This is a genomic window from Escherichia sp. 93.0816 (genome assembly GCF_013368855.2).
Taxonomy (GTDB): Bacteria; Pseudomonadota; Gammaproteobacteria; order Enterobacterales; family Enterobacteriaceae; genus Escherichia; species Escherichia ruysiae.
The window spans coordinates 1-57,671 of the sequence record NZ_JABWNC020000016.1; the positions used below are offsets into that span (position 1 = coordinate 1).

The 57,671-nt window shown below is 51.6% G+C and carries 53 protein-coding genes and 5 tRNA genes (1 of these 58 running past the window's edge); 39 read left to right on the forward strand and 19 right to left on the reverse strand.

Features of this window, described 5'->3' with window-relative positions; genetic code table 11:
- Nucleotides 1-63: 63 nt before the first annotated feature.
- Nucleotides 64-139 (forward strand) — tRNA-Trp (locus tag HEM79_RS15930).
- A gap of 95 nt (nt 140-234) precedes the next feature.
- Here HEM79_RS15930 and hdfR read toward each other — a convergent pair.
- Nucleotides 235-1,074, reverse strand: coding sequence for an HTH-type transcriptional regulator HdfR (gene hdfR / locus HEM79_RS15935; protein ID WP_176241550.1), 840 nt, complete (start codon nt 1,072-1,074; stop codon nt 235-237).
- A 118-nt stretch (nt 1,075-1,192) separates the two neighbouring features.
- Between hdfR and maoP the strand changes: the two genes are divergently transcribed.
- On the forward strand, nt 1,193-1,531 hold the full coding sequence (gene maoP, locus HEM79_RS15940) for a macrodomain Ori organization protein MaoP (RefSeq protein ID WP_000841001.1): 339 nt from the start codon (nt 1,193-1,195) through the stop codon (nt 1,529-1,531).
- A 24-nt stretch (nt 1,532-1,555) separates the two neighbouring features.
- Here the strand turns inward: maoP and HEM79_RS15945 are convergent, their stop codons facing one another.
- Entirely contained in the window at nt 1,556-3,076 is a 1,521-nt protein-coding gene (locus HEM79_RS15945; protein ID WP_176241549.1) for a YifB family Mg chelatase-like AAA ATPase, read from the reverse strand.
- A gap of 350 nt (nt 3,077-3,426) precedes the next feature.
- On the opposite strand from HEM79_RS15945, the gene ilvL reads away from it, so the two are divergent.
- The 7 genes from ilvL (at nt 3,427) to ilvA (ending at nt 9,982) form a co-directional block, all read left to right on the forward strand.
- Entirely contained in the window at nt 3,427-3,525 is a 99-nt protein-coding gene (ilvL, locus tag HEM79_RS15950) for an ilv operon leader peptide (RefSeq protein WP_001311244.1), read from the forward strand.
- An 86-nt stretch (nt 3,526-3,611) separates the two neighbouring features.
- A complete protein-coding gene (gene ilvX, locus HEM79_RS15955; RefSeq protein ID WP_001387183.1) occupies nt 3,612-3,662 on the forward strand; it encodes a peptide IlvX in 51 nt (16 codons plus the stop codon).
- Nucleotides 3,663-3,664: 2 nt separating this feature from the next.
- On the forward strand, nt 3,665-5,311 hold the full coding sequence (ilvG, locus tag HEM79_RS15960; RefSeq protein WP_001012643.1) for an acetolactate synthase 2 catalytic subunit: 1,647 nt from the start codon (nt 3,665-3,667) through the stop codon (nt 5,309-5,311).
- Nucleotides 5,308-5,571: an acetolactate synthase 2 small subunit gene (gene ilvM / locus HEM79_RS15965; RefSeq protein ID WP_000983255.1), complete on the forward strand. Its 264-nt coding sequence runs from the start codon at nt 5,308-5,310 to the stop codon at nt 5,569-5,571. The genes ilvG and ilvM overlap by 4 nt, the downstream gene beginning before the upstream one ends.
- Nucleotides 5,572-5,590: 19 nt before the next feature.
- Nucleotides 5,591-6,520, forward strand: a complete 930-nt coding sequence (gene ilvE, locus HEM79_RS15970) for a branched-chain-amino-acid transaminase (protein WP_000208524.1) — start codon at nt 5,591-5,593, stop codon at nt 6,518-6,520.
- 64 nt (nt 6,521-6,584) lie between these two features.
- Complete coding sequence (ilvD, locus tag HEM79_RS15975) at nt 6,585-8,435, forward strand: dihydroxy-acid dehydratase (RefSeq protein ID WP_176241548.1); 1,851 nt, start codon at nt 6,585-6,587, stop codon at nt 8,433-8,435.
- Nucleotides 8,436-8,437: 2 nt separating this feature from the next.
- Nucleotides 8,438-9,982: a threonine ammonia-lyase, biosynthetic gene (ilvA, locus tag HEM79_RS15980; protein ID WP_109546290.1), complete on the forward strand. Its 1,545-nt coding sequence runs from the start codon at nt 8,438-8,440 to the stop codon at nt 9,980-9,982.
- Here ilvA and ilvY read toward each other — a convergent pair.
- On the reverse strand, nt 9,979-10,869 hold the full coding sequence (gene ilvY / locus HEM79_RS15985) for an HTH-type transcriptional activator IlvY (RefSeq protein ID WP_176241547.1): 891 nt from the start codon (nt 10,867-10,869) through the stop codon (nt 9,979-9,981). The two genes, ilvA and ilvY, sit on opposite strands and share 4 nt — an antisense overlap.
- A 151-nt stretch (nt 10,870-11,020) precedes the next feature.
- Between ilvY and ilvC the strand changes: the two genes are divergently transcribed.
- A complete protein-coding gene (gene ilvC, locus HEM79_RS15990) occupies nt 11,021-12,496 on the forward strand; it encodes a ketol-acid reductoisomerase (RefSeq protein WP_000024944.1) in 1,476 nt (491 codons plus the stop codon).
- A gap of 74 nt (nt 12,497-12,570) precedes the next feature.
- Here ilvC and ppiC read toward each other — a convergent pair whose 3' ends face one another.
- Both ppiC and HEM79_RS16000 read right to left on the reverse strand, forming a co-directional pair.
- Complete coding sequence (ppiC, locus tag HEM79_RS15995; RefSeq protein ID WP_001140258.1) at nt 12,571-12,852, reverse strand: peptidylprolyl isomerase PpiC; 282 nt, start codon at nt 12,850-12,852, stop codon at nt 12,571-12,573.
- Nucleotides 12,853-13,008: 156 nt separating this feature from the next.
- Nucleotides 13,009-13,458 carry a type II toxin-antitoxin system PemK/MazF family toxin gene (locus HEM79_RS16000; RefSeq protein ID WP_000996704.1) on the reverse strand — a complete coding sequence of 150 codons (450 nt, stop codon included), beginning with the start codon at nt 13,456-13,458 and terminating at the stop codon, nt 13,009-13,011.
- 215 nt (nt 13,459-13,673) lie between these two features.
- Between HEM79_RS16000 and rep the strand changes: the two genes are divergently transcribed.
- Nucleotides 13,674-15,695, forward strand: coding sequence for a DNA helicase Rep (gene rep, locus HEM79_RS16005; RefSeq protein ID WP_176241546.1), 2,022 nt, complete (start codon nt 13,674-13,676; stop codon nt 15,693-15,695).
- Nucleotides 15,696-15,799: 104 nt separating this feature from the next.
- On the opposite strand, the gene gppA is transcribed toward rep, so the two are convergent.
- Both gppA and rhlB read right to left on the reverse strand, forming a co-directional pair.
- Complete coding sequence (gppA, locus tag HEM79_RS16010; protein ID WP_000535974.1) at nt 15,800-17,284, reverse strand: guanosine-5'-triphosphate,3'-diphosphate diphosphatase; 1,485 nt, start codon at nt 17,282-17,284, stop codon at nt 15,800-15,802.
- Nucleotides 17,285-17,417: 133 nt separating this feature from the next.
- A complete protein-coding gene (gene rhlB / locus HEM79_RS16015; protein ID WP_000047511.1) occupies nt 17,418-18,683 on the reverse strand; it encodes an ATP-dependent RNA helicase RhlB in 1,266 nt (421 codons plus the stop codon).
- Nucleotides 18,684-18,813: 130 nt separating this feature from the next.
- Here rhlB and trxA point away from each other — a divergent pair, with 130 nt between their 5' ends.
- The 19 genes from trxA (at nt 18,814) to HEM79_RS16110 (ending at nt 35,335) form a co-directional block, all read left to right on the forward strand.
- A complete protein-coding gene (gene trxA, locus HEM79_RS16020) occupies nt 18,814-19,143 on the forward strand; it encodes a thioredoxin TrxA (protein ID WP_001280776.1) in 330 nt (109 codons plus the stop codon).
- A 139-nt stretch (nt 19,144-19,282) separates the two neighbouring features.
- Nucleotides 19,283-19,384, forward strand: a complete 102-nt coding sequence (gene rhoL, locus HEM79_RS16025) for a rho operon leader peptide RhoL (RefSeq protein WP_010345119.1) — start codon at nt 19,283-19,285, stop codon at nt 19,382-19,384.
- A gap of 84 nt (nt 19,385-19,468) precedes the next feature.
- On the forward strand, nt 19,469-20,728 hold the full coding sequence (rho, locus tag HEM79_RS16030) for a transcription termination factor Rho (RefSeq protein WP_001054527.1): 1,260 nt from the start codon (nt 19,469-19,471) through the stop codon (nt 20,726-20,728).
- A gap of 239 nt (nt 20,729-20,967) precedes the next feature.
- A complete protein-coding gene (gene wecA / locus HEM79_RS16035) occupies nt 20,968-22,071 on the forward strand; it encodes a UDP-N-acetylglucosamine--undecaprenyl-phosphate N-acetylglucosaminephosphotransferase (protein ID WP_021549958.1) in 1,104 nt (367 codons plus the stop codon).
- Between the two features lie 11 nt (nt 22,072-22,082).
- Nucleotides 22,083-23,129 (forward strand): ECA polysaccharide chain length modulation protein, encoded by a 1,047-nt coding sequence (gene wzzE, locus HEM79_RS16040; protein ID WP_000193459.1) that lies wholly within the window; start codon nt 22,083-22,085, stop codon nt 23,127-23,129.
- Between the two features lie 55 nt (nt 23,130-23,184).
- A complete protein-coding gene (wecB, locus tag HEM79_RS16045; protein WP_010355040.1) occupies nt 23,185-24,315 on the forward strand; it encodes a non-hydrolyzing UDP-N-acetylglucosamine 2-epimerase in 1,131 nt (376 codons plus the stop codon).
- Nucleotides 24,312-25,574, forward strand: a complete 1,263-nt coding sequence (gene wecC / locus HEM79_RS16050) for a UDP-N-acetyl-D-mannosamine dehydrogenase (protein ID WP_176241545.1) — start codon at nt 24,312-24,314, stop codon at nt 25,572-25,574. Before wecB ends, wecC begins: the two co-directional genes overlap by 4 nt.
- Before the next feature lie 34 nt (nt 25,575-25,608).
- Nucleotides 25,609-26,283 carry a dTDP-4-amino-4,6-dideoxy-D-galactose acyltransferase gene (gene rffC / locus HEM79_RS16055; RefSeq protein WP_001122571.1) on the forward strand — a complete coding sequence of 225 codons (675 nt, stop codon included), beginning with the start codon at nt 25,609-25,611 and terminating at the stop codon, nt 26,281-26,283.
- Nucleotides 26,284-26,287: 4 nt separating this feature from the next.
- Complete coding sequence (gene rffA, locus HEM79_RS16060) at nt 26,288-27,418, forward strand: dTDP-4-amino-4,6-dideoxygalactose transaminase (protein ID WP_000612064.1); 1,131 nt, start codon at nt 26,288-26,290, stop codon at nt 27,416-27,418.
- A gap of 1 nt (nt 27,419) precedes the next feature.
- Nucleotides 27,420-28,670, forward strand: coding sequence for a lipid III flippase WzxE (gene wzxE, locus HEM79_RS16065; RefSeq protein WP_039020281.1), 1,251 nt, complete (start codon nt 27,420-27,422; stop codon nt 28,668-28,670).
- Nucleotides 28,667-29,746, forward strand: coding sequence for a TDP-N-acetylfucosamine:lipid II N-acetylfucosaminyltransferase (rffT, locus tag HEM79_RS16070; protein WP_176241544.1), 1,080 nt, complete (start codon nt 28,667-28,669; stop codon nt 29,744-29,746). Before wzxE ends, rffT begins: the two co-directional genes overlap by 4 nt.
- Entirely contained in the window at nt 29,743-31,095 is a 1,353-nt protein-coding gene (wzyE, locus tag HEM79_RS16075) for an ECA oligosaccharide polymerase (protein ID WP_000055105.1), read from the forward strand. The genes rffT and wzyE overlap by 4 nt, the downstream gene beginning before the upstream one ends.
- 2 nt (nt 31,096-31,097) lie before the next feature.
- Entirely contained in the window at nt 31,098-31,838 is a 741-nt protein-coding gene (gene wecG, locus HEM79_RS16080; protein ID WP_176241543.1) for a lipopolysaccharide N-acetylmannosaminouronosyltransferase, read from the forward strand.
- A gap of 189 nt (nt 31,839-32,027) precedes the next feature.
- A complete protein-coding gene (gene thrP, locus HEM79_RS16085; RefSeq protein WP_000774732.1) occupies nt 32,028-33,413 on the forward strand; it encodes a bifunctional threonine/serine APC transporter ThrP in 1,386 nt (461 codons plus the stop codon).
- A gap of 102 nt (nt 33,414-33,515) precedes the next feature.
- A tRNA-Arg gene (locus tag HEM79_RS16090) sits at nt 33,516-33,592 on the forward strand.
- Nucleotides 33,593-33,650: 58 nt separating this feature from the next.
- A tRNA-His gene (locus tag HEM79_RS16095) sits at nt 33,651-33,726 on the forward strand.
- A gap of 20 nt (nt 33,727-33,746) precedes the next feature.
- Nucleotides 33,747-33,833 (forward strand) — tRNA-Leu (locus HEM79_RS16100).
- A gap of 42 nt (nt 33,834-33,875) precedes the next feature.
- Nucleotides 33,876-33,952 (forward strand) — tRNA-Pro (locus tag HEM79_RS16105).
- A gap of 147 nt (nt 33,953-34,099) precedes the next feature.
- Entirely contained in the window at nt 34,100-35,335 is a 1,236-nt protein-coding gene (locus tag HEM79_RS16110; protein ID WP_176241542.1) for an anaerobic sulfatase maturase, read from the forward strand.
- Between the two features lie 127 nt (nt 35,336-35,462).
- Here HEM79_RS16110 and aslA read toward each other — a convergent pair whose 3' ends face one another.
- The 5 genes from aslA to hemC all read right to left on the reverse strand — a co-directional run bounded on the left by aslA (nt 35,463) and on the right by hemC (nt 41,872).
- The gene (gene aslA, locus HEM79_RS16115) at nt 35,463-37,118 is read right to left on the reverse strand and encodes an arylsulfatase AslA (RefSeq protein WP_000406037.1); all 1,656 of its coding nucleotides are present in this window, start codon (nt 37,116-37,118) and stop codon (nt 35,463-35,465) included.
- Between the two features lie 679 nt (nt 37,119-37,797).
- Nucleotides 37,798-38,994 carry a protoheme IX biogenesis protein HemY gene (gene hemY / locus HEM79_RS16120; protein WP_000921807.1) on the reverse strand — a complete coding sequence of 399 codons (1,197 nt, stop codon included), beginning with the start codon at nt 38,992-38,994 and terminating at the stop codon, nt 37,798-37,800.
- Nucleotides 38,995-38,996: 2 nt separating this feature from the next.
- On the reverse strand, nt 38,997-40,172 hold the full coding sequence (gene hemX / locus HEM79_RS16125) for a uroporphyrinogen-III C-methyltransferase (RefSeq protein WP_021549966.1): 1,176 nt from the start codon (nt 40,170-40,172) through the stop codon (nt 38,997-38,999).
- Nucleotides 40,173-40,193: 21 nt separating this feature from the next.
- On the reverse strand, nt 40,194-40,934 hold the full coding sequence (hemD, locus tag HEM79_RS16130; RefSeq protein ID WP_021549967.1) for a uroporphyrinogen-III synthase: 741 nt from the start codon (nt 40,932-40,934) through the stop codon (nt 40,194-40,196).
- Nucleotides 40,931-41,872, reverse strand: a complete 942-nt coding sequence (hemC, locus tag HEM79_RS16135; protein ID WP_032155842.1) for a hydroxymethylbilane synthase — start codon at nt 41,870-41,872, stop codon at nt 40,931-40,933. Before hemC ends, hemD begins: the two co-directional genes overlap by 4 nt.
- 385 nt (nt 41,873-42,257) lie before the next feature.
- Here hemC and cyaA point away from each other — a divergent pair, with 385 nt between their 5' ends.
- Complete coding sequence (gene cyaA / locus HEM79_RS16140) at nt 42,258-44,804, forward strand: class I adenylate cyclase (protein WP_176242855.1); 2,547 nt, start codon at nt 42,258-42,260, stop codon at nt 44,802-44,804.
- Between the two features lie 39 nt (nt 44,805-44,843).
- Here the strand turns inward: cyaA and cyaY are convergent, their stop codons facing one another.
- Together cyaY and HEM79_RS16150 are read right to left on the reverse strand one after the other, a co-directional pair.
- A complete protein-coding gene (gene cyaY / locus HEM79_RS16145; RefSeq protein WP_137525742.1) occupies nt 44,844-45,164 on the reverse strand; it encodes an iron donor protein CyaY in 321 nt (106 codons plus the stop codon).
- A gap of 47 nt (nt 45,165-45,211) precedes the next feature.
- Nucleotides 45,212-47,239 (reverse strand): hypothetical protein, encoded by a 2,028-nt coding sequence (locus HEM79_RS16150; protein WP_176242870.1) that lies wholly within the window; start codon nt 47,237-47,239, stop codon nt 45,212-45,214.
- Nucleotides 47,240-47,427: 188 nt separating this feature from the next.
- Between HEM79_RS16150 and lptM the strand changes: the two genes are divergently transcribed.
- The 6 genes from lptM (at nt 47,428) to uvrD (ending at nt 53,051) form a co-directional block, all read left to right on the forward strand.
- Nucleotides 47,428-47,631 carry an LPS translocon maturation chaperone LptM gene (gene lptM / locus HEM79_RS16155; protein WP_000799886.1) on the forward strand — a complete coding sequence of 68 codons (204 nt, stop codon included), beginning with the start codon at nt 47,428-47,430 and terminating at the stop codon, nt 47,629-47,631.
- Between the two features lie 36 nt (nt 47,632-47,667).
- Nucleotides 47,668-48,492, forward strand: coding sequence for a diaminopimelate epimerase (gene dapF, locus HEM79_RS16160; RefSeq protein WP_001160645.1), 825 nt, complete (start codon nt 47,668-47,670; stop codon nt 48,490-48,492).
- Nucleotides 48,489-49,196, forward strand: coding sequence for a DUF484 domain-containing protein (locus tag HEM79_RS16165; RefSeq protein ID WP_176242856.1), 708 nt, complete (start codon nt 48,489-48,491; stop codon nt 49,194-49,196). Before dapF ends, HEM79_RS16165 begins: the two co-directional genes overlap by 4 nt.
- Nucleotides 49,193-50,089 (forward strand): tyrosine recombinase XerC, encoded by an 897-nt coding sequence (xerC, locus tag HEM79_RS16170; protein WP_016158862.1) that lies wholly within the window; start codon nt 49,193-49,195, stop codon nt 50,087-50,089. Before HEM79_RS16165 ends, xerC begins: the two co-directional genes overlap by 4 nt.
- Complete coding sequence (yigB, locus tag HEM79_RS16175; RefSeq protein ID WP_001213584.1) at nt 50,089-50,805, forward strand: 5-amino-6-(5-phospho-D-ribitylamino)uracil phosphatase YigB; 717 nt, start codon at nt 50,089-50,091, stop codon at nt 50,803-50,805. The genes xerC and yigB overlap by 1 nt, the downstream gene beginning before the upstream one ends.
- An 83-nt stretch (nt 50,806-50,888) precedes the next feature.
- Nucleotides 50,889-53,051 (forward strand): DNA helicase II, encoded by a 2,163-nt coding sequence (gene uvrD / locus HEM79_RS16180; RefSeq protein ID WP_000383446.1) that lies wholly within the window; start codon nt 50,889-50,891, stop codon nt 53,049-53,051.
- Between the two features lie 135 nt (nt 53,052-53,186).
- On the opposite strand, the gene HEM79_RS16185 is transcribed toward uvrD, so the two are convergent.
- Nucleotides 53,187-53,951, reverse strand: coding sequence for a phosphodiester glycosidase family protein (locus tag HEM79_RS16185; protein ID WP_176242857.1), 765 nt, complete (start codon nt 53,949-53,951; stop codon nt 53,187-53,189).
- Nucleotides 53,952-54,112: 161 nt separating this feature from the next.
- On the opposite strand from HEM79_RS16185, the gene ysgD reads away from it, so the two are divergent.
- The gene (ysgD, locus tag HEM79_RS22680; protein WP_212723238.1) at nt 54,113-54,169 is read left to right on the forward strand and encodes a YsgD/CorL family protein; all 57 of its coding nucleotides are present in this window, start codon (nt 54,113-54,115) and stop codon (nt 54,167-54,169) included.
- A 151-nt stretch (nt 54,170-54,320) separates the two neighbouring features.
- Nucleotides 54,321-55,271: a magnesium/cobalt transporter CorA gene (gene corA / locus HEM79_RS16190; RefSeq protein WP_000947145.1), complete on the forward strand. Its 951-nt coding sequence runs from the start codon at nt 54,321-54,323 to the stop codon at nt 55,269-55,271.
- A 42-nt stretch (nt 55,272-55,313) separates the two neighbouring features.
- Here the strand turns inward: corA and HEM79_RS16195 are convergent, their stop codons facing one another.
- From HEM79_RS16195 to yigI, 4 genes are all read right to left on the reverse strand, one after another.
- Nucleotides 55,314-55,694, reverse strand: coding sequence for a DUF2628 domain-containing protein (locus HEM79_RS16195; protein ID WP_000033710.1), 381 nt, complete (start codon nt 55,692-55,694; stop codon nt 55,314-55,316).
- 16 nt (nt 55,695-55,710) lie between these two features.
- Complete coding sequence (locus HEM79_RS16200) at nt 55,711-56,088, reverse strand: hypothetical protein (RefSeq protein ID WP_286178608.1); 378 nt, start codon at nt 56,086-56,088, stop codon at nt 55,711-55,713.
- Nucleotides 56,089-56,181: 93 nt separating this feature from the next.
- On the reverse strand, nt 56,182-57,072 hold the full coding sequence (gene rarD, locus HEM79_RS16205; RefSeq protein WP_176242859.1) for an EamA family transporter RarD: 891 nt from the start codon (nt 57,070-57,072) through the stop codon (nt 56,182-56,184).
- A gap of 216 nt (nt 57,073-57,288) precedes the next feature.
- Nucleotides 57,289-57,671: the 3' portion of an acyl-CoA thioesterase YigI gene (gene yigI, locus HEM79_RS16210; RefSeq protein ID WP_001277144.1), read on the reverse strand. It continues 85 nt past the right edge of the window; the window shows 383 of its 468 coding nt (coding positions 86-468); its start codon lies beyond the right edge, outside the window — the gene reads right to left on this strand; its stop codon occupies nt 57,289-57,291.

Below are 57,671 nucleotides of genomic sequence, written 5' to 3' on the forward strand. Positions count from 1 at the left end.
GAATACCTGCCTGTCACGCAGGGGGTCGCGGGTTCGAGTCCCGTCCGTTCCGCCACCCTAATTAGGGGCGTAGTTCAATTGGTAGAGCACCGGTCTCCAAAACCGGGTGTTGGGAGTTCGAGTCTCTCCGCCCCTGCCAGAAATCATCCTTAGCGAAAGCTAAGGATTTTTTTTGTCTGAAATAACCCTCTCCGAAGTAAATCCTTCCATCGGCATCCTTGCCGGCCATTTTGATTAATACACATCATCCAGTACGTTAATTTTCAATAGATCGCGAATCAACGCATTTTTATCGCTATTTTGCAGCCATATGGCATAGAGCGGTCGTGAAAGAGTTGTGCTGTCGACAACGGTATGCAGCCCGCCTTTCTTACGTGCCCAACTCACCGGTAGCCATGTGCAACCATTAAGCATCGCAATCTGTTGCTGTGCCAGTTCAGCAGAACTGGTTGTTAGCATTGGAACTTCATCAGCACCGATCAAACCAGCCTCATGTTGTTGAAAATCCGGCCCCCATTCCAGACGGAGATAGTTAAGCTCACCTTTTAGCTTAGAAGGGGCACTGGTATAGAGTGCTAAAGTAAAATGCCCCAGTAACTGACTACTAAATTCATCCATTTTGGGCGCTTCAGTAGTAATAAGAAGATCAAGCTGGCGTTCATGCAACTGTTTTACCAGAGACTGCCGTTGGGCAATTCGCGCTTCGAACTGTAAGCCTGTATGGGTATCCTGATTTTGATACAAGCGTCCCAGCCACTGATTAAGCATACATTCCCACAACGAGGCGCTGGCACCGATAGAAAACTCATTATGTCGTGAGGTATGCGCTACCTCCTTACGAGCGGTCTGCCAGGTGCTCATGAGTGTTTCTGCATAAGGCAAAAGCTTTTCACCGGCTGCGGTTAAACGGATATTGTTTCTGTGACGGGTGAAAAGATTCACACCCAACTGATTTTCCAGTTGTCTGATCCGAAAGCTCACTGCTGACTGGGTCAGATAGAGCGATTCAGCCGCTCGGCCAAAGTGACGCGTTCGGCTAACTTCCAGGAAAGTTTTTAACAATTCCGTATCCACAGTGCTCTCCGCAAAATTATTTGTCGTTATGATTTAAATGTTTTGTTTTACACTCTGTCAAGCGTAACTAATACTCCGCGCCATAACTAGCTCGGTCAAAGAATTAGGAGCGTGCAGGATGGCGGAAAGCTTTACGACGACTAATCGATATTTCGACAATAAACATTATCCACGTGGATTCTCTCGTCATGGTGATTTCACCATCAAAGAGGCACAACTGCTTGAACGTCATGGTTATGCCTTCAATGAGCTGGATCTCGGCAAACGCGAGCCGGTTACCGAGGAAGAGAAACTCTTCGTAGCAGTATGCCGTGGCGAACGTGAGCCAGTGACAGAAGCAGAACGCGTGTGGTCCAAGTATATGACGCGTATCAAGCGTCCAAAACGTTTTCACACTCTTTCCGGCGGTAAACCGCAGGTCGAAGGTGCTGAAGACTACACCGATTCCGACGATTAATAAAAAGGGCGTAATGCCCTTTTTTTACGTCAGCAGCTTTTGCAAATGGATGAGCAAACGGTCGATAGCTCGATAACTTACAGCCTCTTGTAAATGCTGACGTGTGATGACGTCAGACTGATCAATATCAGCTATGGTTCTTGATACTTTCAGTAACCGCTGCCAGGCGCGAATCGATAACCCCAGATGGATTAGCGTTTCTTCCAGCCACTGTGCGTCCTCGCTCTCAAGCTTGCAAAATTGTCGTATTTCCGGACTATCCAGCCAGGCATTCAGTTTATTCTGCCGCTTAAATTGGCGCTCTCTGGCGGCCATTACACGTTGTTTAACGGTGGCGCTGCTTTCCCCCTGAATGACCGCTTTGCTCAAAATACCGGGTGGCGGTAGCGGGATCTCCAGTGAGAGGTCAAAGCGGTCAAGAAAGGGACCGGAGAGTCGGTTGAGATAACGCAGCGTTTGTTCCGGCGTGCAGCGGTTATGGTTCCCTTGATAATGTCCTGTTGGGCTGGGATTCATCGCCGCAACAAGCTGGAAACGGGCTGGATAGGTTATTTTTGCTCGCGTGCGTGAAAGATGGATCTGCCCGGATTCAATCGGCTCCCGCAAGGCATCCAGTGTACGCCGTTCAAATTCAGGTAGTTCATCAAGAAAAAGTACGCCGTTATGCGCCAGCGAAATTTCACCAGGCCCGGGAATTGCGCCACCGCCCACCATCGCAGTTAACGACGCACTGTGGTGCGGTGAGCGGAACGGGCGCTGCCGCCATTTTTTTTGCACTGATTCGGCATTTACCAGGCTTAATATTGCGGCACTCTCCAGTGCCTCTTCATTGCTTAAATCTGGCAACAGGCCATTAATACGGCTGGCGAGCATTGTTTTACCTGTTCCCGGCGGCCCAATCAGTAAAAGGTTGTGTCCGCCAGCAGCAGTAATTTCCAGTCCTCGCTTTCCTTGCTCCTGACCCACAACATCACTGAGATCATGTTGTAATACACTGGATACGGCATCAGTTGATTTAGGACGTTCGAGAGAATGTTTACCTTCCAGAAACGCACAGACAGTTTGTAGATGATCAGCTATCAGACACCCTTCACCGTTAATTAACCCCACTTCAGCTTCGTTGTCTTTCGCGACGATAATCTTTCTGCCTGACTTAATGGCTTCAGTTGCGCTGGATATTGCGCCTGGAACACCACGCAGAGCGCCCGTAAGCGCCAGTTCGCCCACTAATTCATATTCATCCAACTGATTCGCTGTAAGCTGTTCAGAGGCCGCCAGCAATGCAATGGCGATAGGTAAATCATATCGCCCTCCTTCTTTCGGTAGATCGGCAGGAGCAAGGTTAATGGTGATTTTTTTCGCCGGATATTCATATCCGCTATTGATAATGGCGCTGCGTACGCGATCGCGGGCTTCTTTTACCGTTGTTTCTGGTAAGCCCACCATTGTTAATCCTGGTAGACCTTTACTGATATGTACCTCAACAGTGATCGGGGGAGCGTTTACTCCCAGGGCGGCACGAGTATGAACAATTGACAGTGACATAAGTCCTCCTTAAGCCACCATTATGAACATAAGAGATCCCTGCTGTAGTCTGCGAAATTGTGTTATTTAGCGGCTGATTCCCGTTTATTTATGCAAAGTAATTTGAGTTGTATTAGTGATGGAATCACTCTCACAAAAATAAAAAGCACAAAAAATAGTCACTCAAAGAGCGCGAGAATTATACGGAAATTGAATTTTTTTCACTCACAAATTTTCATATAAAAAACAATGGTTTTTATAGAAATTATTATGAGAGTCATAAAAAGCGGCCAAAAAATATCTTGTGCTATTCGCAAAATCTATGGTAACTCTTTAGGCATTCCTTCGAACAAGATGCAAGAAAAGACAAAATGACAGCCCTTCTACGAGTGATTAGCCTGGTCGTGATTAGCGTGGTGGTGATTATTATCCCACCGTGCGGGGCTGCACTTGGACGAGGAAAGGCTTAGAAATCAAGCCTTAACGAACTAAGACCCCCGCACCGAAAGGTCCGGGGGTTTTTTTTGACCTTAAAAACATAATCGAGAAGCAGACAATGAATAACAGCACAAAATTCTGTTTCTCAAGATTCAGGACGGGGAACTAACTATGAATGGCGCACAGTGGGTGGTACATGCTTTGCGAGCACAGGGCGTGAACACCGTTTTCGGTTATCCGGGGGGCGCAATTATGCCTGTTTACGATGCCTTGTATGACGGTGGCGTGGAACACTTGCTGTGCCGGCATGAACAGGGCGCGGTAATGGCAGCTATCGGTTATGCCCGTGCTACCGGCAGAACTGGTGTGTGCATCGCCACATCTGGTCCTGGCGCAACCAACTTGATCACCGGGCTTGCGGACGCGCTGTTAGATTCCATCCCTGTCGTTGCCATCACCGGTCAGGTATCCGCACCGTTCATCGGCACCGACGCATTTCAGGAAGTAGATGTCCTGGGATTGTCGTTAGCCTGTACCAAACACAGCTTCCTGGTGCAGTCGCTGGAAGAGTTGCCGCGCATCATGGCCGAAGCGTTTGATGTCGCCAGCTCAGGTCGTCCCGGTCCGGTTCTGGTCGATATCCCTAAAGATATCCAGTTAGCCAGCGGTGACCTGGAACCCTGGTTCACCACCGTTGAAAACGAAGTGACTTTCCCACATGCCGAAGTCGAGCAAGCGCGCCAGATGCTGGCAAAAGCGCAAAAACCGATGCTGTATGTTGGCGGCGGCGTGGGTATGGCGCAGGCGGTTCCTGCTCTGCATGAATTTCTCGCTGCCACAAAAATGCCTGCCACCTGCACGCTGAAAGGGCTGGGCGCAGTCGATGCGGATTATCCGTACTATCTGGGGATGCTGGGGATGCACGGCACCAAAGCGGCGAACTTCGCGGTGCAGGAATGTGACCTGCTGATCGCCGTGGGGGCACGTTTTGATGACCGGGTTACCGGCAAACTTAACACGTTCGCGCCACATGCCAGCGTGATCCATATGGATATCGACCCGGCAGAAATGAACAAGCTGCGTCAGGCGCATGTGGCATTACAAGGCGATTTAAACACGCTGTTGCCTGCGTTACAGCAATCGTTAAATATCGATGAATGGCAGCAATACTGCGCACAAATGCGTAGTGAACATGCCTGGCGTTACGATCATCCTGGAGATGCTATCTACGCGCCGTTGTTGTTAAAACAACTGTCGGATCGTAAACCTGCGGATTGCGTCGTGACCACTGATGTGGGGCAGCACCAGATGTGGGCTGCGCAGCACATCGCCCACACTCGCCCGGAAAATTTCATCACTTCAAGCGGTTTAGGCACTATGGGCTTCGGTTTACCGGCGGCGGTTGGCGCACAAGTCGCGCGACCGAACGATACTGTCGTTTGTATCTCCGGTGACGGTTCTTTCATGATGAATGTGCAAGAGCTGGGCACCGTAAAACGCAAGCAGTTACCGTTGAAAATCGTCTTACTCGATAACCAGCGGTTAGGAATGGTTCGACAATGGCAGCAACTGTTTTTCCAGGAACGATATAGCGAAACCACCCTTACCGATAACCCCGATTTCCTCATGTTAGCCAGCGCCTTCGGCATTCCTGGCCAACACATCACCCGTAAAGACCAGGTTGAAGCGGCACTCGACACCATGCTGAACAGTGATGGGCCATACCTGCTTCATGTCTCAATCGACGAACTTGAGAACGTCTGGCCGCTGGTGCCGCCTGGCGCCAGTAATTCAGAAATGTTGGAGAAATTATCATGATGCAACATCAGGTCAATGTATCGGCTCGCTTCAATCCGGAAACCTTAGAACGTGTTTTACGCGTGGTGCGTCATCGTGGTTTCCACGTCTGCTCAATGAATATGGCTGCCGCCAGCGATGCACAAAATATAAATATTGAATTGACCGTTGCCAGCCCGCGTTCGGTCGACTTACTGTTTAGTCAGTTAAATAAACTGGTAGACGTCGCACACGTTGCTATCTGCCAGAGCACAACCACATCACAACAAATCCGCGCCTGAGCGCAAAAGGAATATAAAAATGACCACGAAGAAAGCTGATTACATTTGGTTCAATGGGGAGATGGTTCGCTGGGAAGACGCGAAGGTGCATGTGATGTCGCACGCGCTGCACTATGGCACCTCGGTTTTTGAAGGCATCCGTTGCTACGATTCGCATAAAGGACCTGTTGTATTCCGTCATCGTGAGCATATGCAACGTCTGCATGACTCCGCCAAAATTTACCGCTTCCCGGTTTCGCAGAGCATTGATGAGCTGATGGAAGCTTGCCGCGAAGTGATCCGTAAAAACAATCTCACCAGCGCCTATATCCGTCCGCTGATCTTCGTTGGTGATGTTGGCATGGGCGTTAACCCACCAGCGGGATATACCACCGACGTGATTATTGCCGCTTTCCCGTGGGGAGCCTATCTGGGCGCGGAAGCCCTGGAACAGGGGATCGACGCGATGGTTTCTTCCTGGAACCGCGCGGCACCAAACACCATTCCAACCGCTGCGAAAGCGGGGGGTAACTACCTCTCTTCCCTGCTGGTGGGCAGCGAAGCGCGCCGCCACGGTTATCAGGAAGGTATCGCGCTGGATGTGAATGGTTACATCTCTGAAGGCGCAGGCGAAAACCTGTTTGAAGTGAAAGACGGCGTGCTGTTCACCCCGCCGTTTACCTCATCCGCGCTGCCGGGTATTACCCGTGACGCCATCATCAAACTGGCGAAAGAGCTGGGAATTGAAGTGCGTGAGCAGGTGCTGTCGCGTGAATCACTGTATCTGGCGGATGAAGTGTTTATGTCCGGTACGGCGGCTGAAATCACGCCAGTGCGCAGCGTCGACGGTATTCAGGTGGGCGAAGGCCGTTGTGGCCCGGTCACCAAACGCATCCAGCAAGCCTTCTTCGGCCTCTTCACCGGCGAAACCGAAGATAAATGGGGCTGGTTGGATCAGGTTAATCAATAAATACAAAAAATGGGACGGCACGCACCGTCCCATTTACGAGACAGACACTGGGAGTAAATAAAGTATGCCAAAGTACCGTTCCGCCACCACCACTCATGGTCGTAATATGGCGGGTGCTCGTGCGCTGTGGCGCGCCACCGGAATGACCGACGCCGATTTCGGCAAGCCGATTATAGCTGTTGTGAACTCGTTCACTCAATTTGTACCGGGTCACGTCCATCTGCGCGATCTCGGTAAACTGGTCGCTGAACAAATTGAAGCGGCTGGCGGCGTTGCCAAAGAGTTCAACACCATTGCGGTGGATGATGGGATCGCCATGGGCCACGGGGGGATGCTTTATTCACTGCCATCTCGCGAGCTGATCGCTGATTCCGTTGAGTATATGGTCAACGCTCACTGCGCCGATGCGATGGTTTGCATCTCTAACTGCGACAAAATCACCCCAGGGATGCTGATGGCCTCTCTGCGCCTGAATATTCCGGTGATCTTTGTTTCCGGCGGCCCGATGGAGGCCGGGAAAACCAAACTATCCGATCAGTTAATCAAGCTTGATCTGGTTGATGCGATGATCCAGGGGGCAGATCCGAAAGTTTCTGACTCCCAGAGCGATCAGGTTGAACGTTCGGCCTGTCCAACCTGTGGTTCCTGCTCCGGGATGTTCACCGCTAACTCGATGAACTGCCTGACCGAAGCTCTGGGTCTGTCGCAGCCAGGCAACGGCTCGCTACTGGCAACCCATGCGGACCGTAAGCAGCTGTTCCTTAATGCCGGTAAACGCATTGTTGAATTAACCAAACGTTACTACGAGCAAAACGACGAAAGCGCACTGCCGCGTAATATCGCCAGTAAAGCGGCGTTTGAAAACGCCATGACGTTGGATATCGCGATGGGCGGCTCTACCAACACGGTTCTTCACCTGCTGGCGGCGGCACAAGAAGCGGAAATCGACTTCACCATGAGTGATATCGACAAACTTTCGCGTAAAGTCCCGCAGTTGTGCAAAGTTGCGCCGAGCACCCCAAAATACCATATGGAAGATGTTCACCGTGCTGGTGGCGTGATCGGTATTCTCGGCGAACTGGATCGTGCGGGGTTACTGAACCGTAATGTGAAAAACGTACTTGGCCTGACGTTGCCGCAAACGCTGGAACAATACGACGTTATGCTGACCCAGGATGATGCGGTAAAAAATATGTTCCGCGCTGGCCCGGCGGGCATTCGTACCACCCAGGCGTTCTCGCAGGATTGCCGTTGGGATACGCTGGACGACGATCGCTCCAATGGCTGTATCCGCTCGCTGGAACACGCCTACAGCAAAGACGGCGGCCTGGCGGTGCTCTACGGTAATTTCGCAGAAAACGGCTGCATCGTTAAAACTGCGGGCGTCGATGACAGCATCCTCAAATTCACCGGCCCGGCGAAAGTGTACGAAAGCCAGGACGACGCGGTAGAAGCGATTCTCGGCGGTAAAGTTGTCGCCGGAGATGTGGTAGTAATTCGCTATGAAGGCCCGAAAGGCGGTCCGGGGATGCAGGAAATGCTCTACCCAACCAGCTTCCTGAAATCAATGGGTCTCGGTAAAGCCTGTGCGCTGATCACCGACGGTCGTTTCTCTGGCGGCACCTCTGGCCTTTCTATCGGCCACGTCTCACCGGAAGCGGCAAGCGGCGGCAGTATTGGCCTGATTGAAGATGGCGACCTGATCGCCATCGACATTCCGAACCGTGGCATTCAGTTACAGGTAAGCGATGCCGAACTGGCGGCGCGTCGTGAAGCGCAGGAAGCCCGTGGCGACAAAGCCTGGACGCCGAAAAACCGTGAACGTCAGGTTTCCTTTGCTTTGCGCGCCTACGCCAGCCTGGCGACCAGCGCCGACAAAGGTGCGGTGCGCGATAAATCGAAACTGGGGGGTTAATGATGGCTGACTCACAACCCCTGTCCGGTGCTCCGGAAGGTGCCGAATATTTAAGAGCGGTGCTACGCGCACCGGTCTACGAGGCGGCGCAGGTTACGCCGCTACAAAAAATGGAAAAACTGTCGTCGCGTCTTGATAACGTGATTCTGGTGAAGCGCGAAGATCGCCAGCCAGTTCATAGCTTTAAGCTGCGCGGTGCATACGCCATGATGGCGGGCCTGACGGAAGAACAAAAAGCGCACGGCGTGATCACCGCTTCTGCGGGTAACCACGCGCAGGGCGTCGCGTTTTCTTCCGCACGGTTAGGCGTGAAGGCGCTGATCGTCATGCCAACCGCCACCGCCGATATCAAAGTTGATGCGGTGCGCGGCTTCGGCGGCGAAGTGCTGCTCCACGGCGCGAACTTTGATGAAGCGAAAGCCAAAGCGATCGAACTGTCACAGCAGCAGGGGTTCACCTGGGTGCCGCCGTTCGACCATCCGATGGTGATTGCCGGGCAAGGCACGCTGGCGCTGGAACTGCTCCAGCAGGACGCCCATCTCGACCGCGTATTTGTGCCGGTTGGTGGCGGTGGCCTGGCGGCAGGCGTAGCTGTACTGATCAAACAACTGATGCCACAAATCAAAGTGATCGCCGTAGAAGCAGAAGATTCCGCCTGCCTGAAAGCGGCGCTGGAAGCGGGTCATCCGGTTGATCTGCCACGCGTGGGGCTGTTCGCCGAAGGCGTTGCGGTAAAACGCATCGGCGACGAAACCTTCCGTTTATGCCAGGAGTATCTCGACGACATCATCACCGTCGATAGTGATGCGATCTGTGCGGCGATGAAGGATTTATTCGAAGATGTGCGCGCGGTGGCGGAACCCTCTGGCGCGCTGGCGCTGGCGGGAATGAAAAAATACATCGCCCAGCACAACATTCGCGGCGAACGGCTGGCGCATATTCTTTCCGGTGCTAACGTGAACTTTCACGGCCTGCGCTACGTCTCGGAACGCTGCGAACTGGGCGAACAGCGTGAAGCGTTGCTGGCGGTGACCATCCCGGAAGAAAAAGGCAGCTTCCTCAAATTCTGCCAGCTGCTTGGCGGGCGTTCGGTCACTGAGTTCAACTACCGCTTTGCTGATGCCAAAAACGCCTGCATCTTTGTCGGCGTGCGCCTGAGCCGCGGCCTCGAAGAGCGCAAAGAAATTTTGCAGATGCTCAACGACGGCGGCTACAGCGTGGTTGATCTCTCCGACGACGAAATGGCGAAGCTGCATGTGCGCTATATGGTTGGCGGGCGTCCATCGCATCCGTTGCAGGAACGCCTCTACAGCTTCGAATTCCCGGAATCGCCGGGTGCGCTGCTGCGCTTCCTCAACACGCTGGGTACGCACTGGAATATTTCTCTGTTCCATTATCGCAGCCATGGCACCGACTACGGGCGCGTACTGGCGGCGTTCGAACTTGGCGATCATGAACCGGATTTCGAAACCCGGTTGAATGAGTTGGGTTACGATTGCCACGACGAAACCAATAACCCGGCGTTCAGGTTCTTTTTGGCGGGTTAATGGTTCGGCAAAATCTTCCAGAATGCCTCAATTAGCGGCTCATGTAGCCGCTTTTTTTGCGCACACACGCCCAGCTCAAACGGCGTTTTCTCATCGCTGCGCTCTAAAATCATCACGCGGTTACGCACCGGTTCTGGGCTGTTTTCCAGCACCACTTCCGGCAACAATGCCACGCCACAGCCGAGCGCCACCATCGATACCATCGCTTCATGCCCGCCAACGGTGGCGTAAATCATCGGGTTGCTGATTTTATTGCGTCGAAACCACAGTTCAATGCGGCGGCGTACCGGTCCCTGATCGGCCATGATAAACGGCACTGTAGACCAGTCCGGCTTCTCTGCCGAAACCTGGTTACGCACCGGGCAGGGCAGTGCGGGGGCAATCAGCACTACTGCCAGATTCTCCAGCATCGAAAACGCCACTGCGCCGGGCAGAGTCTCCGGTTTCCCGGCAATCGCCAGATCCGCTTCGCCAGTGACTACCTTTTCCATCGCATCTGCCGCATCACCAGTAGTGAGTTTAATCTCCACCGACGGATGTTCCGCGCGGAAGCGGTCGAGAATCGGCGGCAGATGGCTGTAAGCGGCGGTCACCGAGCAGAAGATATGAAGCTCGCCGGAGAGCGATGGCCCTTGCTGGTCGATGGTGTGGCGCAGTTGCTGATACTGCAACAGCGTTTGTTGGGCGAAAACACGCAGTTCTTCGCCCGCTTCCGTCAGCGTCACCGTGCGGTTATCGCGCACAAACAGCGGTTGGCCGAGATCTTCTTCCAGGCGCTGAATCTGTCGGGAAAGCGTGGAGGGGCTGACGTGCATTGCCCGCGCGCTACGGCCAAAATGGCGGCTTTCCGCCAGATGCAAAAACATTTTCAGGTCGCGTAAATCCACAGGCTTAACCCCCGGTTATGACGTTGCAGAAATTGCAATATGACGTTGTGAATATATCAATTTCCGCAATAAATTTCCTGTTGTAATGTGGTGATATTCTCGCTCAACAGCGAACCGAACAATAAGAAGCACAACATCACGAGGAATCACCATGGCTAACTACTTCAATACACTGAACCTGCGCCAACAACTGGCACAGTTGGGTAAATGTCGCTTTATGGGTCGCGACGAATTCGCTGACGGCGCGAGCTACCTTCAGGGTAAAAAAGTGGTCATCGTCGGTTGTGGCGCGCAGGGTCTGAACCAGGGTCTGAACATGCGTGATTCTGGTCTGGATATCTCCTACGCCCTGCGAAAAGAAGCGATTGCCGAGAAGCGCGCGTCCTGGCGTAAAGCGACCGAAAACGGTTTTAAAGTCGGCACTTACGAAGAACTGATTCCGCAGGCAGATCTGGTCGTTAACCTGACGCCAGACAAGCAGCACTCCGACGTAGTGCGTTCTGTACAGCCGCTGATGAAAGACGGCGCGGCGCTGGGTTATTCTCACGGTTTCAATATCGTAGAAGTGGGCGAGCAGATCCGTAAAGACATCACCGTAGTGATGGTGGCGCCAAAATGCCCAGGCACTGAAGTACGTGAAGAGTACAAACGTGGATTCGGCGTACCGACGCTGATCGCCGTTCACCCGGAAAACGATCCGAAAGGTGAAGGCATGGCGATTGCTAAAGCCTGGGCTGCTGCAACCGGTGGTCACCGTGCGGGCGTTCTGGAATCCTCTTTCGTTGCGGAAGTTAAATCAGACCTGATGGGTGAACAAACCATCCTGTGCGGTATGTTGCAGGCTGGCTCTCTGCTGTGCTTTGACAAGCTGGTGGAAGAAGGCACCGATCCGGCATACGCAGAAAAACTGATTCAGTTCGGTTGGGAAACCATCACCGAAGCACTGAAACAGGGCGGCATCACCCTGATGATGGACCGTCTCTCTAACCCGGCGAAACTGCGAGCTTATGCGCTGTCAGAACAACTGAAAGAGATCATGGCGCCGCTGTTCCAGAAACATATGGACGACATCATCTCCGGCGAATTCTCCTCCGGCATGATGGCAGACTGGGCCAATGACGATAAGAAACTGCTGACCTGGCGTGAAGAGACCGGCAAAACCGCGTTCGAAACCGCACCGCAGTATGAAGGTAAAATCGGCGAGCAGGAGTACTTCGATAAAGGAGTGCTGATGATCGCGATGGTGAAAGCGGGCGTTGAGCTGGCATTCGAAACCATGGTTGATTCCGGCATCATTGAAGAGTCGGCTTACTATGAATCACTGCACGAGCTGCCGTTGATTGCCAACACCATCGCCCGTAAGCGACTGTACGAAATGAACGTGGTTATCTCTGATACCGCAGAATATGGTAACTATCTGTTCTCTTACGCTTGTGTACCGCTGCTGAAACCGTTTATGGCAGAACTGCAGCCTGGCGATCTGGGTAAAGCTATTCCGGAAGGGGCGGTAGATAACGCGCAACTGCGTGATGTAAATGATGCGATTCGCAGCCATGCGATTGAGCAGGTTGGTAAGAAACTGCGCGGTTATATGACGGATATGAAACGTATTGCTGTTGCGGGTTAAGTGTGCGCTGATGCCCTCTCCCTGTGGGAGAGGGAGAAAACACTCAAGGCCTTCTCCCGGAGAAGGCCTTGCTGTTAGTTACGATACAGCACTTTAATAATGTGATACCCGAACTGGGTATGCAGCGGGCCAGTCGGCTCCAGCACCGGACAAGAGAAAACCACTTTATCGAACGCCGGAACCATCTGACCCTGGCGGAATTCACCTAAATCACCGCCGCGTTTGCCTGACGGGCAAATGGAGTGTTTCTTCGCCAGCTTGCCGAAATCGGCGCCGTTCTTGATCTGCTCCAGAAGTTCCAGAGCCAGTTTCTCTTCTTTTACAAGGATATGCAGTGCTGCTGCTGTTTTTGCCATGATTGTGCCTTGAATTAAAAAGTGTCAGTCAGGGAGAGGGGCTGGTACATATATGGCAAAAGCCCGGAAAATCCGGGCTTCGCAGGTCCCTCAAGGGGAGTAAACTTAGGGCCTCTATGGGCTACAGAGTCATTATCGAGGATGGTGATTTTATTGTCAATTTATGAGCGATATGGCATTGATTGACTTAATGACCGCCCTCTGTATGTCTGCAACCAACTCATGCGGCAAACATTGATTAAGATACCCTCTATAAGTCCTTGCTCTGTTTAATCGATTTCGACTGACTTGTTGTACCAGGTCGGCTTTGGCCCAACGTATCTGCTGATCAAAGAATTGCAGGTCATTGATAACATTACTGGCTATTTCAACATGCATTCCACGATTTAACTTGTCATGGTCGCGAGTGGTTGATAATGGAACGACGATACATGCATTGCCATTAATTTTTCCATTGAGCACGACAACCAGCCTGTTTTTTATCATCTCAGGTGGAATGCGGCCATCGTAATACGCCGTACTGATCTGTCCATTCTGGCTAACAGGATAGTTACCAAAGTTGCATTCCAGTATTTCACCAACCTTAGGGCTGAAATTAATCGCCACGAGTAAACCTCTCCTTAGTAAACTCTGAAAAATAATAACACAACGTTACGACCCGATATTTTCTAAGTCTAATGGATTCACGATGAATTCCGGTTTCGGTCTTTCCTCTCTGATTTAAACATCAGTCGTTATCCGGTTAGCGGTTTACACTCGGTCACATTCAAATGCGATTCTGCTACAATCCTCCCCCCGTTCGAAGATTGAGCAATACTCCTATGCGTCTAAACCCCGGCCAACAACAAGCTGTCGAATTCGTTACCGGCCCCTGCCTGGTGCTGGCGGGCGCGGGTTCCGGCAAGACTCGTGTTATCACTAATAAAATCGCCCATCTGATCCGTGGCTGCGGTTATCAGGCGAGACATATCGCGGCGGTGACCTTTACCAATAAGGCAGCGCGTGAGATGAAAGAGCGTGTCGGGCAGACGCTGGGGCGCAAAGAGGCGCGTGGGCTGATGATCTCCACTTTCCACACGCTGGGGCTGGATATCATCAAACGCGAGTATGCGGCGTTGGGGATGAAAGCGAACTTTTCGCTGTTTGACGATACCGATCAGCTGGCTTTGCTCAAAGAGCTGACCGAAGGACTGATTGAAGATGACAAAGTTCTGCTGCAACAGCTGATCTCAACCATCTCTAACTGGAAGAATGATCTCAAAACTCCTGCGCAGGCGGCGGCAGAGGCAAAAGGCGAGCGGGATCGCATGTTTGCCCATTGTTATGGGCTGTATGATGCGCACCTGAAAGCGTGCAATGTTCTCGACTTCGACGATCTGATTTTATTGCCGACGTTGCTGCTGCAACGCAATGAGGAAGTACGCGAACGCTGGCAAAACAAGATTCGCTACCTGCTGGTGGATGAGTATCAGGACACCAACACCAGCCAGTATGAACTGGTGAAACTGCTGGTGGGTAGCCGTGCACGCTTTACTGTGGTGGGTGACGATGACCAGTCGATCTACTCCTGGCGCGGTGCCCGTCCGCAAAACCTGGTGCTATTGAGCCAGGATTTCCCAACGTTGAAGGTGATTAAGCTTGAGCAGAATTACCGCTCTTCCGGGCGTATTTTGAAAGCGGCGAACATCCTGATCGCCAATAACCCGCACGTATTTGAAAAGCGTCTGTTTTCCGAACTGGGTTACGGCACAGAGTTAAAAGTACTAAGCGCGAATAACGAAGAACATGAAGCCGAGCGCGTTACCGGCGAGCTGATTGCGCATCACTTCGTCAACAAAACACAGTACAAAGATTACGCCATTCTCTATCGCGGCAACCATCAGTCGCGGGTGTTTGAAAAATTCCTGATGCAAAACCGCATCCCGTACAAAATATCCGGGGGTACTTCATTCTTCTCCCGCCCTGAAATCAAGGATTTGCTGGCTTATCTGCGTGTACTGACTAATCCGGACGATGATAGTGCGTTCCTGCGTATCGTTAACACGCCGAAGCGAGAGATTGGCCCGGCGACGCTGAAAAAGCTGGGCGAGTGGGCTATGACGCGTAATAAAAGTATGTTTACCGCCAGCTTTGATATGGGGTTGAGTCAGACACTGAGTGGACGTGGTTATGAAGCGTTGACCCGATTTACTCACTGGCTGGCGGAAATCCAGAGACTGGCGGAGCGGGAGCCTATCGCCGCAGTGCGCGATCTGATCCACGGGATGGATTATGAATCCTGGTTATACGAAACGTCACCCAGCCCGAAAGCCGCCGAAATGCGCATGAAGAACGTTAACCAGTTATTTAGCTGGATGACGGAGATGCTGGAAGGTAGCGAACTGGATGAGCCGATGACACTCACCCAGGTGGTGACGCGCTTTACTCTGCGCGACATGATGGAGCGTGGCGAGAGTGACGAAGAGCTTGATCAGGTGCAACTGATGACTCTGCACGCGTCGAAAGGGCTGGAGTTTCCCTATGTTTACATGGTCGGTATGGAAGAGGGATTTTTGCCGCACCAAAGCAGCATCGACGAGGATAATATCGATGAAGAGCGGCGGCTGGCCTATGTCGGCATCACCCGCGCTCAGAAAGAGTTGACCTTTACGCTGTGTAAAGAGCGTCGTCAGTACGGTGAACTGGTACGTCCGGAACCGAGCCGCTTTCTGCTGGAATTACCGCAGGATGACTTGATTTGGGAACAAGAGCGCAAAGTGGTCAGCGCCGAAGAACGGATGCAGAAAGGGCAAAGCCATCTGGCGAATCTGAAAGCGATGATGGCAGCAAAACGAGGCAAATAGCCATTTGTCTTGCCTGGGGCTGGTTGGATTAGATGGTCACGGCACCGGAAAGCGGAATTATCGCCGGATAAGATGAGTCAGCATCGCATCCGGCACATTACACGTTAAAGCACTTCCAGCGGCCAGTGGACATAGCTCTGCCACTCCGTTTCCTGATCGATAATTTCTTTACCCAGCGGGTGCTGAGCCAGCCAACCTTGCGGCAGCGTCAGGGTCAACTGTTCATGGTTGGCTTGTAATGTAATCTCCGGCACTAAATCATCACGGCGACGGCTGGCAAAAATGATTGCCAGGCGCAGTAAACGACAGAGTTGTTCCGCAACGCGCGGCGGTACGGCATTTTGTTGATGCAACGATGAAAGATCGACAGGATTCGTCTGGTTGAGCAATAGCGTCGCCAGCAGCTTTTTCTGCGCAGGCGTAAAACCGGGAAGATCCAGATTACGCACCAGATAAGCGGCATGTTGCGGCGCTTGTTTGAAATCAACGCTCAGGCCAATTTCATGAAGTTGACAGGCGCTGATTAGCAAATCGCGGCTAATCGCTTCAAGATGCCACTCTTTTTCTACCTGATCAAACAAGTTAGCGGCAACGTTGACCACGCGCTGCGCCTGATCAATATCAATCATAAAACGGCGCTGAATATTACGCAGTGTACGACTGCGAATATCCTGCTCAACCGCCAGATGCAACATGCCGTAGACCAGGCCTTCACGTAGAGCACCACCAGCCAGCGTCATACACTGAATATTCAGCTCGGTAAAAATGGCTATCAGGATCGCCAGACCACTCGGGAATACTAATGCGCGCTCCAGCGTTAACCCTTCAATCTCCAGTTCTTCCAGCCGACCGCAATGAATAGCGCGCTGTTTCAGTTGCTGCAACTTCGCAAGGGTAATGCGCTCATCCATTCCCTGCGCCATCATGATTTCCTGTAATGCCTGCACGGTGCCGGAAGCGCCAACGCACACTTTCCAGCCGTGATATCGCAGTTCATCGGCAACCGGACGTAACACTTCGCGTGCCGCTTTTTCTGCAGCATCAAAATTTTCCTGCCCCAGATTACGATCGGCAAAATAGCGTTCCAGCCAGGTGACGCAGCCCATCGACAGGCTGAACAAAGACGTGGTTTGTGCGCCTGTGCCAGTGACCAGTTCGGTACTGGCGCCACCAATATCCACGACCAGGCGCTGATCGGCTCCGCCGGTGGTGTGAGCAACACCCTGATAAATCAGGCGAGCTTCTTCTTCACCGCTGATCACCTGTACCGGACAACCGAGGATTTCCTGCGCTTTAGCAATAAAATCACCGGCATTGACGGCAAGTCGTAACGTCGCCGTAGCGACAACGCGAATTTGCGATGGTGGGATATCTTGCAGACGTTCAGCAAACAGGCGCAAACATTGCCAGCCGCGCTCCATTGCTTCATTAGACAGGGCATTTTCGCTGTTCAGGCCAGCAGCCAGACGCACTTTACGTTTAATTCGCGTCAGCGTCTGGATGCTTCCAGCCACCTCGCGCACTACCAGCATATGGAAACTATTTGAACCGAGATCAATAGCTGCATACAGCGACGAGGTGGAACCCATACTCTTCATCCTTCAATCTGTCTCTGCGTTGGCTGCATTCTTTCACCCGAATCACTTGCTACAGTAAGCGCATCGGGATTCATTCTCTTGCCATCTTGATACAGTTTGAATGATTTTGAGTATGACATTTTATTTAACCTGAACGACGACGATTACGCGGAGCGCCAGTACGACGCGGACCATTGCCTGTGCGCGGGCGCGTGAGGCGCAGCGGTTTTGGCAGATCGGTCATCAATGCGTCCGGATTGTATTTGCTTACCGGAATTGAGTGACCAATATAGGTCTCAATAGCAGGCAAATTCAATGCATACTCTTCACACGCCAGGCTGATAGAGTGACCGCTTGCGCCTGCGCGACCAGTACGACCGATACGGTGAACGTAATCTTCACAGTCATCGGGCAAATCGTAGTTAAAGACGTGCGTCACTGCCGGAATATGCAGACCACGAGCAGCAACGTCGGTAGCAACCAGAATATCCAGATCGCCACGGGTAAATTCATCAAGAATACGCAGGCGTTTTTTCTGCGCCACATCGCCCGTCAACAGACCGACACGATGACCATCTGCCGCCAGGTGACCCCAGATATCTTCACAACGGTGTTTGGTGTTGGCGAAAATAATCGCTCTGTCTGGCCACTCTTCTTCGATCAACGTTTGCAACAAACGCATCTTTTCTTCGTTAGAAGGGTAGAAAAGCTCTTCTTTAATACGGTGGCCCGTTTTCTGTTCCGGTTCCACTTCGATATATTCGGCGTTATTCATCTGCTCGAACGCCAGTTCACGTACCCGGTACGAAAGCGTGGCGGAGAACAGCATGTTGAGGCGCTGGTTCGCTGGCGGCATACGGCGGAACAGCCAGCGGATATCTTTAATAAAGCCCAGATCATACATACGATCGGCTTCATCCAGCACCACCACTTGAATGGCACCGAGGTTAATGTGGTTCTGCTTGGCGTAGTCAATTAAACGACCCGTGGTGCCAATCAGGATGTCAACGCCGCTTTCCAGCACTTTCAGCTGTTTGTCGTAGCCATCGCCACCGTAAGCCAGACCCAGCTTCAGGCCGGTAGCTTGTGCCAGTGGCTCCGCGTCGGCGTGGATCTGCACGGCAAGTTCACGCGTCGGTGCCATAATTAAGGCACGCGGTTGATTCACCTTGCGATCGGCAATTGCGGGATGAGAGAGAAGGTAATGAAACGAAGACGTAAGAAACGCCATCGTTTTCCCGGTACCAGTTTGCGCCTGCCCGGCTACGTCACGACCTTCCAGCGTTAGCGGAAGAGCCAGTGCCTGAATGGGCGTACAGTTATGAAACCCTTTTTTTTCAAGGGCTTCTACAACTTTCGGATGCAGGGCGAAGTCGGAAAACTTCTGTTCTGTTAAATGTGTTTTGCTCATAGTGTGATAGAATATCAGCTTACTATTGCTTTACGAAAGCGTATCCGGTGAAATAAAGTCAACCTTTAGTTGGTTAATGTTACACCAACAACGAAACCAACACGCCAGGCTTATTCCTGTGGAGTTATATATGAGCGATAAAATTATTCACCTGACTGACGACAGTTTTGACACGGATGTACTCAAAGCGGACGGGGCAATCCTCGTCGATTTCTGGGCAGAGTGGTGCGGTCCGTGCAAAATGATCGCCCCGATTCTGGATGAAATCGCTGACGAATATCAGGGCAAACTGACCGTTGCAAAACTGAACATCGATCAAAACCCTGGCACTGCGCCGAAATATGGCATCCGTGGTATCCCGACTCTGCTGCTGTTCAAGAATGGCGAAGTGGCGGCAACGAAAGTCGGTGCGCTGTCTAAAGGTCAGTTGAAAGAGTTCCTCGACGCCAATCTGGCATAAGGGAACGTCATGTTCGGGTGCCCTGTCGCTAAAAACTGGACGCCCGGCGTGAGCCATGCTAACTTAATGTTGACTTCGTATTAAACTTACCTTATTAAGTTTGAATCTTGTAATATCCAACGCTTCCCGTTTTTATCTAATGCGAAGTGAACAGATTTCTGGTTTGTCACTCAATCCGTCTTGTCGTTTCAGTTCTGCGTACTTTCCTGTGACCAGACAGCGAAAAGACATGAGTCGATGACCGTAAACAGGCATGGATGATCCTGCCATACCATTCACAACATTAAGTTCGAGATTTACCCCAAGTTTAAGAACTCACACCACTATGAATCTTACCGAATTAAAGAATACGCCGGTTTCTGAGCTGATCACTCTCGGCGAAAATATGGGGCTGGAAAATCTGGCTCGTATGCGTAAGCAGGACATTATTTTTGCCATCCTGAAGCAGCACGCAAAGAGTGGCGAAGATATCTTTGGTGATGGCGTACTGGAGATATTGCAGGATGGATTTGGTTTCCTCCGTTCTGCAGACAGCTCCTACCTCGCCGGTCCTGATGACATCTACGTTTCTCCCAGCCAAATCCGCCGTTTCAACCTCCGCACTGGTGATACCATCTCTGGTAAGATTCGCCCGCCGAAAGAAGGTGAACGCTATTTTGCGCTGCTGAAAGTTAATGAAGTTAACTTCGATAAACCTGAAAACGCCCGCAATAAAATCCTCTTTGAGAACTTGACCCCGCTGCACGCGAACTCTCGTCTGCGTATGGAACGTGGTAACGGTTCTACTGAAGATTTGACCGCTCGTGTGCTGGATCTGGCTTCGCCAATCGGTCGTGGTCAGCGTGGTCTGATTGTGGCACCGCCGAAAGCCGGTAAAACCATGCTGCTGCAGAACATTGCTCAGAGCATTGCTTACAACCACCCGGATTGTGTGCTGATGGTTCTGCTGATTGACGAACGTCCGGAAGAAGTAACCGAGATGCAGCGTCTGGTTAAAGGGGAAGTTGTCGCTTCTACCTTTGATGAACCGGCATCCCGTCACGTTCAGGTTGCGGAAATGGTGATCGAGAAGGCGAAACGTCTGGTTGAGCACAAGAAAGACGTTATCATTCTGCTTGACTCTATTACTCGTCTGGCGCGTGCTTACAACACCGTCGTTCCTGCTTCCGGTAAAGTGTTGACCGGTGGTGTGGACGCTAACGCACTGCATCGTCCGAAACGCTTCTTCGGTGCGGCGCGTAACGTTGAAGAGGGCGGCAGCCTGACCATCATCGCAACGGCGCTCATCGATACGGGTTCCAAAATGGACGAAGTTATCTACGAAGAGTTTAAAGGCACCGGTAACATGGAGCTGCACCTCTCTCGTAAGATCGCTGAAAAACGCGTCTTCCCGGCTATCGACTACAACCGTTCTGGTACGCGTAAAGAAGAACTGCTCACCACTCAGGAAGAGCTGCAGAAAATGTGGATCCTGCGCAAAATCATTCACCCAATGGGCGAAATCGACGCAATGGAATTCCTCATTAACAAGCTCGCGATGACCAAGACGAATGACGATTTCTTTGAGATGATGAAACGCTCATAAATTTGTCTTATGCTAAAAACGCCACGTGTTTACGTGGCGTTTTGCTTTTATATCTGTAATCTTAGCAGCATGCCTGTGATGGTGGGAAAATTCCTGGTTTTTGCGGGTGTTTTATACGATTTTCGTCGCGAGTGGTTGGTTTTTACACAAGTCTGATTGGTTCAGAAAGTAGTTTCCCTTCTGAATAAAGGTCTTCGTGGGTATACTTCTGCTAATAATTTTCTCTGAGAGCATGCATTGTGAATTTACTGACAGTGAGTACTGATCTCATCAGTATTTTTTTATTCACGACACTGTTTCTGTTTTTTGCCCGCAAGGTAGCAAAAAAAGTCGGTTTAGTGGATAAACCTAACTTCCGCAAACGTCACCAGGGATTGATACCGCTCGTTGGGGGTATTTCAGTTTATGCAGGGATTTGCTTTACGTTCGGAATTGTCGATTATTACATTCCGCATGCATCTCTCTACCTGGCTTGCGCTGGCGTCCTGGTGTTCATTGGCGCGCTGGATGACCGTTTTGATATCAGCGTAAAAATCCGAGCCACCATACAGGCCGCTGTTGGCATTGTTATGATGGTGTTCGGCAAACTTTATCTCAGTAGCCTTGGCTATATTTTTGGCGACTGGGAGATGGTACTCGGACCGTTTGGGTATTTCCTGACGTTGTTTGCAGTCTGGGCGGCAATTAATGCTTTCAATATGGTTGATGGCATTGACGGTTTGCTGGGCGGCTTATCCTGCGTCTCATTTGCGGCAATTGGCATGATTTTGTGGTTCGACGGGCAAACCAGCCTCGCTATCTGGTGCTTTGCGATGATCGCCGCCATCCTGCCTTACATCATGCTCAACCTCGGTATTCTGGGACGTCGCTATAAAGTCTTTATGGGCGATGCGGGCAGTACACTGATTGGTTTTACCGTAATCTGGATCCTGCTGGAAACCACCCAGGGCAAAACGCATCCGATTAGCCCGGTGACTGCATTATGGATAATCGCCATTCCGCTAATGGATATGGTGGCAATTATGTATCGTCGCCTGCGTAAAGGCATGAGCCCGTTCTCTCCTGACCGTCAGCACATTCATCATTTAATCATGCGTGCCGGCTTTACTTCTCGTCAGGCATTTGTGCTGATTACCCTTGCTGCTGCACTGCTTGCCTCCATTGGTGTGCTGGCAGAATATTCTCATTTTGTCCCTGAATGGGTCATGCTGGTGCTCTTTTTGCTAGCATTCTTCCTCTATGGCTATTGCATTAAGCGCGCCTGGAAGGTTGCTCGCTTTATTAAGCGTGTGAAACGCCGACTGCGCAGAAACCGTGGTGGCAGCCCCAACTTAACCAAATAAACGAGGATGTAATGACGCAACCAATGCCTGGGAAACCAGCCGAAGACGCTGAAAATGAACTGGATATTCGTGGGTTGTTTCGTACCTTGTGGGCTGGGAAGCTGTGGATTATTGGCATGGGGCTGGCGTTTGCGTTAATTGCGCTGGCATATACATTTTTCGCCCGCCAGGAGTGGAGTGCGACGGCGATTACCGACCGTCCAACGGTGAATATGCTGGGGGGATACTACTCACAGCAGCAGTTTTTGCGTAACCTGGACGTCCGTTCGAACATGGCTCCTGCCGACCAACCATCGGTCATGGACGAAGCCTATAAAGAATTTGTTATGCAGCTGGCGTCGTGGGACACCCGTCGCGATTTCTGGCTGCAGACGGATTATTACAAACAGCGGATGGTCGGTAACAGTAAAGCTGATGCGGCTCTGCTGGATGAAATGATCAACAACATCCAGTTTATTCCCGGTGATTTCACCCGCGCGATCAATGATAACGTTAAATTGATTGCCGAAACTGCCCCTGATGCCAATAATCTGCTGCGTCAATATGTCGCATTCGCCAGTCAGCGCGCTGCCAGCCATCTGAATGATGAGCTGAAAGGCGCATGGGCAGCACGCACTATCCAAATGAAAGCCCAGGTGAAGCGTCAGGAAGAAGTGGCGAAAGCGATCTACGACCGCCGGGTAAACAGCATTGAGCAGGCGCTCAAAATCGCCGAGCAACATAATATTTCTCGTAGTGCGACAGATGTCCCTGCGGATGAATTGCCTGATTCAGAAATGTTTTTGCTGGGTCGCCCTATGCTGCAGGCGCGATTAGAAAACTTACAGGCCGTCGGTCCGGCCTTTGATCTCGACTATGATCAGAATCGGGCCATGTTAAATACCCTTAATGTAGGTCCAACCCTGGATCCGCGTTTTCAGACCTATCGCTATTTGCGTACGCCGGAAGAACCGGTAAAACGCGATAGCCCACGTCGTGCCTTCCTGATGATTATGTGGGGCATTGTCGGGGGGCTGATCGGGGCTGGTGTCGCATTAACCCGCCGTTGCTCGAAATAGCAACACAGCTGCGGTGAGCGCAAAGGCGCTCGCCGCTTATTCAAAGAGAATCGATGTGAAAGTACTGACTGTATTTGGTACGCGCCCGGAAGCCATCAAGATGGCGCCGCTGGTGCATGCGTTGGCAAAAGATCCTTTTTTTGAGGCTAAAGTTTGCGTCACTGCGCAGCATCGGGAGATGCTCGATCAGGTGCTGAAACTCTTTTCCATTGTACCTGACTACGATCTCAACATAATGCAGCCAGGGCAGGGCCTGACAGAGATAACCTGTCGAATTCTTGAAGGATTAAAACCTATTCTTGCCGAGTTCAAACCAGACGTGGTGCTGGTACACGGCGATACCACCACGACGCTGGCCACCAGTCTGGCGGCGTTTTATCAGCGTATTCCTGTTGGTCACGTAGAGGCTGGACTGCGTACGGGCGATCTCTATTCACCCTGGCCGGAAGAGGCTAACCGCACGCTGACTGGTCATCTGGCGATGTACCATTTCTCCCCTACTGAAACCTCGCGGCAAAACCTGCTGCGTGAAAACGTCGCTGATAGCCGAATCTTTATCACCGGCAATACCGTTATCGACGCCTTGCTGTGGGTGCGCGACCAGGTGATGAGCAGCGATACGCTGCGTTCTGAACTGGCGGAAAATTACCCGTTTATCGACCCCGATAAGAAGATGATTCTGGTGACCGGTCACAGACGTGAGAGCTTCGGTCGTGGCTTTGAAGAAATTTGCCACGCACTGGCAGAAATCGCCACCACTCATCAGGACATCCAGATTGTCTATCCGGTACATCTCAACCCGAACGTCAGAGAACCGGTAAACCGCATTCTGGGGCATGTGAAAAATGTCATTCTGATCGATCCCCAGGAGTATTTACCGTTTGTCTGGCTGATGAACCACGCCTGGTTGATTTTGACTGACTCTGGCGGTATTCAGGAAGAAGCGCCTTCACTGGGTAAACCGGTGCTGGTGATGCGCGATACCACTGAACGTCCGGAAGCGGTGACTGCGGGTACGGTGCGTCTGGTCGGCACGGATAAGCAACGAATTGTCGAGGAAGTGACACGTCTTTTAAAAGACGAAAACGAATATCAAACTATGAGCCGCGCCCATAACCCGTATGGTGATGGTCAGGCATGCTCTCGCATTCTGGAAGCGTTAAAAAATAATCGGATATCACTATGAGTTTTGCGACCATTTCTGTCATTGGACTGGGTTACATTGGGCTGCCAACGGCGGCAGCGTTTGCCTCCCGGCAAAAACAGGTGATTGGTGTCGATATCAACCAACAAGCGGTTGATACCATCAATCGTGGCGAAATCCATATCGTCGAGCCTGATTTGGCGAGTGTGGTAAAAACTGCCGTAGAAGGTGGTTTTTTACGAGCGAGCACAACGCCGGTTGAGGCGGATGCCTGGCTGATTGCTGTACCTACGCCGTTTAAAGGCGATCATGAACCGGATATGACTTACGTCGAATCGGCTGCCCGCTCCATTGCGCCAGTACTGAAAAAAGGCGCGCTGGTGATCCTTGAGTCCACCTCGCCGGTGGGCTCAACTGAGAAGATGGCAGAATGGTTAGCAGAGATGCGTCCAGATCTGACTTTCCCGCAGCAAGTGGGCGAGCAGGCGGACGTCAACATTGCTTACTGCCCGGAACGCGTGTTGCCGGGGCAGGTGATGGTCGAGTTGATTAAAAATGACCGTGTGATTGGCGGTATGACACCGGTTTGTTCTGCGCGCGCCAGCGAACTGTACAAAATTTTCCTCGAAGGTGAGTGTGTCGTCACTAACTCGCGGACGGCGGAAATGTGTAAGTTGACTGAAAACAGCTTCCGCGATGTGAATATTGCTTTTGCTAACGAACTATCGCTGATTTGTGCCGATCAGGGGATTAACGTCTGGGAACTGGTTCGCCTGGCGAATCGCCATCCACGAGTCAATATTCTTCAGCCTGGGCCTGGCGTGGGTGGTCACTGTATTGCAGTTGATCCGTGGTTTATCGTGGCGCAGAACCCGCAGCAGGCGCGGCTTATCCGTACCGCGCGCGAAGTGAATGACAACAAACCTTTCTGGGTTATCGATCAGGTCAAAGCGGTGGTTGCCGACTGCCAGTCCGCTACGGATAAACGCGCCAGCGAGCTGAAAATTGCCTGCTTTGGTCTGGCGTTTAAACCGAATATTGATGATCTGCGCGAAAGTCCGGCAATGGAAATCGCTGAACTGATCGCTCAATGGCACAGCGGTGAAACGCTGGTTGTTGAACCGAATATTCACCAGTTGCCGAAAAAACTGATCGGACTTTGCACTCTGGCGCAGCTTGACGACGCACTGGCAACGGCAGATGTGCTGGTGATGCTGGTCGATCACAGTCAGTTCAAAGCCATCAGCGGCGAACATGTTAAACAGCAGTATGTCGTGGATACCAAAGGGGTCTGGCGCTGATTACAGTGAATGACTGTTTTGAGGGAGTCACACAATGCCCATTCGCGCCAGAATTGAACCACTAACCTGGGAAAACACCTTCTTTGGTGTCAACAGCGCCATTGTGCGCATTAGTCCTGACGCGCCACTCCTGACGTCAGACGCCTTAGCGCCGTGGTCACGGGTGCAGGCCAAAATTGCTGCATCAAATACCGATGAGCTGGACGCCTTGCAACAACTGGGATTCTTACTGGTTGAAGGTGAAGTTGATTTGGTACTGCCCGTGAACAACGCAAGTGATAGCGACGCAGAAGTGGCACAAGAGACAGATATTCCAGTGCTACGCCAGTTAGCCAGTGAGGCATTTGCGCAAAGCCGTTTTCGTGCGCCGTGGTATGCGCCTGACGCCAGTGGCCGCTTTTATGCGCAGTGGATTGAAAACGCCGTACGCGGCACTTTTGATCATCAATGCCTGATTTTACGCTCAGCGTCTGGTGATATTTGTGGCTATGTTTCTCTACGAGAATTGAATGCCACTGACGCGCGCATTGGCTTGCTGGCAGGCCGTGGCTCCGGTGCACAGCTGATGCAAGCGGCGCTAAACTGGGCGTATGCTCGCGGTAAAAAAACATTGCGGGTGGCGACCCAGATGGGCAACACCGCCGCGCTTAAACGATACATACAAAGTGGTGCGAATGTAGAAAGCACCGCGTACTGGTTATACAGGTGATCACATGATTCCATTTAACGCACCGCCGGTGGTAGGAACCGAACTCGACTATATGCAGTCGGCAATGGGTAGCGGCAAACTGTGCGGCGATGGCGGTTTTACCCGTCGCTGCCAGCAGTGGCTGGAGCAACGTTTTGGTAGTGCCAAAGTGCTGCTGACGCCGTCCTGCACCGCTTCGCTGGAGATGGCGGCGTTGCTGCTCGATATCCAGCCGGGCGATGAAGTGATCATGCCGAGCTACACCTTTGTCTCCACCGCCAACGCCTTCGTGCTGCGTGGAGCAAAAATCGTCTTTGTGGATGTCCGCCCGGACACCATGAACATCGATGAAACGCTTATTGAATCGGCGATCACCGACAAAACGCGCGTTATCGTGCCGGTACATTACGCGGGCGTGGCCTGTGAAATGGACACCATTATGGCGCTGGCGAAAAAGCATAACCTGTTTGTGGTGGAAGATGCCGCTCAGGGCGTGATGTCCACTTACAAAGGGCGTGCGCTGGGAACCATTGGTCATATTGGCTGCTTTAGCTTCCATGAAACCAAAAACTACACGGCGGGCGGTGAAGGTGGTGCGACGCTGATTAACGATAAAGCGTTGATTGAACGTGCCGAGATCATCCGTGAAAAAGGCACTAACCGCAGCCAGTTCTTCCGTGGTCAGGTCGATAAATATACATGGCGTGATATTGGTTCCAGCTATCTGATGTCCGATCTGCAAGCTGCGTACCTGTGGGCGCAACTGGAAGCCGCCGAACGTATCAACCAGCAACGTTTGGCGTTGTGGCAAAACTACTACGATGCGTTAGCACCTCTGGCGAAAGCCGGGCGTATCGAACTGCCATCGATTCCAGATGGCTGCGTGCAGAACGCGCATATGTTCTACATTAAGCTGCGGGATAATGATGACCGGAGCGCATTGATTAACTTCCTGAAAGAAGCGGAAATTATGGCGGTGTTCCATTATATTCCGCTACACGCAAGCCCTGCGGGTGAACGCTTTGGTGAGTTCCACGGCGAAGATCGCTACACCACCAAAGAGAGCGAGCGCCTGCTGCGCCTGCCGCTGTTCTACAATTTGTCGCCCGTCAATCAACGCACGGTAATTGCGACCTTGTTGAACTACTTCTCCTGATATGTCGCTGGCAAAAGCGTCCTTATGGACGGCGGCCAGTACGCTGGTCAAGATTGGCGCCGGATTACTGGTCGGTAAGTTGCTGGCGGTATCATTTGGTCCGGCTGGGCTGGGACTGGCGGCAAATTTCCGCCAGTTGATTACCGTGCTCGGCGTGCTTGCTGGGGCGGGCATTTTTAACGGCGTAACCAAATACGTTGCCCAGTACCATGATAATCCGCAGCAGTTGCGCCGAGTGGTCGGTACTTCATCAGCGATGGTGCTTGGCTTTTCCACGCTGATGGCGCTGGTTTTTGTGCTGGCAGCTGCGCCAATCAGCCAGGGATTGTTTGGTAATACCGACTATCAGGGGCTGGTGCGTTTAGTGGCGTTGGTGCAAATGGGGATCGCCTGGGGCAACCTGTTGCTGGCGTTGATGAAAGGCTTTCGCGATGCCGCAGGTAATGCGTTATCGCTGATTGTCGGCAGCTTGATTGGCGTTATCGCCTATTACGTCAGTTACCGTTTGGGCGGTTATGAAGGCGCGTTGCTGGGTCTGGCGTTGATTCCTGCGCTGGTGGTGATTCCTGCCGTCATCATGTTAATTAAGCGTGGTGCAATTCCTTTAAGCTATCTGAAACCCAGCTGGGATAATGGTCTGGCTGGGCAGTTGAGTAAGTTCACGCTCATGGCGCTGATTACGTCGGTGACCTTGCCCGTTGCTTATATCATGATGCGTAAACTACTGGCGGCGCAATACAGCTGGGATGAAGTGGGGATTTGGCAAGGGGTGAGCAGTATTTCCGATGCCTACCTGCAATTTATTACGGCATCGTTCAGCGTATATTTGCTGCCCACGTTGTCGCGGCTAACGGAAAAGCGCGATATCACCCGGGAAGTGGTGAAGTCGCTGAAATTCGTCTTACCGGCAGTGGCGGCGGCGAGTTTTACCGTCTGGCTGCTGCGCGATTTTGCTATCTGGCTGTTGTTGTCGAATAAATTTACCGCCATGCGCGATCTCTTTGCCTGGCAGTTGGTAGGCGATGTATTGAAAGTGGGCGCTTATGTCTTTGGTTATCTGGTGATCGCCAAAGCGTCGCTGCGGTTTTATATTCTGGCGGAAGTCAGCCAGTTCACTTTGTTGATGGTATTTGCCCACTGGTTGATCCCCGCGCATGGTGCTCTGGGCGCGGCGCAGGCTTATATGGCAACTTATATCGTCTATTTCTCTCTTTGTTGTGGCGTGTTTTTACTCTGGCGTAGGCGGGCATGACTGTACTGATTCACGTACTGGGATCGGATATCCCTCACCATAACCAAACCGTTCTACGGTTTTTCAACGACGCGCTGGCCGCGACGAGCGAGCACGCGCGCGAGTTTATGGTTGCTGGCAAGGACGACGCCTTAAGTGACAGCTGTCCGGCGCTTTCTGTGCAATTTTACCCTGGTAAAAAATCCCTGGCAGAAGCGGTCATCGCAAAGGCGAAAGCTAACCGCCAGCAGCGATTTTTCTTCCACGGTCAGTTCAACACCGCGCTATGGCTGGCGTTGCTGAGTGGTGGTATCAAACCCAGCCAGTTTTACTGGCATATCTGGGGTGCAGATCTCTATGAGGTTTCCAGCGGGCTGAAATTCAAACTTTTCTATCCTGTCCGCCGACTGGCACAAAAGCGAGTTGGCTGCGTATTTGCCACTCGCGGTGATTTGAGCTTTTTTGCTAAAACGCATCCTAAGGTGCGGGGCGAACTGATTTACTTCCCAACCCGAATGGATCCTTCTCTCAATACGATGGCGAACGATCGGCAACGTGAAGGGAAAATAACCATTCTGGTGGGGAACTCCGGCGATCGTAGCAATGAACACATCGCCGCCTTAAATACTGTTTATCAGCAGTTTGGCGATACGGTAAAAGTGGTGGTGCCGATGGGATATCCGCCCAACAACGATGCGTATATTAACGAAGTTCGTCAGGCAGGACTGAAACTGTTCAGCGAAGAAAATCTGCAAGTTCTGAGCGAAAAACTGGATTTTGACGCCTATCTGGCGCTACTTCGTCAGTGCGATCTCGGCTACTTTATTTTTGCCCGCCAGCAGGGCATTGGTACGCTGTGCTTACTGATTCAGGCGGGTATTCCTTGTGTGCTCAACCGGGAAAATCCGTTCTGGCAGGATATGACAGAGCAACATTTGCCGGTGCTGTTTACTACCGACGATCTCAACGAGGATATTGTGCGTGAAGCGCAGCGCCAACTGGCGTCGGTGGACAAAAACAACATTGCCTTCTTTAGCCCGAACTATCTACAAGGCTGGCAGCGGGCGCTGGCTATTGCCAGCGGGGAGGACGCATGAGCCTGTTGCAATTTAGCGGCCTGTTTGTTGTCTGGCTGCTTTGCTCACTGTTTATTGCTACGCTGACCTGGTTTGAGTTTCGCCGCGTGCGCTTTAACTTCAATGTCTTCTTTTCATTGCTGTTTTTGCTCACCTTTTTCTTTGGCTTTCCGCTGACCAGCGTGCTGGTATTTCGCTTTAATGTCGGCGTTGCGCCGCCAGAAATTCTCCTTCAGGCGCTGCTTTCTGCTGCTTGCTTCTACGCGGTTTACTACGTTACCTACAAAACCCGCCTACGCAAACGCGTTGCTGATGTAGCGCGCCGCCCGCTGTTTACCATGAACCGCGTGGAGACCAATCTTACGTGGGTGATTCTGATGGGCATCGCGCTGGTGAGCGTCGGCATCTTCTTCATGCACAACGGTTTTTTGCTGTTCCGGCTTAACTCCTACAGCCAGATCTTCTCCAGTGAAGTCTCCGGCGTGGCGCTAAAACGCTTCTTTTACTTTTTCATCCCGGCGATGCTGGTGGTCTACTTTCTGCGCCAGGACAGCAAAGCGTGGCTGTTTTTCCTCGTCAGCACGGTCGCATTTGGCTTGCTGACTTATATGATCGTCGGCGGTACTCGCGCCAATATCATCATCGCATTCGCTATCTTCCTGTTTATTGGCATTATTCGCGGCTGGATTTCGTTGTGGATGCTGGCGGCGGCAGGCGTGCTGGGGATTGTTGGCATGTTCTGGCTGGCGCTAAAACGCTATGGAATGAACGTGAGCGGCGATGAGGCGTTCTACACGTTTCTCTATCTCACCCGCGACACCTTCTCGCCGTGGGAGAATCTGGCGTTGCTGTTGCAGAACTACGACAACATTGACTTCCAGGGGCTGGCGCCGATTGTCCGCGATTTCTATGTCTTTATTCCTTCCTGGTTGTGGCCGGGACGCCCGAGCATGGTGCTGAATTCTGCCAACTATTTCACCTGGGAAGTGCTGAACAATCACTCCGGCCTGGCAATCTCGCCTACGCTTATTGGTTCACTGGTTGTTATGGGCGGCGCGCTGTTTATTCCTCTGGGGGCGATTGTAGTTGGACTGATCATTAAATGGTTCGACTGGCTGTATGAGCTGGGCAACCGCGAAACCAATCGTTATAAGGCCGCGATATTGCACAGTTTCTGCTTCGGGGCGATCTTTAATATGATCGTACTGGCGCGCGAAGGGCTGGATTCGTTTGTCTCACGCGTGGTCTTTTTTATCGTGGTCTTCGGCGCATGTCTGATGATCGCAAAACTGTTGTACTGGCTTTTTGAAAGCGCCGGACTCATTCATAAACGCACAAAATCATCGCTCCGGACGCGGGTTGAAGGATAACAATGAATAACAACACCACGGCACCGACCTACACGCTACGTGGCTTACCGTTGATCGGTTGGCGTGATATGCAGCACGCCCTCGATTATCTGTTCGCTGACGGGCAGCTTAAGCAGGGAACGCTGGTTGCTATTAATGCCGAAAAAATGCTGACCATTGAAGATAATGCCGAGGTCAGGGAGTTAATTAACGCTGCCGAATTTAAATATGCCGATGGTATTAGCGTTGTACGTTCAGTACGTAAAAAGTACCCGCAGGCGCAGGTTTCCCGCGTTGCCGGGGCCGATCTCTGGGAAGAGCTGATGGCGCGCGCAGGAAAAGAAGGGACGCCAGTATTTCTTGTTGGCGGTAAACCTGAAGTGCTGGCGCAGACCGAAGCTAAATTGCGTGACCAGTGGAATGTGAATATCGTTGGTAGCCAAGACGGCTATTTCAAACCCGAGCAGCGTCAGGCACTATTTGAACGCATTCATGACAGTGGAGCGCAAATCGTCACCGTTGCGATGGGATCGCCAAAACAGGAGATCTTCATGCGCGATTGCCGTCTGGTGCATCCAGATGCGCTGTATATGGGCGTTGGCGGGACTTACGATGTCTTTACTGGTCATGTGAAACGCGCGCCGAAAATCTGGCAAAAACTGGGGCTGGAGTGGCTCTACCGCCTGCTTTCGCAGCCGAGCCGCATTAAGCGTCAGCTTCGTTTGCTGCGTTATTTACGCTGGCACTACACTGGCAACCTCTGATTTTCCTCTCTGTAAAGCGGCGGAGTGGTCACTCCGTCGCCTGCCTGCTGTTTTATTACACAAAGCATTCAAATTTTTAATGCTTCATTTGCCATTTCTTCTAAATTACGAAAACATTCGCAACACTCGATGTACCCATAACGATAACCGGTAACACCGGAAAAGCATGCAAACACAACACGAGGATTTATGGCAGATAACAAACCAGAGCTACAGCGTGGGCTGGAAGCTCGACATATCGAACTCATCGCCCTTGGGGGCACCATTGGCGTCGGCCTGTTTATGGGGGCCGCCAGTACCTTGAAATGGGCAGGGCCATCCGTATTGTTGGCCTATATCATCGCCGGGCTGTTTGTCTTTTTCATTATGCGTTCAATGGGCGAAATGTTGTTCCTCGAACCGGTTACTGGTTCTTTCGCCGTCTACGCACATCGTTATATGAGCCCGTTCTTTGGCTATCTCACCGCCTGGTCTTACTGGTTTATGTGGATGGCGGTGGGGATCTCAGAAATTACCGCCATCGGCGTCTACGTCCAGTTCTGGTTCCCGGAGATGGCACAGTGGATACCAGCATTGATCGCGGTGGCGCTGGTGGCGCTGGCAAATCTGGCGGCGGTGCGGTTGTATGGTGAAATCGAGTTCTGGTTCGCGATGATCAAAGTCACCACAATCATTGTGATGATCGTCATTGGCCTGGGCGTGATTTTCTTTGGCTTTGGTAATGGCGGGCAGTCGATTGGTTTTAGCAATCTCACAGAGCATGGCGGTTTCTTTGCGGGTGGCTGGAAAGGGTTCCTGACCGCGCTGTGTATCGTGGTGGCGTCCTACCAGGGCGTGGAGCTGATTGGCATCACCGCCGGTGAAGCGAAGAATCCGCAGGTGACGTTGCGCAGCGCGGTAGGTAAAGTGCTGTGGCGGATCCTGATTTTCTACGTAGGCGCGATTTTCGTTATCGTCACCATCTTCCCGTGGAATGAAATTGGCAGCAACGGCAGCCCGTTCGTACTGACTTTTGCCAAAATCGGTATTACCGCAGCGGCGGGCATTATCAACTTTGTGGTGCTGACGGCGGCGCTCTCTGGCTGTAACAGCGGCATGTACAGTTGCGGACGTATGCTTTACGCGCTGGCGAAAAACCGTCAGTTACCGGCGGCGATGGCGAAAGTTTCTCGTCACGGCGTACCGGTTGCGGGTGTGGCGGTATCAATAGCCATTCTGTTGATTGGTTCATGCCTGAACTACATCATCCCCAATCCACAGCGTGTGTTTGTTTATGTCTACAGCGCCAGCGTTCTTCCGGGGATGGTGCCGTGGTTTGTGATCCTGATTAGTCAGCTGCGTTTTCGTCGTGCGCACAAAGCGGCGATTGCCAGCCATCCGTTCCGCTCCATTCTCTTCCCGTGGGCCAATTACGTAACAATGGCATTCCTGATTTGCGTTTTGATCGGCATGTACTTTAATGAAGATACCCGTATGTCGCTGTTTGTCGGCATCATCTTCATGCTGGCGGTGACGGCGATTTATAAAGTTTTTGGCCTTAATCGCCACGGTAAAGTGCATAAACTGGAGGAATAAGCAGCAAAATGCACAAACCGTAACCAAACGCGCATTTTATTTAAAAAGGGACTAGACAGAGGGGTGGGAAGTCCGTATTATCCACCCCCGCAACGGCGCTAAGCGCCCGTAGCTCAGCTGGATAGAGCGCTGCCCTCCGGAGGCAGAGGTCTCAGGTTCGAATCCTGTCGGGCGCGCCATTTAGTCCCGGCGCTTGAGCTGCGGTGGTAGTAATACCGCGTAACAAGATTTGTAGTGGTGGCTATAGCTCAGTTGGTAGAGCCCTGGATTGTGATTCCAGTTGTCGTGGGTTCGAATCCCATTAGCCACCCCATTATTAGAAGTTGTGACAATGCGAAGGTGGCGGAATTGGTAGACGCGCTAGCTTCAGGTGTTAGTGTCCTTACGGACGTGGGGGTTCAAGTCCCCCCCCTCGCACCACGACTTTAAAGAATTGAACTAAAAATTCAAAAAGCAGTATTTCGGCGAGTAGCGCAGCTTGGTAGCGCAACTGGTTTGGGACCAGTGGGTCGGAGGTTCGAATCCTCTCTCGCCGACCAATTTTGAACCCCGCTTCGGCGGGGTTTTTTGTTTTCTGTGCATTCCATCACTCACCCTTCGCAATAAACGCCCGTAGTTAATCATTGCCAAACGGTATTATTTCGCCCTTAAATTCATCGAAGGACGACTTCAGGCAAGGAGCGACTATGCTGCAACAGGTTCCGACGCGTGCTTTTCACGTAATGGCGAAACCGAGCGGTTCAGATTGTAATCTGAACTGTGACTACTGTTTTTATCTCGAAAAACAATCCCTTTACCGCGAACAACCTGTCACGCATATGGACGATGACACGCTTGAAGCGTATGTCCGTCACTATATTGCTGCCAGCGAACCCCAAAACGAAGTGGCTTTTACCTGGCAGGGCGGCGAACCAACGTTACTCGGGCTGGAGTTTTACCGCCGTGCAGTGGCGCTACAGGCGAAATATGGTGCTGGCAGGAAGGTAAGTAACAGCTTCCAGACTAACGGCGTGCTGCTCGATGATGAATGGTGTGCATTTCTGGCAGAAAATCATTTCCTGGTCGGTTTATCGCTGGATGGTCCGGCTGAGATCCATAATCAATATCGCGTGACCAAAGGCGGCAGACCAACGCATAAGCTGGTGATGCGCGCACTTAAATTACTGCAAAAATATCACGTTGATTATAACGTTCTGGCGTGCGTCAACCGTACCAGCGCGCAGCAACCGTTACAGGTTTATGATTTTTTACGTGATGCGGGCGTGGAGTTCATCCAGTTTATTCCGGTAGTGGAACGTCTGGCTGATGAAACAGCTGCCCGCGATGGACTGAAATTACATGCGCCTGGCGATATTCAGGGTGAGTTGACGGAATGGTCGGTGCGCCCCGATGAGTTCGGTGAATTTCTGGTGGCGATATTCGACTACTGGATCAAACGTGATGTCGGCAAGATTTTCGTAATGAATATCGAATGGGCGTTCGCCAATTTTGTCGGCGCGCCGGGCGCAGTTTGCCATCATCAGCCAACCTGTGGGCGCTCGGTGATTGTTGAACATAACGGCGATGTTTACGCCTGCGATCACTATGTTTATCCGCAATATCGACTGGGGAATATGCTTCAGCAGACAGTTGCAGAAATGATCGATTCCCCGCAACAGCAGGCGTTTGGTGAAGATAAATTTAAGCAGTTGCCGGCGCAGTGTCGAAGTTGCAACGTGTTAAAAGCGTGCTGGGGAGGTTGCCCGAAACACCGCTTTATGCTCGATACCAGCGGCAAACCGGGGCTGAATTATTTATGTGCCGGGTATCAGCGTTATTTCCGCCATCTACCGCCATATCTTAAAGCAATGGCTGATTTGCTGGCGCACGGCCGCCCGGCTAGCGACATTATGCAGGCACATTTGATGGTAGTGAGTAAGTAAAAAGCGGCCATTTGGAGGCCGCTGCGGTTGCTTGCCGGTGCCTACATGATCGTGCAAATTCAATAAATTGCAGCGTTCTGTAGGCTGGATAAGATGCATCAGCATCGCATCCGGCAAAGGTAGCGGCTTAGTCAGATTTAATCTGCGCGCGTGGCGGATATTTTTTCAGGATCTCCATATACGCATGCATTTCGGTCTGTAGCGGTACTCCCATCGGAATATGCCGCACGCCGATGGAGTCGCTTTCCTGCGGATCGGTATAGAGATTAAATACCGCAGATCCCGCCGTTTGCATTACTGTACCGGTGAATCCTCCCTGATATCCGCTCTGGGTATAGGCATATGGCTGCTGAATAAGAACATGATATTTGAACTCATCCATACGCACGGCAGCGAGTTGACCATTCAGGAAATAGTGCTCGGCTTTACGATTGGACTGACCGTTTGTTCCGAGGAAGAAAGAAGTCTGATCCACGCCATCGATAAAGGTGGTTTTCGGCACTAAATTTGCCACTTTCGCCCCAGGATGACCCGCCAGATCCAGCGCGGTTGGGAAAATATCCGCCAGATCGACAATACCGTCAGATTTACGCGGCTGGATCATGCCTTTCCAGTACACGAAAGTCGGTACGCGGACGCCGCCTTCCCAGGTCGAACCTTTAGAGCCACGGAACGGTGTGCGACCGTGTGGTGGCACTTCGGCTTCCGGGCCATTATCGGAGGTAAAGATAATCAGCGTGTTATCGAGCTGACCGTTTTTCTCCAGTGCTTTATACAGGTTGGCGAACACATCGTTCATCTCAACCATACAGTCGCCGTAAGAGGTGCGCGCCGGAGAACTTCCCGCATATTTTGCGTTCGGGTAGTTATCAAAGTGACAGCCGCGAGTGCCGTAATAGAGGAAAAAAGGTTTGTCGCTTTTTGCCATTTTATCGAGGAAATTAACGCCATATTCCATCCAGCGTTGATCCAGATCTTCCATATATTTCGGCGTAATGTCGGCAATGGCTTTTTGCTCACCGCCGCGCACGGCATGAACGTCATCTTTGCTGAACGGTAATTGTTTGATGTATTCAGAACGATCCGGGCTCAGGGCGACTTCCGGATTTACGTGAACATCGCGCCATTCGGTATACATATCGGACACTGAGTTGAAGCCACGGAAATCATCGAAGCCGACGTTCTGCGGCTGCGACTCTTTGTTTTCCCCCATGTGCCATTTCCCGATGGCTTGGGTGACATAGCCTTGATCATGCAGCAGTTGCGGTAGTGTCGTTAACCCTTGCAGACCGCCAGGTTGTCCGTACATCGGCGGCATCAAAATGCCGTGGTGGATGGAATACTGTCCAGTGAGAATCGTTGCGCGGGTTGGTGAAGAACTGGGTTGTGAATAAGCAGACGTTAAAATCAGCCCCTGGCTGGCAACGGCGTCAATGTCTGGCGTTGGGTTACCCACCGCCACGCCGCCGCCGTTAAAGCCAACGTCCATCCAGCCCACATCGTCCAGCAAGAAAACAACCACGTTCGGTTTCTTGCCGGTTTTTTTCTCAAGTTCTGCCAGTTTCTGCTGGGTTTCTTTATCCTGCGCCGGGTGTTGCATTACCGGCATCATATTATCGGCAATTTGGGTTGCCGGTTTAACCAGATATTGATTTGGGTGATCGTATCCGGCAAAGCCTTTGCGTGCGGTGGCAGTTGACGGGGTATCTGCTGCACTGGCCATAAGGGGAATAGCAGTGGCAACAGCAATAACAAGAAGTTTGGGTGAAAAAGAAATTTCCATGCGAAATGCTCCGGTTTCCTGTCATCAAAACGACGACGTAATTAAGCATTGATAATTGAGATCCCTCTCCCTGATAAAATAATTATATAAATAATTTATGAAAATATATTATTTATATACCGTGGAAATAAATATGAATATCAGGAGAGCATTTTCAATCCTACCTCCAGTGTGGCGGATATGTAAGGCTGGTTTATTATATAATATTGATTATTGATGCTGTTTTGATTTTGAATTCAATTAATATTTATATTGCCTATTTAACGACTTTAATTATTCATGAAATATATGGGCAAGGCTGCCAGATTTGAGATAACATTCACCAATGTGATTATTTCAAGTGAATGAAAACAGGGTGCAGAATTATCTCATAACAAGTATTAAAGGATGTTATTTCCTTGTCCTATATGGCATAATGATTGAGTAGATGCTCATTCCATTTCTTATGTTCGCCTTAGTGCCTCATAAACTCCGGAATGACGCAGAGCCGTTTACGGTGCTTATCGTCCACTGACAGATGTCGCTTTTGCCTCATCAGACACCATGGACACAACGTTGAGTGAAGCACCCACTTGTTGTCATACAGACCTGTTTTAACGCCTGCTCCGTAATAAGAGCAGGCGTTTTTTTATCCCTTCAGGAAAGGCCCGGAGGCTCTGTGCCTCCAGGTGAGAAAGGATTACTGTGGCGGGTTATTCTGTAACGTTAGCATTAAACCGTCGCGGCGCATTGCGGCGGCTTCTTCCGGTTTGTGCAGTCTGTCCAGCACGTCGGCAAGCCATGCATAATCATAAGCGTCCGGGCGTTGTTTCAGCGCCGCGCGGAAGGCGAGGGATGCTTCCTGCCATTCGCCATGCTTCATCAGCGACTGACCCAATGTGCTCCATAACAGCGGACGGTCGCCCACGTTTTTGATCTGTTGGCGCAGCACTTTTTCCAGTTGTTCTGGATTATTGGTTTTCAGGCGTGGGATCGGCAGTAGCAAACGATCGTCATACTGGTGTTTCAGGCCGTCGATGATGATTTGCTGGGCGGTGTCATGGTCATCACACTCAATAAGGTGTTCCGCCATTGCCACCTGCAATGCCACCTGATGACGCGTTTTCCGGCTTTGATTTTTCCACCAGTTACGCAAGCCTTCACTACCGTCATCGGCCCGCGCCTGATCCATCAGACCAATCCATGCCTGTTGTTCCAGTGCTGCGCGGTGTTCTTCATCGCTAACGTGGGCTTTCGCCATTGATGGGATGATATCCAGTAGCGAACTCCATGCGCCCGTGCGGATATAAGCCTGTTCAGCCAGACGTAATACTTCTGGATGGCGTGGCGTTACTTCCAACAACTTATCCACGCCGTGGCGTGCTGCATGGTTTTCATTACGCGCCAGTTGCAGGCGAACGCGGGCGATTTCTACCGGAATAGTATCATTGCCCGCCAGTTCCGCCGCGCGTTCCAGATGCTGATTGGCGCGCGATTCATCACCACGCTGTTGCGCGGCTTCGGCAGCCAGCAAATAGTTCACTACGGGTTGCTCAGCATGATCGGCATTTTTCGCCATCAGCTTTTCGACTTGCTGATAATCGCCTTCCGCTAGTTTCAGCAGCGCCTGCTCGGTCTGTTTACGCGCGCGGCGACGCTTACGGCCGACAAACCAACCGCGAGTGTGTGCGCCTGTGCGGAAAATCCGTCGCAGTAACCATTCGATAGCAAACAGCACCACCATCGCCAGAATCAAAATGATTGCCAGTCCCGTGACGCTGGTTTCGATATTGTAGTTATCCGTTTGGATCAGCACGTAACCCTGGTGTCCGGCAATCATTGGGCCGACGACGATGCCTGCAATTAGCAACACAAAGAGCAATAACACTTTTAGCATGGTTATTCTCCTTGCGGCGCGGCTGCCGATGTATCAGCTTGCGGTGCAGGTGCAGCCTCCGCTACTGGTGTTACTGGTTGCGCCAGCAGATTGCGCACGCGAGTCTGCATCAGTTTTTCCAGCATTGCCTGGCTTTGCAGGGTTTCCGGGAGATCCATCGAGATATTTTGCTGACTTAACTGATCCACCTCGTCGAGGAACGCTTTGGTGGTGGCATCGTCAGTATCGTAGTAAGCACGTACCCAGGTGGAGACGTTCTCCAGCGCCTGGCGGTAAGTCTCTTGCTGATGACGTGGCACAGCTTGTGCCGCGACCAGCAGGCGAGAGCGAATATTTTCGCGCAGATAGATATCCTGATTCGGTGCTAACAGCGGTACGGCGGTGTCATCACGACGGCGAATCGTAATGAAGTTGTCCATAAAGTTCTGCCAGCTTTTTTGCAGGTTGATGCGCCATTCGCTGATGGAGCTGGAAAGCTCTTCACCATCGGAATCCATCGGCGAACCGTCACTGTCATTATCGGCCAGACGCAGGTTATCAACCTGATTAGAAAGCTGATTCAGCTTGAGGATGATGCCGTCATAATCTACCTGCGAGACCGCAGAAAGGCTGGCAATATCATCGGTAATTGCCCGGCGAACGGTAATCAGACTCGGGTCATTCATATCCGCCAGACTGGCGTCTGCGCTTTTCAGCAATGCCGCAGCGGTAGTGACGTCCTGATCGCTCCACAATTTACGTCCGGCGAGCTTCACCAGGAAATCAGCCTGCGCCAGCAGCCAGGTTTTGGCGTCACTACCTGAAATAGTGGCGACCTTTTGTTGAACTTCATCCAGCTTTTTGGCCAGCGTTTCTTGCTGACGATTTGCCTGCTCTAACTGCGTAGCCTGTTGTTTTATGATGCTTTCCAGCTCGGCTTTTTGGCTCTCCTGAGCTTTTTGCAGAGCCGCGAGTTGGTTAGCCAGAACATCGCTGGTGGCCGTCTGACTGACGGCCTGTTGTTTACCCCAGCCATACAAACCGACACCTGCAGCCAGAGCAATAGCGATAGCCACCGCACTTAAAATTAGAGCAGTACTGTTATTACTCTTTTTTTCTACTGTGACAGATTGTGGCGTGGTGTCCACGACCTCCCTGGTCTCTTCAACCACGGCGGAGGTTTTTTCTTGTTCCGTCATTATGGCTTCCTGTTATGAGAGTTATTGTAATGCCCGTAAAAGCGCATCGTTGTCTGCGTTATCGGCGACCTTAATATCTTGCCAGCCCAGTTCCCGGGCGAGTTTCGCCAGACGCTCGCTGACGACCAGTAGTCGACAGCGTAGTAACCAGTGCTCACGATACCATCGTGGAATCAGCGACCAGAGCTGTTGCAGCATTTCACCGCTGGTAACAACGAGCGTTGTCACTTCGCGAGCCTGCCAGCGCATCGCTTCTTCTGCACCATCGTAATGAATGGCGCATCGTTGATAACATTCGCAAAAAATGACTTCAGCACCGCGTGCCGTCAGGGTATCCCCGATCAGCTCACGACCGCCGTTGCCACGTAAAATTAGCGCACGTTTGCCTGCAATATTTTGTAATTCAGGTAATTGTAGCAAGACTTCGCTGATTTCCCGATCCTGCGGATAACGAACTTCGTGTCCGCTCACGGTATGCAGCGCCAGTGCGGTAGTGCGACCAATGGCGAAATAATCGGGTAGGGCGGGCCACTTGAGACCTTGCTGATGCAGCTGTGACTGTGCAAAAGCAACGGCATGTTGCGAAAGGGCAAATACCAGATCGCCTTCGCTCAGTGCCGCCAGCTGGTCGGCAAGTTGTGGCAGTTGCCGACCCGGAGAAAACTCAATCAGCGGAAAATGCCAGGCCACCAGTCCCAGTGCGCGCAGACGGCTCACTAACTCTTCTCCTGCGGGAGATGGGCGGGTGACCAGGATACTCATGCTGGCGCATCTCCGCTGTAGACTTCGGCGAGGATCTCGCGCGCGCCGTTATTCAGTAGCTCTTCCGCCAGCGAAATGCCCATTTGCTCGGCATCCTGCGGCGAACCACGGCGCTCACCGCGAATAATCTGCGAACCGTCCGGTGCGCCAACCAGCGCACGCAGCCAGATTTCGCCATTGATAAGTTCGGCATAGCTACCAATCGGCACCTGACAACCACCTTCGAGGCGGGTATTCATGGCGCGTTCGGCGGTGACGCGCAGCGCCGTTTCGTGGTGATTCAGCGCGGCGAGTACCTCGCGGGTGCGCGAATCATCAAGGCGGCATTCAATGCCTACTGCACCTTGTCCTACTGCCGGAAGAGAAATTTCAGGCGGCAGCGCAGCACGAATGCGAGACTCCAGCCCTAAACGTTTTAAGCCAGCTACGGCAAGAATAATGGCATCGTATTCGCCATTATCCAGTTTACTCAGACGAGTACCGACATTGCCGCGCAGAGAACGAATAATGAGATCCGGACGGCGTTCAGCCAGTTGGCACTGGCGGCGTAAGCTGGAAGTTCCGACGATGCTGCCTGCGGGTAACGCATCCAGACTGTCATAGTTATTGGAAACAAAGGCATCGCGAGGATCTTCGCGCTCGCAAATGGTGACCAGCCCCAGACCTTGCGGAAATTCAACCGGCACATCTTTCATTGAATGCACGGCGATATCGGCACGGTTTTCCAGGAGCGCGACCTCCAGCTCTTTCACAAATAAGCCTTTTCCGCCAACCTTCGCCAGCGGCGTATCAAGAATCACATCGCCGCGCGTTACCATCGGCACCAGTTCAACCACCAGCCCTGGATGGCTCGCCAGCAATTTGTCTTTGACATAATGTGCCTGCCAGAGTGCAAGTGGGCTTTGGCGTGTGGCAATTCTTAAAACATTGTCTAACATGCTTGTTACCGTCATTATCATCCATGGTCCATCCTAACATCCTTGCCGGAGCGATGTCAGTGTTGTGGTGAAACGTCGATGCCTGTGCAAAACGTAAAATGTAGCCAGGCGCTGGTTTCTGACAGGCGCTTCAAGCCGTCGTAATAAGGAATTTACAGAGAATAAACGGTGCTACACTTGTATGTAGCGCATCTTTCTTTACGGTCAACCGGCAAGGTGTTAAATTGATCACGTTTTAGACCATTTTTTCGTCGTGAAACTAAAAAAACCAGGCGCGGAAAGTGGTACGGTTACCTTTGACATACGAAATATCCCGAATGCCGCGTGTTTCCGTTGATGTTGGCGGAATCACAGACATGACGGGTAGCAAATCAGGCGATACGTCTTGTACCTCTATATTGAGACTCTGAAACAGAGACTGGATGCCATAAATCAATTGCGCGTGGATCGCGCGCTTGCTGCTATGGGGCCTGCATTCCAACAGGTCTACAGTCTGCTGCCGACATTGTTGCACTATCACCATCCGCTAATGCCGGGTTACCTTGATGGTAATGTTCCCAGAGGCATTTGCCTTTACACGCCTGATGAAACCCAACGCCACTACCTGAACGAACTGGAACTGTATCGTGGAATGTCAGTACAGGATCCGCCAAAAGGCGAGCTTCCGATTACTGGCGTATACACCATGGGCAGCACCTCGTCTATAGGGCAAAGCTGTTCCTCCGACCTGGATATCTGGGTCTGCCATCAATCCTGGCTCGATAGCGAAGAGCGCCAGTTACTACAACGTAAATGCAGCCTGCTGGAAAGTTGGGCCGCCTCGCTGGGCGTGGAAGTCAGCTTCTTCCTGATTGATGAAAACCGTTTCCGCCATAATGAAAGTGGTAGTCTGGGGGGCGAAGATTGTGGCTCTACCCAGCATATACTGCTGCTTGACGAATTTTATCGTACCGCCGTGCGTCTCGCCGGTAAGCGTATTCTGTGGAATATGGTGCCGTGCGACGAAGAGGAGCATTACGATGACTACGTAATGACGCTCTACGCGCAGGGCGTGCTCACGCCTAATGAATGGCTGGATCTGGGTGGTTTAAGTTCACTTTCCGCTGAAGAGTACTTTGGTGCCAGCCTTTGGCAACTCTACAAAAGCATCGATTCTCCGTACAAAGCGGTGCTGAAAACACTGCTGCTGGAAGCTTATTCCTGGGAATATCCAGACCCACGCCTGCTGGCGAAAGATATCAAACAGCGTTTGCACGATGGCGAGATAGTGTCATTTGGTCTCGATCCTTACTGCATGATGCTGGAGCGCGTTACTGAATATCTGACGGCAATTGAAGATTTCACCCGTCTGGATTTAGTGCGTCGCTGCTTTTATTTAAAAGTGTGCGAAAAACTCAGCCGCGAACGCGCTTGCGTAGGCTGGCGTCGTGAAGTATTAAGCCAACTGGTCAAAGAGTGGGGATGGGACGAAGCCCGTCTGGCGATGCTTGATAATCGCGCCAACTGGAAGATTGATCAGGTGCGTGAAGCGCACAACGAGTTGCTTGATGCGATGATGCAGAGCTACCGTAATCTGATCCGCTTTGCCCGTCGCAATAACCTTAGCGTTTCCGCCAGCCCGCAGGATATCGGCGTGCTGACGCGTAAACTGTACGCTGCGTTTGAAGCATTACCGGGGAAAGTGACGCTGGTAAACCCGCAGATTTCACCGGATCTTTCCGAGCCAAACCTGACCTTTATTTATGTGCCGCCGGGTCGTGCCAACCGTTCAGGTTGGTATCTGTATAACCGTGCGCCGACAATCGAGTCGATCATCAGTCATCAGCCGCTGGAATATAACCGCTATCTGAATAAGCTGGTGGCCTGGGCGTGGTTTAATGGCTTGCTGACATCACGGACGCATCTGTTTATTAAAGGCAACGGCATTGTCGATCTGCCTAAGTTGCAGGAGATGGTGGCTGATGTGTCGCACCATTTCCCGTTGCGTTTACCTGCGCCGACGCCGAAGGCGCTCTACAGCCCCTGTGAGATCCGCCATCTGGCGATTATCGTCAACCTGGAATATGACCCAACGACAGCGTTTCGTAACCAGGTAGTACATTTCGATTTCCGTAAGCTGGATGTCTTCAGTTTTGGCGAAGAGCAAAAATGCCTGGTGGGTAGTGTTGATCTGTTGTATCGCAACTCGTGGAATGAAGTGCGTACGCTACATTTCAACGGCGAGCAATCGATGATCGAAGCCCTGAAAACTATTCTCGGCAAAATGCATCAGGACGCCGCACCGCCAGATAGCGTGGAAGTCTTCTGTTATAGCCAGCATCTGCGCGGGTTAATCCGTACTCGCGTGCAGCAACTGGTTTCTGAGTGTATTGAACTGCGCCTTTCCAGCACCCGCCAGGAAACCGGGCGTTTCAAGGCGCTGCGCGTTTCTGGTCAAACCTGGGGGTTGTTCTTCGAACGCCTGAATGTATCGGTACAGAAACTGGAAAACGCCATCGAGTTTTATGGCGCTATTTCGCATAACAAACTGCACGGCCTGTCAGTGCAGGTTGAAACCAATCACGTCAAATTACCGGCGGTGGTGGACGGCTTTGCCAGTGAAGGGATCATCCAGTTCTTCTTCGAAGAAACGCAAGACGAGAATGGCTTTAATATCTACATTCTCGACGAAAGCAACCGGGTTGAGGTGTATCACCACTGCGAAGGCAGCAAAGAGGAACTGGTGCGTGACGTCAGTCGCTTCTACTCGTCATCGCACGACCGCTTCACCTACGGCTCAAGCTTCATCAACTTCAACCTGCCGCAGTTCTATCAGATTGTGAAGGTTGATGGTCGTGAACAGGTGATTCCGTTCCGCACCAAATCTATCGGTAACATGCCGCCTGCCAATCAGGATCACGACACGCCTCTATTACAGCAGTATTTTTCGTGATGAGCGTGCCGGAAAGCGAGGCTTATCCGGCATGCAATCTTAGCGGAAACTGACTGTTTCACCCGCTTGCTGCGTTGCCGCCTGTTCCAGCAAATCCCAGAAGGTTTCGCCGCTGCGATCGCAAATCCACTCATCGCCTTTCAGATCAAAATGGTAGCCGCCCTGTTTGGTTGCCAGCCATACCTGGTGCAGCGGTTCCTGGCGGTTGATAATGATTTTGCTGCCATTTTCAAAGGTAATGGTCAGTACGCCGCCGTTGATTTCGCAGTCGATATCGCTGTCGCCATCCCAGTCGTCCAGGCGTTCTTCAATGGTCAGCCAGAGTTGATCAGTCAGGCGATGAAATTCACTGTCGTTCATTGTTGTATCCTGTTTTTAAGTGATGGCGGCAGTATAGCGGCATGGGGTCAGGGCTTCAAAGTTTGCCCAATACCTGGTGTCTTGCGGCACTCTTCCTCCGTCTTAAAGATGATGATGTCATCATTGGATGAAAACATGTTCTGATCCAAATTACGTGTTTTTGCCGGACAGGGCGATGCGGTTCGATAAAGTTGGCTGCCGATCCAGGTATAAACATAGCGATTGTCATAAGCGAAGCGTTCGGTAGTCTTCAATGGCCCATCAATGGCAAAAACTTGAATATCGTCGCGTAACCGGGAAGAGCGCATAAAGTAGCCATGGTCTTTCCCGGCGTTAATTCGTTGGTTCAGGAAAGGTGCAGAAGAGTCAAGAGTTAGGGTTTCCAGGGTGTCTTCACCAAAAGGAGACAATTTCGCAATGTACAGATGATTTTTGTACTGCGCGACACGATCGGTGATGGGATGAAATGCTTTCGGGTCAATATCGGGGAGTTTCTCCCATTGACTCCATTGCTGGTCTGTAGAGCGAAGCTTACGCCAGCTAACATCGGTTTCACCGACGAGAAAAGAGCTTTCGCCATCAGAATATTGAGCAATGTTAACGGATGAGTTATAGGGGATTCCCGTTGGAATAAACGCACCATCCTCAAGAAGTCTGCCGTCCAACTCTCCACTACGGTAGTCTGCCCAGTAGCCATAACCTGAATGTTTGGTTTTCCATGTCACCCGCACGGCTTTGGTGTTGGGTGTTGGGTAGCGCCACAGCTGCGAGCCATCGAATGCGTAAACATAACGATCGTCGTGCGCATACCATTTCTTATAATGCGGGCTATCGCCAAGGTGAGCCTCATGCTCATCGGGAACACGATAATCCATCAGGATAAGCGGCCCGGAAGACTCGAATACCTGGAGGCCATCTTCTTCTTCGCCATCAGCTGGTAATTTGGTCAATAAATAGCCGTGAGTTCTTCCCGCGTTAAAGCGTTTATCTATCACCAAACCAGGATTATCCAGCGTGACGATATCCAGCCTATTTTCGCCAAATTCCTTTTTTTTGATGGTGTACAGCTTGTCCTGATATTGCGCGACGGTATTACTAAGAGGGTGAAATTGTTCTGGATCGAGGCCGGCCAGGACTTCTTGCTGGCATTCTGGCCCTTTGCGCCATGACACAAAGTGTTCCTGTAAATGGAACGCTGCGCAGCTATTTGCTCTATCTTTGTCCAGATTTCCCTGATTCAGCACTTTACGCTGCAGCCCGTTTTTATCACGCCAGGTTAATAACGAACCGGGCATCCAGCGCACGACAGTGAATGTCTCTGGGTCGGCATCAAGCTGCTCGCCGTTGATCATAATTTTTTTGTGTGTACGGGCCAGCGTATCCCAGGGGCCAAACGGCACAGCAACGCAGGGGTTAAACGCGGTGGAGAACTTTCCTCGCTGATCCCAGGGCTTTTGCGCCAGCACATGGAAACTATCGGGATCTACGAGGCGATGCCCATCGACATATAAGAAATTAGCGTCACGTAATATCAGCCCCAGAAAGTCAGGTTTCCAGGGGGAACGGAATTTCACCTGATGCAGCGTTTTAATATCTAAACTATTTTCTCCACCATTGTCATCGGTGCGCTTGCCTTCGAAATAGAGACTATTTTTATCTGCTGCAAAATCTCCCCATGCCTTGAATGAGGCGACATCGACGGGAGGTGTGCCGGGAGGGTTTTTCACAACTTCACCCGCATAGAGGATATAGCGACCATCGCTATGCCAGGAGTAATGAGGATACCAGGCCTGTGCGCCTTCATAGAGGTAGTCGGTTGTCAGATCGGTCAGAGGCGGTTCTTTATCCCATTCGTCCAGTGTTGTCGGGTCTATTAATAAATTGGGTAACCGACGCAACCTTTTGTAATTTACGCCAGGAAGAGAAAGATTTGTTGCTTCATAAGGGCGCAGGTACACCACGCCTTTTCCCTGTTGCTGGTAAATATTATGTTCAGGCTCATCAAGCCGACATCCCCATGCCGACGATAAAAACAACGAACAAGACAACAAACAAACCATATTGCGATAGAGCATAAAGCCATCCTGGCGCGAGGTGTCGATCACGAAACTACCAGCAAAACATAAATCCTCTCTTGTAAGCGTTATACTCGCAGCAATTCCTCACTTTTCAGACTTCATAAAGAGTCGCTAAACGCTTGCTTTTACGTCTTCTCCTGCGATGATAGAAAGCAGAAAGCGATGAACTTTACAGGCAATCCATAATGAAAAACGTGTTTAAGGCACTCACTGTATTACTTACTCTTTTCAGCCTGACGGGCTGCGGTCTGAAAGGTCCGCTCTATTTCCCGCCCGCAGATAAAAACGCGCCACCGCCGACCAAACCGGTAGATACGCAAACACAATCCACGTTGCCGGATAAAAACGACCGCGCCACTGGCGATGGCCCATCTCAGGTGAATTACTAAAAGTCAGTTTCTGTACCCGCGTGAATGGAGTAGATAATGCAGTTCTCGAAAATGCATGGCCTTGGCAACGATTTTATGGTCGTCGACGCGGTAACGCAGAATGTCTTTTTTTCACCGGATCTGATTCGTCGCCTGGCGGATCGGCACCTGGGTGTGGGTTTTGACCAGCTACTGGTGGTTGAGCCGCCGTACGATCCAGAACTGGATTTCCACTATCGCATTTTCAATGCTGACGGTAGTGAAGTGGCGCAGTGCGGCAACGGCGCACGCTGCTTTGCCCGCTTTGTACGCCTGAAAGGGCTGACAAATAAGCGCGATATTCGCGTCAGTACTGCCAATGGTCGGATGGTACTGACCGTCACCGATGACGATCTGGTACGGGTAAATATGGGCGAACCAAATTTCGAACCTTCCGCCGTGCCGTTTCGCGCCAACAAAGCGGAAAAGACCTATATCATGCGCGCCGCCGAGCAGACAATCTTATGCGGCGTAGTGTCGATGGGAAATCCGCACTGCGTGATTCAGGTCGATGATGTCGATACTGCGGCGGTAGAAACACTGGGGCCAGTTCTGGAAAGCCACGAACGTTTCCCGGAGCGCGCCAACATCGGTTTCATGCAAGTGGTTAAGCGCGAGCATATTCGTTTACGCGTTTATGAGCGTGGGGCAGGTGAAACCCAGGCCTGCGGCAGCGGCGCGTGTGCGGCGGTAGCGGTAGGGATTCAGCAAGGTTTGCTGGCCGAAGAAGTTCGTGTGGAACTCCCTGGCGGTCGCCTTGATATTGCCTGGAAAGGTCCGGGTCATCCGTTATATATGACGGGTCCGGCAGTACATGTTTACGACGGATTTATTCATCTATGAAGCAACCAGGGGAAGAACTACAGGAAACACTCACGGAGCTTGATGACCGGGCGGTTGTCGATTACCTGATTAAAAATCCTGAGTTTTTTATCCGCAATGCGCACGCAGTAGAGGCAATTCGAGTGCCGCATCCGGTACGTGGCACCGTTTCGCTCGTCGAATGGCATATGGCTCGCGCGCGTAACCATATTCATGTTCTGGAAGAGAACATGGCGCTGTTGATGGAACAGGCTATCGCCAACGAAGGCCTGTTTTATCGCTTACTCTATTTGCAGCGCATTCTTACTGCCGCCAGCAGCCTCGACGATATGCTAATGCGCTTTCACCGCTGGGCACGCGATCTTGGTCTGGCGGGTGCGAGTCTGCGCCTGTTCCCGGATCGCTGGCGTTTAGGCGCGCCGTCGAACCATACCCATCTGGCATTAAGCCGTCAGGCTTTCGAACCTCTGCGTATTCAGCGTCTGGGGCAGGAACAGCATTATCTGGGGCCGCTTAACGGGCCTGAACTGCTGGTGGTGTTGCCGGAAGCGAAAGCGGTGGGATCGGTGGCGATGTCGATGCTGGGAAGTGATGCTGATCTTGGTGTGGTGCTGTTCACCAGCCGCGATGCCAGTCACTATCAACAAGGGCAGGGAACGCAGTTACTCCATGAAATTGCGCTGATGATGCCGGAGCTTCTGGAGCGTTGGATTGAACGCGTATGACCGATTTACATACCGATGTGGAACGCTACCTACGTTATTTGAGCGTGGAGCGTCAGCTTAGCCCGATTACCCTGGTTAACTACCAGCGCCAGCTTGAGGCGATCATCAATTTTGCCAGCGAAAACGGTCTGCAAAGCTGGCAACAATGTGATGTGACGATGGTGCGTAATTTTGCTGTACGCAGTCGTCGTAAAGGGTTGGGAGCGGCAAGCCTCGCGTTACGGCTTTCTGCGCTACGTAGCTTTTTTGACTGGCTGGTTAGCCAGAACGAACTCAAAGCCAACCCGGCGAAAGGTGTTTCGGCACCGAAAGCGCCGCGTCATCTGCCGAAAAATATCGACGTTGATGATATGAATCGGCTGCTGGATATTGATATTAACGATCCCCTCGCTGTACGCGATCGGGCAATGCTGGAAGTGATGTACGGCGCGGGGCTGCGTCTTTCCGAACTGGTGGGGCTGGATATCAAACATCTCGACCTGGAGTCCGGCGAAGTGTGGGTGATGGGAAAAGGCAGCAAAGAGCGCCGCCTGCCGATTGGTCGTAACGCCGTGGCGTGGATTGAGCACTGGCTTGATTTACGCGACCTGTTTGGCAGCGAAGACGACGCACTTTTCCTGTCGAAACTGGGCAAACGCATCTCTGCGCGTAACGTACAAAAACGCTTTGCAGAATGGGGCATCAAACAGGGGCTGAATAATCACGTTCACCCGCATAAATTACGCCACTCATTCGCTACGCATATGCTGGAGTCGAGCGGCGATCTGCGTGGTGTGCAAGAGCTGTTGGGTCATGCCAATCTCTCCACTACGCAAATCTATACTCATCTTGATTTTCAACACCTTGCCTCGGTGTACGATGCGGCGCATCCACGCGCCAAACGGGGGAAATAATGCGTTTTTACCGGCCTTTGGGGCGCATCTCGGCGCTCACCTTTGACCTGGATGATACCCTTTACGACAACCGTCCGGTGATTTTGCGCACCGAGCGGGAGGCGCTGACTTTTGTGCAAAATTATCATCCGGCGCTGCGCAGCTTCCAGAATGAAGATCTGCAACGCCTGCGCCAGGCGGTACGGGAAGCGGAACCCGAGATTTATCACGACGTGACGCGCTGGCGTTTTCGCTCGATTGAACAAGCGATGCTTGACGCCGGGCTGAGCGCGGAAGAAGCCAGCGCAGGTGCACACGCGGCGATGATCAACTTTGCCAAATGGCGCAGTCGGATCGATGTTCCGCAGCAAACGCACGACACCTTAAAACAGCTGGCGAAGAAATGGCCGCTGGTGGCGATCACCAACGGTAACGCACAGCCGGAACTGTTTGGTTTGGGCGACTACTTTGAGTTTGTGCTGCGCGCTGGCCCACACGGACGCTCGAAGCCGTTCAGCGATATGTACTTTCTGGCGGCAGAAAAACTCAATGTGCCGATCGGCGAGATCTTACATGTAGGTGACGATCTTACCACCGACGTGGGTGGGGCGATCCGCAGCGGAATGCAGGCCTGTTGGATCAGACCGGAAAATGGCGATCTGATGCAAACCTGGGACAGCCGTTTACTGCCGCATCTGGAAATTTCCCGGTTGGCATCTCTGACCTCGCTGATATAATCAGTAAATCTGTATATATACCCAGCTTTTTGGCGGAGGGCGTTGCGCTTCTCCGCCCAACCTATTTTTACGCGGCGGTGCCAATGGACGTTTCTTACCTGCTCGAAAGCCTTAATGACAAACAGCGCGAAGCGGTGGCCGCGCCACGCAGCAATCTTCTGGTGCTGGCGGGCGCGGGCAGTGGTAAGACGCGTGTACTGGTGCATCGTATCGCCTGGCTGATGAGCGTGGAAAACTGCTCACCGTACTCGATTATGGCGGTGACCTTTACCAACAAAGCGGCGGCGGAGATGCGCCATCGTATCGGGCAACTGATGGGCACCAGTCAGGGCGGCATGTGGGTCGGCACCTTTCACGGGCTGGCGCACCGCCTGCTGCGTGCGCACCATATGGACGCCAACCTGCCGCAGGATTTCCAGATCCTCGATAGCGAAGATCAACTGCGCTTGCTTAAACGTCTGATCAAGGCGATGAACCTCGACGAGAAGCAGTGGCCGCCACGTCAGGCAATGTGGTACATCAACAGCCAGAAAGATGAAGGGCTGCGTCCGCACCATATTCAAAGCTATGGCAACCCGGTTGAACAAACCTGGCAGAAGGTTTATCAGGCCTATCAGGAAGCGTGCGACCGCGCAGGGCTGGTGGACTTTGCCGAGCTGCTGCTGCGCGCCCACGAACTGTGGCTTAACAAGCCGCATATTCTGCAACACTACCGCGAACGTTTTACCAACATCCTGGTGGACGAATTCCAGGATACCAACAACATTCAGTACGCGTGGATCCGCCTGCTGGCGGGCGACACCGGCAAAGTGATGATCGTCGGTGATGACGACCAGTCAATCTACGGCTGGCGCGGGGCGCAGGTGGAGAATATTCAGCGTTTCCTTAATGATTTCCCCGGTGCCGAAACTATTCGTCTGGAGCAAAACTACCGCTCTACCAGCAATATTCTGAGCGCCGCTAACGCCCTGATTGAAAACAATAACGGGCGTCTGGGTAAAAAACTGTGGACCGATGGCGCGGACGGTGAGCCGATTTCCCTCTATTGCGCCTTTAACGAACTCGACGAAGCGCGTTTTGTGGTTAACCGCATCAAAACCTGGCAGGACAACGGCGGGGCGCTCGCTGAGTGCGCTATCCTCTACCGTAGCAACGCCCAGTCGCGTGTACTGGAAGAAGCCTTATTGCAGGCCAGTATGCCGTACCGTATTTACGGCGGGATGCGCTTCTTCGAACGTCAGGAAATCAAAGATGCGCTCTCGTATCTACGCCTGATTGCCAACCGTAACGACGACGCGGCCTTTGAGCGTGTGGTGAATACGCCAACGCGGGGTATTGGTGACCGGACGCTGGACGTGGTACGTCAGACATCGCGCGATCGCCAGTTAACACTCTGGCAGGCATGTCGTGAACTGTTGCAGGAAAAAGCTCTCGCTGGTCGTGCTGCCAGCGCCTTGCAGCGGTTTATGGAACTGATCGACGCCTTAGCGCAAGAAACTGCCGATATGCCGCTGCATGTACAGACTGACCGGGTAATTAAAGACTCCGGCCTGCGCACCATGTACGAGCAGGAGAAGGGCGAAAAAGGCCAGACGCGTATCGAAAACTTAGAGGAACTGGTGACGGCAACGCGCCAGTTCAGCTACAACGAAGAAGACGAAGATTTAATGCCGCTGCAGGCATTCCTCTCCCATGCGGCGCTGGAAGCGGGCGAAGGGCAGGCGGATACCTGGCAGGATGCGGTGCAGTTGATGACGCTACACTCGGCGAAAGGTCTGGAGTTTCCGCAGGTGTTTATCGTTGGTATGGAAGAGGGCATGTTCCCAAGCCAGATGTCGCTGGATGAAGGCGGGCGTCTGGAAGAAGAACGCCGTCTGGCCTACGTTGGCGTAACCCGCGCGATGCAGAAACTGACGCTGACCTACGCGGAAACCCGCCGTCTGTATGGCAAAGAGGTTTACCATCGCCCATCGCGCTTTATCGGTGAGCTGCCGGAAGAGTGTGTGGAAGAGGTGCGCCTGCGCGCCACGGTAAGCCGCCCGGTCAGCCATCAGCGTATGGGTACGCCGATGGTCGAGAACGACAGCGGCTACAAACTCGGCCAGCGCGTGCGCCACGCTAAGTTTGGTGAAGGCACTATCGTCAATATGGAAGGCAGCGGCGAACATAGCCGTTTGCAGGTGGCATTCCAGGGCCAGGGAATCAAATGGCTGGTGGCGGCTTACGCCCGGCTGGAGACGGTGTAACGTTGCCGGATGCGGTGCTGTGCACCTTATCCGGCCTACAAAATCATGCAGATTCAATAAATTGTGGCCGGATAAGGCGTTTACGCCGCATCCGGCATCAGCACTATATTCAGTATCTGACACAAAACGATCATTCTAACTTTTCTGCTCGACGGAAATCATGGTAACAAAAGGATAGCGTTGCCACGGGATTGCTCCGCCTTTCATATACATATGCGAGATCGTGCCATCAAGATAAAGCAGCTGCTCGACGTCCAGTTTTGCTTTGGCATAGCAGGCAAAATCATAAAAATTTGTCGCCTGCTGGCTCAACAAAAACACAGCGTTCCCTTGTTTATTTATCCCTACACCGTTACGAATTTTACGCGAGGCAACATTCGGGTGAATGCGCGGATTAATTACGCCGTTTTCTAACAACATTGGCCCTGACTGCACTGCGAACTGAATCTCTTTACTGGCTTTAAATGCCTGCAGCGGAACGATAGCGGCTTTATCTCCCGCGACATAAAACACGCCGCCAGGACGGATAAAGAAGTTCCCTTCTCCTGAGGCGAGATTTAGCGCCACCTTCTGCTGACCGTTTTCGATGTACAAACCGAGCGGCGCATAGCTTTCATCATAGATGCCGCCGTTCATCACCATCTGAACTTGCCCCTGGCTATTAATATCCGCCAGCAGTGCATGTAACGTTCCCCACGCTTCGCCATTGGCTTTTTGCCAGTACATTTTCACCCGCTCTGTCTGAGGGTTAACGGTATACGCCTGCACTGTCAGCGACGGATCTGAGAGCGTGCAGTCATCAGCAGCAACAGCAAACAAGGGGAGTAAGACGAGGGCGAGAAAAATCCGTTTGAGATTCAAGGTGATCATTCCTTTACCAATGAGTAGCCGATGCGCCATTATAGGTCCTGGATGTGTGATTTTTTTATCCTGCTAACGACCTTGACGAGTACCAAAAAGCGCGAAGTTCAACTATTGTTCTGTGGTGTTCCGTTGCGTGTTGACGGCAAAATTTTGCTGGCGTAACATGCGCGCACGATCACTCTAAGAGGACATTCGCCTTGGACACACCCAGTAGATACTGGCTCATTATCCTGTCATCCAGGATCAACTCCTAAGGCTATCCCCTTTTGCTGATAGCCTTAGCGGTTGTCAGCGACCTCAATTTTTCCCGTCGCGCTGAGTCAGGCTGTTTAATGGTCTGAAACCCAATTTGTTTCTGTGTGCCCACCGAACTGTCCGATATTTTAAGCATTGGGAGTCCCGGTCATGCTGAGCGCATTTCAACTGGAAAATAACCGACTGACCCGGCTGGAAGTCGAAGAGTCACAACCCCTTGTAGATGCAGTATGGATTGATCTTGTCGAACCGGATGACGACGAGCGACTGCGCGTACAATCTGAACTTGGCCAGAGCCTGGCAACCCGCCCGGAACTGGAAGACATCGAAGCATCGGCGCGTTTCTTTGAAGACGACGACGGCCTGCATATTCACTCCTTCTTCTTCTTTGAAGATGCGGAAGATCACGCCGGTAACTCCACTGTGGCATTTACTATCCGCGATGGTCGCCTGTTTACCCTGCGTGAGCGCGAACTGCCTGCATTCCGTCTGTATCGTATGCGCGCCCGTAGCCAGTCAATGGTTGACGGTAACGCCTACGAGCTGCTGCTGGATCTGTTCGAAACCAAAATCGAACAGCTGGCGGATGAAATTGAAAACATCTACAGCGATCTGGAGCAGTTGAGCCGGGTAATTATGGAGGGGCATCAGGGCGATGAGTACGATGAGGCGCTCTCCACGCTGGCGGAACTGGAAGATATCGGCTGGAAAGTTCGTCTGTGTCTGATGGATACCCAGCGCGCGCTCAACTTCCTGGTGCGCAAGGCGCGTTTACCTGGCGGGCAACTGGAGCAGGCGCGTGAAATCCTGCGAGATATCGAATCCCTGCTGCCGCATAACGAATCCCTGTTCCAGAAGGTAAACTTCCTGATGCAGGCGGCGATGGGCTTTATCAACATCGAGCAGAACCGCATCATCAAAATCTTCTCAGTGGTATCCGTCGTGTTCCTGCCGCCAACACTGGTCGCTTCCAGCTACGGGATGAACTTTGAGTTTATGCCAGAACTGAAGTGGAGTTTCGGCTACCCAGGCGCGATTATCTTTATGATTCTCGCGGGTCTGGCACCGTATCTGTACTTTAAGCGGAAGAACTGGTTGTAAAAAACGAGAGCGGTGGCTTAGCCTGGCTAAGCCACCTGTTATTTAGAGGCTCCAGGTATCAATACCCTTTACTTCTTTTTCATAGAACCATTTATTTGTGCTAACAGCAACATAGCCTGCTACAGCGAATCCCAGTACATTAACGCCAATTAATGCACCAATCAATAGTGAGAGAATGCCAAGTAATAGAACTATAATTGCTTTTTTCCATAACCCCAGGACAAATAAATATATCCAGGAGAAGAAAAAAGCAATGAAATTCATTTGAATAGTTAATCGTTGCCTTATTTTTAATGCTTTAAATGCTGTTTTATATTCTGGTGTTGCCCCCCAGAATCCAGGAAAACCATATTGGTCATAAAAATTAAATCGGTATTTCCATTTTTCACTTAATGAACCATCGTTCATATATCCCTTACTCATAAATACTCCGTAACTATTATTTTGATGAATCAGTAGGTGCAAGTATTAGCATACTGAAAGTGGTAAAATAGCAAATTAAGAAAATCATCGAACCATTGCCTGAACAATCAAAATGTTCGGCAATCATGATGATGATAGAGATGGTATAGACAGCTAGTGTGCAAAAAATATACGTTTTTATATATATGAAACCACTATCACGGAGTCGTTGGCAATTCATATTGATGACGAGATAATGGAGAAGAATGGTAGATATTATAACAAAAAATCCTGATCCGACCTCGCCAGAAAAAGCAATAAGTAAGACACAAACTAAATTTGTTAAAATAAATGAAAACAAATAACGGCGTCTGGAAATTCTGCCTTTAGATGTAGGTATAAATATACGTAACATTGATTTTACATCCTTGTGTGATTCTCCCGCCAGCATGGCAATATGCCCACCCTCATGCAAGAGCAGGCACATTTTTTCAGAATATATTTATTTTTATTTGGACGTTCGACGCTGCGTATAAATTGCATCCATCACAAAAATTGCCAGCGCCAGCCAGATAAAGGCGAAGGTCACCATTTTATCCGCCCCCGGTGTTTCACCATAAAACGTCACTGCCAGCAGGAACATCAGCGTCGGGCCAATATACTGGAAAAAGCCTAACGTTGAGAGACGCAGGCGCGTGGCGGCGGCGGTAAAACACAACAGCGGTACGGTAGTAACAATACCGGCGGCTATTAGCAGTAAATTCAGCGTCATTGGGTTTTGCCCCATATGGCTGGTAGAACTGTCAGCAATAGCAAACAGGTAAATCGCCGCCACGGGTAGCAGCCACATGGTTTCGATTAACATGCCGGTTTGTGCTTCAACCGCAATCTTTTTGCGAACCAGGCCGTAGAAGGCAAAACTAAATGCCAGACCCAGTGCGATGATTGGCAGCGAACCAAAGGTCCAGAGCTGGACCAGCACACCACAAATCGCCAGAATCACTGCCAGCCATTGCATCCGGCGGAATCGCTCGCCGAGGAAAATCATCCCCAGCAATATATTCACCAGTGGATTAATAAAATATCCAAGACTGGCCTCCAGCATATGGTGATTGTTCACTGCCCAGATAAACAGTAACCAGTTGCCGCCAATTAGCACAGCAGAGACTGCCAGCATAAATATTTTCTTCGGCGTCTGAATCAGGGTTTTTAAATAGGACCACTGGCGGCTGATGCTCATCAACACCACCATAAAGAAAAACGACCAGATTACACGATGCGTCAGGATCTCATCAGCAGGTACGTAATAAATCAGTTTGAAGTACGCAGGTGCAATACCCCAAATAAAATAAGCGGCAAGAGCGAGTAATACGCCCTGCCGCGTTTGTTTTGTATCCATTGGAAAACTCATTTTTTGTTGTTAATTGCAGTTTACCTGCTCAGATTGCTGACAAAGTGCGCTTTGTTCATGCAGGATGCGACGTTAATGCCTTATCCAGCTTACAAAAGAATGCAAATTCAATACATTGCATTTCTCTGGTAGACCAGATAAGCGTAGCGCATCAGGCAATTTGCGTTTGTCATCAGTTTAAGCAGTTTACCTGCTTTTAGATTTTCAACCTACCATATAGGTGGCGGTAGCACTGGCAATATAAAGCTGTTCTTCATTGTGCAGTTCGACACGGGCGACGGCGACTTTATTACCCGCACGTAACAGGCTACTGGTGGCTGTAAAACGCTCACCCCTGCCTGGACGCAGATAATCGACGCGAAGATCTATGGTTCCCATCCGCGATAGCCGCTGGCGCAGTTCATCTTCATTAATGGTTTCGTGACGCGTTAAAGTGCTGCCTACACATACCAGGCCAGCGGCGACATCCAGCGCCGACGCAATCACCCCGCCGTGCAAAATACTTTGCGCCCAGTTACCGACCATCATTGGCTGATTATTAAAGGCCAGCTGCGCAAATTCTTTTTCGTAACGCTCCAGTTCCATCC

What these genes read in the sequence shown, in the direction of transcription:
- wzxE (WP_039020281.1), top strand. Translation starts at nt 27,420, where the DNA reads ATGTCGCTGGCAAAAGCGTCCTTATGGACGGCGGCCAGTACGCTGGTC.
- ilvM (WP_000983255.1), top strand. Translation starts at nt 5,308, where the DNA reads ATGATGCAACATCAGGTCAATGTATCGGCTCGCTTCAATCCGGAAACC.
- rhoL (WP_010345119.1), top strand. Translation starts at nt 19,283, where the DNA reads ATGCGAAGTGAACAGATTTCTGGTTTGTCACTCAATCCGTCTTGTCGT.
- lptM (WP_000799886.1), top strand. Translation starts at nt 47,428, where the DNA reads ATGAAAAACGTGTTTAAGGCACTCACTGTATTACTTACTCTTTTCAGC.
- gppA (WP_000535974.1), bottom strand. Translation starts at nt 17,284, where the DNA reads ATGGGTTCCACCTCGTCGCTGTATGCAGCTATTGATCTCGGTTCAAAT.
- hemC (WP_032155842.1), bottom strand. Translation starts at nt 41,872, where the DNA reads ATGTTAGACAATGTTTTAAGAATTGCCACACGCCAAAGCCCACTTGCA.
- HEM79_RS16185 (WP_176242857.1), bottom strand. Translation starts at nt 53,951, where the DNA reads ATGGCGCATCGGCTACTCATTGGTAAAGGAATGATCACCTTGAATCTC.
- wzzE (WP_000193459.1), top strand. Translation starts at nt 22,083, where the DNA reads ATGACGCAACCAATGCCTGGGAAACCAGCCGAAGACGCTGAAAATGAA.
- corA (WP_000947145.1), top strand. Translation starts at nt 54,321, where the DNA reads ATGCTGAGCGCATTTCAACTGGAAAATAACCGACTGACCCGGCTGGAA.
- rffC (WP_001122571.1), top strand. Translation starts at nt 25,609, where the DNA reads ATGCCCATTCGCGCCAGAATTGAACCACTAACCTGGGAAAACACCTTC.
- xerC (WP_016158862.1), top strand. Translation starts at nt 49,193, where the DNA reads ATGACCGATTTACATACCGATGTGGAACGCTACCTACGTTATTTGAGC.
- HEM79_RS16200 (WP_286178608.1), bottom strand. Translation starts at nt 56,088, where the DNA reads ATGTTACGTATATTTATACCTACATCTAAAGGCAGAATTTCCAGACGC.
- hemY (WP_000921807.1), bottom strand. Translation starts at nt 38,994, where the DNA reads ATGCTAAAAGTGTTATTGCTCTTTGTGTTGCTAATTGCAGGCATCGTC.
- rep (WP_176241546.1), top strand. Translation starts at nt 13,674, where the DNA reads ATGCGTCTAAACCCCGGCCAACAACAAGCTGTCGAATTCGTTACCGGC.
- hemX (WP_021549966.1), bottom strand. Translation starts at nt 40,172, where the DNA reads ATGACGGAACAAGAAAAAACCTCCGCCGTGGTTGAAGAGACCAGGGAG.
- wzyE (WP_000055105.1), top strand. Translation starts at nt 29,743, where the DNA reads ATGAGCCTGTTGCAATTTAGCGGCCTGTTTGTTGTCTGGCTGCTTTGC.
- HEM79_RS16110 (WP_176241542.1), top strand. Translation starts at nt 34,100, where the DNA reads ATGCTGCAACAGGTTCCGACGCGTGCTTTTCACGTAATGGCGAAACCG.
- HEM79_RS16150 (WP_176242870.1), bottom strand. Translation starts at nt 47,239, where the DNA reads ATGCTCTATCGCAATATGGTTTGTTTGTTGTCTTGTTCGTTGTTTTTA.
- yigB (WP_001213584.1), top strand. Translation starts at nt 50,089, where the DNA reads ATGCGTTTTTACCGGCCTTTGGGGCGCATCTCGGCGCTCACCTTTGAC.
- ilvC (WP_000024944.1), top strand. Translation starts at nt 11,021, where the DNA reads ATGGCTAACTACTTCAATACACTGAACCTGCGCCAACAACTGGCACAG.
- maoP (WP_000841001.1), top strand. Translation starts at nt 1,193, where the DNA reads ATGGCGGAAAGCTTTACGACGACTAATCGATATTTCGACAATAAACAT.
- ilvE (WP_000208524.1), top strand. Translation starts at nt 5,591, where the DNA reads ATGACCACGAAGAAAGCTGATTACATTTGGTTCAATGGGGAGATGGTT.
- uvrD (WP_000383446.1), top strand. Translation starts at nt 50,889, where the DNA reads ATGGACGTTTCTTACCTGCTCGAAAGCCTTAATGACAAACAGCGCGAA.
- thrP (WP_000774732.1), top strand. Translation starts at nt 32,028, where the DNA reads ATGGCAGATAACAAACCAGAGCTACAGCGTGGGCTGGAAGCTCGACAT.
- rho (WP_001054527.1), top strand. Translation starts at nt 19,469, where the DNA reads ATGAATCTTACCGAATTAAAGAATACGCCGGTTTCTGAGCTGATCACT.
- HEM79_RS15945 (WP_176241549.1), bottom strand. Translation starts at nt 3,076, where the DNA reads ATGTCACTGTCAATTGTTCATACTCGTGCCGCCCTGGGAGTAAACGCT.
- ppiC (WP_001140258.1), bottom strand. Translation starts at nt 12,852, where the DNA reads ATGGCAAAAACAGCAGCAGCACTGCATATCCTTGTAAAAGAAGAGAAA.
- aslA (WP_000406037.1), bottom strand. Translation starts at nt 37,118, where the DNA reads ATGGAAATTTCTTTTTCACCCAAACTTCTTGTTATTGCTGTTGCCACT.
- dapF (WP_001160645.1), top strand. Translation starts at nt 47,668, where the DNA reads ATGCAGTTCTCGAAAATGCATGGCCTTGGCAACGATTTTATGGTCGTC.
- ilvG (WP_001012643.1), top strand. Translation starts at nt 3,665, where the DNA reads ATGAATGGCGCACAGTGGGTGGTACATGCTTTGCGAGCACAGGGCGTG.
- cyaY (WP_137525742.1), bottom strand. Translation starts at nt 45,164, where the DNA reads ATGAACGACAGTGAATTTCATCGCCTGACTGATCAACTCTGGCTGACC.
- ilvL (WP_001311244.1), top strand. Translation starts at nt 3,427, where the DNA reads ATGACAGCCCTTCTACGAGTGATTAGCCTGGTCGTGATTAGCGTGGTG.
- ilvA (WP_109546290.1), top strand. Translation starts at nt 8,438, where the DNA reads ATGGCTGACTCACAACCCCTGTCCGGTGCTCCGGAAGGTGCCGAATAT.
- rffT (WP_176241544.1), top strand. Translation starts at nt 28,667, where the DNA reads ATGACTGTACTGATTCACGTACTGGGATCGGATATCCCTCACCATAAC.
- HEM79_RS16195 (WP_000033710.1), bottom strand. Translation starts at nt 55,694, where the DNA reads ATGAGTAAGGGATATATGAACGATGGTTCATTAAGTGAAAAATGGAAA.
- rhlB (WP_000047511.1), bottom strand. Translation starts at nt 18,683, where the DNA reads ATGAGCAAAACACATTTAACAGAACAGAAGTTTTCCGACTTCGCCCTG.
- hemD (WP_021549967.1), bottom strand. Translation starts at nt 40,934, where the DNA reads ATGAGTATCCTGGTCACCCGCCCATCTCCCGCAGGAGAAGAGTTAGTG.
- ilvD (WP_176241548.1), top strand. Translation starts at nt 6,585, where the DNA reads ATGCCAAAGTACCGTTCCGCCACCACCACTCATGGTCGTAATATGGCG.
- trxA (WP_001280776.1), top strand. Translation starts at nt 18,814, where the DNA reads ATGAGCGATAAAATTATTCACCTGACTGACGACAGTTTTGACACGGAT.
- rarD (WP_176242859.1), bottom strand. Translation starts at nt 57,072, where the DNA reads ATGGATACAAAACAAACGCGGCAGGGCGTATTACTCGCTCTTGCCGCT.
- wecG (WP_176241543.1), top strand. Translation starts at nt 31,098, where the DNA reads ATGAATAACAACACCACGGCACCGACCTACACGCTACGTGGCTTACCG.
- HEM79_RS16165 (WP_176242856.1), top strand. Translation starts at nt 48,489, where the DNA reads ATGAAGCAACCAGGGGAAGAACTACAGGAAACACTCACGGAGCTTGAT.
- wecC (WP_176241545.1), top strand. Translation starts at nt 24,312, where the DNA reads ATGAGTTTTGCGACCATTTCTGTCATTGGACTGGGTTACATTGGGCTG.
- rffA (WP_000612064.1), top strand. Translation starts at nt 26,288, where the DNA reads ATGATTCCATTTAACGCACCGCCGGTGGTAGGAACCGAACTCGACTAT.